At 62.3% G+C, this 57,400-nt stretch carries 48 protein-coding genes, 1 tRNA gene and 1 pseudogene (2 of these 50 cut by a window edge); 27 read left to right on the forward strand and 23 right to left on the reverse strand.

Going from position 1 to position 57,400, the window contains the following annotated elements; translation table 11 throughout:
• The 8 genes in view from JIN81_RS01605 to JIN81_RS01640 are tightly spaced (at most 31 nt apart) and all read right to left on the reverse strand, a layout consistent with a single transcriptional unit that may run on beyond the window.
• Positions 1-216, reverse strand: the start of a protein-coding gene (locus JIN81_RS01605) for a hypothetical protein (RefSeq protein ID WP_200275619.1). 3,492 nt of this gene lie to the left of the window's left edge; the window shows 216 of its 3,708 coding nt (coding positions 1-216); the start codon lies at positions 214-216; the stop codon falls past the left edge of the window.
• A 21-nt stretch (positions 217-237) separates the two neighbouring features.
• Positions 238-966: a hypothetical protein gene (locus JIN81_RS01610; protein ID WP_200275621.1), complete on the reverse strand. Its 729-nt coding sequence runs from the start codon at positions 964-966 to the stop codon at positions 238-240.
• A 4-nt stretch (positions 967-970) separates the two neighbouring features.
• Complete coding sequence (locus tag JIN81_RS01615) at positions 971-1,975, reverse strand: vWA domain-containing protein (RefSeq protein WP_200275622.1); 1,005 nt, start codon at positions 1,973-1,975, stop codon at positions 971-973.
• Positions 1,975-2,892 (reverse strand): vWA domain-containing protein, encoded by a 918-nt coding sequence (locus JIN81_RS01620; RefSeq protein WP_200275624.1) that lies wholly within the window; start codon positions 2,890-2,892, stop codon positions 1,975-1,977. Before JIN81_RS01620 ends, JIN81_RS01615 begins: the two co-directional genes overlap by 1 nt.
• Entirely contained in the window at positions 2,889-3,689 is an 801-nt protein-coding gene (locus JIN81_RS01625; RefSeq protein WP_200275626.1) for a hypothetical protein, read from the reverse strand. Before JIN81_RS01625 ends, JIN81_RS01620 begins: the two co-directional genes overlap by 4 nt.
• Positions 3,686-4,543 carry a DUF58 domain-containing protein gene (locus JIN81_RS01630; RefSeq protein WP_200275627.1) on the reverse strand — a complete coding sequence of 286 codons (858 nt, stop codon included), beginning with the start codon at positions 4,541-4,543 and terminating at the stop codon, positions 3,686-3,688. The genes JIN81_RS01625 and JIN81_RS01630 overlap by 4 nt, the downstream gene beginning before the upstream one ends.
• A gap of 8 nt (positions 4,544-4,551) precedes the next feature.
• Positions 4,552-5,523 (reverse strand): AAA family ATPase, encoded by a 972-nt coding sequence (locus tag JIN81_RS01635; protein WP_200275630.1) that lies wholly within the window; start codon positions 5,521-5,523, stop codon positions 4,552-4,554.
• Positions 5,524-5,554: 31 nt separating this feature from the next.
• Entirely contained in the window at positions 5,555-6,604 is a 1,050-nt protein-coding gene (locus JIN81_RS01640) for a TlpA disulfide reductase family protein (protein ID WP_234044373.1), read from the reverse strand.
• 225 nt (positions 6,605-6,829) lie between these two features.
• Here JIN81_RS01640 and JIN81_RS01645 point away from each other — a divergent pair, with 225 nt between their 5' ends.
• The 8 genes from JIN81_RS01645 to JIN81_RS01680 all read left to right on the forward strand — a co-directional run bounded on the left by JIN81_RS01645 (position 6,830) and on the right by JIN81_RS01680 (position 15,759).
• Positions 6,830-7,780 carry a trypsin-like serine protease gene (locus tag JIN81_RS01645; protein WP_200275635.1) on the forward strand — a complete coding sequence of 317 codons (951 nt, stop codon included), beginning with the start codon at positions 6,830-6,832 and terminating at the stop codon, positions 7,778-7,780.
• Positions 7,781-7,812: 32 nt separating this feature from the next.
• Positions 7,813-9,594 carry an ABC transporter ATP-binding protein gene (locus tag JIN81_RS01650; RefSeq protein ID WP_200275646.1) on the forward strand — a complete coding sequence of 594 codons (1,782 nt, stop codon included), beginning with the start codon at positions 7,813-7,815 and terminating at the stop codon, positions 9,592-9,594.
• A gap of 126 nt (positions 9,595-9,720) precedes the next feature.
• Positions 9,721-10,608 carry an ATP phosphoribosyltransferase gene (hisG, locus tag JIN81_RS01655; RefSeq protein WP_200275648.1) on the forward strand — a complete coding sequence of 296 codons (888 nt, stop codon included), beginning with the start codon at positions 9,721-9,723 and terminating at the stop codon, positions 10,606-10,608.
• 39 nt (positions 10,609-10,647) lie between these two features.
• Positions 10,648-10,752, forward strand: coding sequence for an AURKAIP1/COX24 domain-containing protein (locus JIN81_RS01660; RefSeq protein ID WP_200275650.1), 105 nt, complete (start codon positions 10,648-10,650; stop codon positions 10,750-10,752).
• A gap of 168 nt (positions 10,753-10,920) precedes the next feature.
• Positions 10,921-12,255 carry a tetratricopeptide repeat protein gene (locus JIN81_RS01665; RefSeq protein WP_200275652.1) on the forward strand — a complete coding sequence of 445 codons (1,335 nt, stop codon included), beginning with the start codon at positions 10,921-10,923 and terminating at the stop codon, positions 12,253-12,255.
• A 55-nt stretch (positions 12,256-12,310) separates the two neighbouring features.
• Positions 12,311-12,991, forward strand: coding sequence for a L,D-transpeptidase family protein (locus JIN81_RS01670; RefSeq protein ID WP_200275654.1), 681 nt, complete (start codon positions 12,311-12,313; stop codon positions 12,989-12,991).
• Between the two features lie 88 nt (positions 12,992-13,079).
• Positions 13,080-15,317, forward strand: coding sequence for a PAS domain-containing protein (locus JIN81_RS01675; RefSeq protein ID WP_200275656.1), 2,238 nt, complete (start codon positions 13,080-13,082; stop codon positions 15,315-15,317).
• 52 nt (positions 15,318-15,369) lie between these two features.
• Positions 15,370-15,759 carry a response regulator gene (locus tag JIN81_RS01680; protein ID WP_200275658.1) on the forward strand — a complete coding sequence of 130 codons (390 nt, stop codon included), beginning with the start codon at positions 15,370-15,372 and terminating at the stop codon, positions 15,757-15,759.
• 3 nt (positions 15,760-15,762) lie between these two features.
• On the opposite strand, the gene JIN81_RS01685 is transcribed toward JIN81_RS01680, so the two are convergent.
• Entirely contained in the window at positions 15,763-19,107 is a 3,345-nt protein-coding gene (locus JIN81_RS01685; protein WP_200275660.1) for a sulfatase, read from the reverse strand.
• Between the two features lie 165 nt (positions 19,108-19,272).
• On the opposite strand from JIN81_RS01685, the gene JIN81_RS01690 reads away from it, so the two are divergent.
• From JIN81_RS01690 to JIN81_RS01705, 4 genes are read left to right on the forward strand one after another with little or no spacing between them, the layout of a single operon-like run.
• Complete coding sequence (locus JIN81_RS01690) at positions 19,273-20,268, forward strand: sugar-binding protein (protein ID WP_200275662.1); 996 nt, start codon at positions 19,273-19,275, stop codon at positions 20,266-20,268.
• Entirely contained in the window at positions 20,265-21,758 is a 1,494-nt protein-coding gene (locus JIN81_RS01695) for a sugar ABC transporter ATP-binding protein (RefSeq protein WP_200275664.1), read from the forward strand. Before JIN81_RS01690 ends, JIN81_RS01695 begins: the two co-directional genes overlap by 4 nt.
• On the forward strand, positions 21,755-22,864 hold the full coding sequence (locus JIN81_RS01700; protein ID WP_200275666.1) for an ABC transporter permease: 1,110 nt from the start codon (positions 21,755-21,757) through the stop codon (positions 22,862-22,864). The genes JIN81_RS01695 and JIN81_RS01700 overlap by 4 nt, the downstream gene beginning before the upstream one ends.
• Positions 22,865-22,872: 8 nt before the next feature.
• A complete protein-coding gene (locus JIN81_RS01705; protein ID WP_200275668.1) occupies positions 22,873-23,244 on the forward strand; it encodes an RNA-binding S4 domain-containing protein in 372 nt (123 codons plus the stop codon).
• A gap of 26 nt (positions 23,245-23,270) precedes the next feature.
• Here JIN81_RS01705 and JIN81_RS01710 read toward each other — a convergent pair whose 3' ends face one another.
• The 5 genes from JIN81_RS01710 to JIN81_RS01730 form a co-directional block, all read right to left on the reverse strand.
• Positions 23,271-28,277, reverse strand: coding sequence for a beta strand repeat-containing protein (locus JIN81_RS01710; RefSeq protein WP_200275670.1), 5,007 nt, complete (start codon positions 28,275-28,277; stop codon positions 23,271-23,273).
• 131 nt (positions 28,278-28,408) lie between these two features.
• On the reverse strand, positions 28,409-29,347 hold the full coding sequence (locus JIN81_RS01715; RefSeq protein ID WP_200275672.1) for an AAA family ATPase: 939 nt from the start codon (positions 29,345-29,347) through the stop codon (positions 28,409-28,411).
• A 4-nt stretch (positions 29,348-29,351) separates the two neighbouring features.
• Positions 29,352-31,271 carry a hypothetical protein gene (locus tag JIN81_RS01720; RefSeq protein ID WP_200275674.1) on the reverse strand — a complete coding sequence of 640 codons (1,920 nt, stop codon included), beginning with the start codon at positions 31,269-31,271 and terminating at the stop codon, positions 29,352-29,354.
• Complete coding sequence (locus JIN81_RS01725) at positions 31,268-32,344, reverse strand: M42 family metallopeptidase (RefSeq protein WP_200275676.1); 1,077 nt, start codon at positions 32,342-32,344, stop codon at positions 31,268-31,270. Before JIN81_RS01725 ends, JIN81_RS01720 begins: the two co-directional genes overlap by 4 nt.
• Positions 32,345-32,375: 31 nt before the next feature.
• Positions 32,376-32,552 (reverse strand): hypothetical protein, encoded by a 177-nt coding sequence (locus JIN81_RS01730; RefSeq protein WP_200275679.1) that lies wholly within the window; start codon positions 32,550-32,552, stop codon positions 32,376-32,378.
• Between the two features lie 245 nt (positions 32,553-32,797).
• On the opposite strand from JIN81_RS01730, the gene JIN81_RS01735 reads away from it, so the two are divergent.
• The 7 genes and pseudogenes from JIN81_RS01735 to JIN81_RS01760 all read left to right on the forward strand — a co-directional run bounded on the left by JIN81_RS01735 (position 32,798) and on the right by JIN81_RS01760 (position 37,967).
• A complete protein-coding gene (locus JIN81_RS01735) occupies positions 32,798-33,865 on the forward strand; it encodes a CPBP family intramembrane glutamic endopeptidase (RefSeq protein ID WP_200275681.1) in 1,068 nt (355 codons plus the stop codon).
• A pseudogene (locus JIN81_RS19615) lies at positions 33,858-34,064 on the forward strand (double zinc ribbon domain-containing protein); the annotation flags it as partial. The gene JIN81_RS01735 and the pseudogene JIN81_RS19615, both read left to right, overlap by 8 nt.
• Positions 34,065-34,136: 72 nt before the next feature.
• Positions 34,137-34,595 (forward strand): ComF family protein, encoded by a 459-nt coding sequence (locus tag JIN81_RS01740; RefSeq protein WP_200275683.1) that lies wholly within the window; start codon positions 34,137-34,139, stop codon positions 34,593-34,595.
• A 50-nt stretch (positions 34,596-34,645) separates the two neighbouring features.
• A complete protein-coding gene (gene accD, locus JIN81_RS01745) occupies positions 34,646-35,473 on the forward strand; it encodes an acetyl-CoA carboxylase, carboxyltransferase subunit beta (RefSeq protein ID WP_200275685.1) in 828 nt (275 codons plus the stop codon).
• A 37-nt stretch (positions 35,474-35,510) separates the two neighbouring features.
• A complete protein-coding gene (locus tag JIN81_RS01750; RefSeq protein ID WP_200275687.1) occupies positions 35,511-36,722 on the forward strand; it encodes a bifunctional folylpolyglutamate synthase/dihydrofolate synthase in 1,212 nt (403 codons plus the stop codon).
• Positions 36,723-36,773: 51 nt separating this feature from the next.
• Positions 36,774-37,469 (forward strand): SDR family NAD(P)-dependent oxidoreductase, encoded by a 696-nt coding sequence (locus JIN81_RS01755; protein WP_234044374.1) that lies wholly within the window; start codon positions 36,774-36,776, stop codon positions 37,467-37,469.
• Positions 37,470-37,535: 66 nt separating this feature from the next.
• Positions 37,536-37,967 (forward strand): hypothetical protein, encoded by a 432-nt coding sequence (locus JIN81_RS01760; protein ID WP_200275688.1) that lies wholly within the window; start codon positions 37,536-37,538, stop codon positions 37,965-37,967.
• Here the strand turns inward: JIN81_RS01760 and JIN81_RS01765 are convergent.
• The 5 genes from JIN81_RS01765 to JIN81_RS01785 form a co-directional block, all read right to left on the reverse strand.
• A complete protein-coding gene (locus JIN81_RS01765) occupies positions 37,957-38,796 on the reverse strand; it encodes a Wzz/FepE/Etk N-terminal domain-containing protein (protein ID WP_200275691.1) in 840 nt (279 codons plus the stop codon). The two genes, JIN81_RS01760 and JIN81_RS01765, sit on opposite strands and share 11 nt — an antisense overlap.
• Positions 38,797-38,995: 199 nt before the next feature.
• Positions 38,996-40,504, reverse strand: a complete 1,509-nt coding sequence (gene proS, locus JIN81_RS01770) for a proline--tRNA ligase (protein ID WP_200275693.1) — start codon at positions 40,502-40,504, stop codon at positions 38,996-38,998.
• Positions 40,505-40,622: 118 nt separating this feature from the next.
• A complete protein-coding gene (locus JIN81_RS01775) occupies positions 40,623-42,827 on the reverse strand; it encodes a transglutaminase domain-containing protein (protein ID WP_200275695.1) in 2,205 nt (734 codons plus the stop codon).
• A 50-nt stretch (positions 42,828-42,877) separates the two neighbouring features.
• Positions 42,878-43,606 (reverse strand): M14 family metallopeptidase, encoded by a 729-nt coding sequence (locus JIN81_RS01780; RefSeq protein WP_200275697.1) that lies wholly within the window; start codon positions 43,604-43,606, stop codon positions 42,878-42,880.
• 22 nt (positions 43,607-43,628) lie between these two features.
• The gene (locus tag JIN81_RS01785) at positions 43,629-44,759 is read right to left on the reverse strand and encodes a citrate/2-methylcitrate synthase (protein ID WP_200275699.1); all 1,131 of its coding nucleotides are present in this window, start codon (positions 44,757-44,759) and stop codon (positions 43,629-43,631) included.
• A 127-nt stretch (positions 44,760-44,886) separates the two neighbouring features.
• Between JIN81_RS01785 and tsaB the strand changes: the two genes are divergently transcribed.
• Complete coding sequence (gene tsaB / locus JIN81_RS01790) at positions 44,887-45,543, forward strand: tRNA (adenosine(37)-N6)-threonylcarbamoyltransferase complex dimerization subunit type 1 TsaB (RefSeq protein WP_200275701.1); 657 nt, start codon at positions 44,887-44,889, stop codon at positions 45,541-45,543.
• A gap of 39 nt (positions 45,544-45,582) precedes the next feature.
• On the opposite strand, the gene JIN81_RS01795 is transcribed toward tsaB, so the two are convergent.
• Positions 45,583-47,643 carry a glycosyltransferase gene (locus JIN81_RS01795; RefSeq protein ID WP_200275703.1) on the reverse strand — a complete coding sequence of 687 codons (2,061 nt, stop codon included), beginning with the start codon at positions 47,641-47,643 and terminating at the stop codon, positions 45,583-45,585.
• Between the two features lie 170 nt (positions 47,644-47,813).
• Between JIN81_RS01795 and JIN81_RS01800 the strand changes: the two genes are divergently transcribed.
• Both JIN81_RS01800 and JIN81_RS01805 read left to right on the forward strand, forming a co-directional pair.
• On the forward strand, positions 47,814-48,791 hold the full coding sequence (locus JIN81_RS01800) for an MDR family NADPH-dependent oxidoreductase (protein ID WP_200275705.1): 978 nt from the start codon (positions 47,814-47,816) through the stop codon (positions 48,789-48,791).
• The gene (locus tag JIN81_RS01805) at positions 48,791-49,087 is read left to right on the forward strand and encodes a hypothetical protein (protein WP_200275707.1); all 297 of its coding nucleotides are present in this window, start codon (positions 48,791-48,793) and stop codon (positions 49,085-49,087) included. Before JIN81_RS01800 ends, JIN81_RS01805 begins: the two co-directional genes overlap by 1 nt.
• 344 nt (positions 49,088-49,431) lie before the next feature.
• Here JIN81_RS01805 and rpsA read toward each other — a convergent pair whose 3' ends face one another.
• The gene (gene rpsA, locus JIN81_RS01810) at positions 49,432-51,156 is read right to left on the reverse strand and encodes a 30S ribosomal protein S1 (protein ID WP_200275709.1); all 1,725 of its coding nucleotides are present in this window, start codon (positions 51,154-51,156) and stop codon (positions 49,432-49,434) included.
• A 365-nt stretch (positions 51,157-51,521) separates the two neighbouring features.
• On the opposite strand from rpsA, the gene JIN81_RS01815 reads away from it, so the two are divergent.
• The 4 genes from JIN81_RS01815 to purU all read left to right on the forward strand — a co-directional run bounded on the left by JIN81_RS01815 (position 51,522) and on the right by purU (position 55,347).
• Positions 51,522-51,956 carry a hypothetical protein gene (locus JIN81_RS01815; RefSeq protein WP_200275711.1) on the forward strand — a complete coding sequence of 145 codons (435 nt, stop codon included), beginning with the start codon at positions 51,522-51,524 and terminating at the stop codon, positions 51,954-51,956.
• A gap of 40 nt (positions 51,957-51,996) precedes the next feature.
• Positions 51,997-53,763, forward strand: a complete 1,767-nt coding sequence (locus tag JIN81_RS01820; protein WP_200275713.1) for a DUF389 domain-containing protein — start codon at positions 51,997-51,999, stop codon at positions 53,761-53,763.
• 123 nt (positions 53,764-53,886) lie between these two features.
• A complete protein-coding gene (locus JIN81_RS01825; protein WP_200275714.1) occupies positions 53,887-54,447 on the forward strand; it encodes a hypothetical protein in 561 nt (186 codons plus the stop codon).
• A gap of 39 nt (positions 54,448-54,486) precedes the next feature.
• Positions 54,487-55,347, forward strand: a complete 861-nt coding sequence (purU, locus tag JIN81_RS01830) for a formyltetrahydrofolate deformylase (RefSeq protein ID WP_200275716.1) — start codon at positions 54,487-54,489, stop codon at positions 55,345-55,347.
• Here the strand turns inward: purU and JIN81_RS01835 are convergent.
• A complete protein-coding gene (locus JIN81_RS01835) occupies positions 55,310-55,807 on the reverse strand; it encodes a GNAT family N-acetyltransferase (protein ID WP_200275718.1) in 498 nt (165 codons plus the stop codon). The genes purU and JIN81_RS01835 overlap by 38 nt on opposite strands.
• A 206-nt stretch (positions 55,808-56,013) precedes the next feature.
• Between JIN81_RS01835 and JIN81_RS01840 the strand changes: the two genes are divergently transcribed.
• Positions 56,014-56,105 (forward strand) — tRNA-Ser (locus JIN81_RS01840).
• 400 nt (positions 56,106-56,505) lie between these two features.
• Here JIN81_RS01840 and JIN81_RS01845 read toward each other — a convergent pair.
• Positions 56,506-57,400, reverse strand: partial view of an FAD-dependent oxidoreductase gene (locus JIN81_RS01845; protein ID WP_200275827.1) — the 3' portion only. 719 nt of this gene lie beyond the right edge of the window; the window shows 895 of its 1,614 coding nt (coding positions 720-1,614); its start codon lies beyond the right edge, outside the window — the gene reads right to left on this strand; the stop codon is at positions 56,506-56,508.

The following is a 57,400-nucleotide window of genomic DNA, read 5'->3' on the forward strand; positions in this document are numbered from 1 at the left end:
GAGTTCCTGCAGCTCTGCGGCGAGGTCCTTCTCCGGCTCCGCGGGTTCTGCTTCGGCGGCGTCGACGGCGGCATCCGGGAGCGGTGCCTCCAGGGTTTCCAGGAGCGGGTTACCGGTGGTCGGGTCAGGTACGGGAATGACCGTAGTTTGAGCGGTGACAGCGGTCCACAACCCCAGCATCAGCAGGATCGATCGGCTCGAAATGGTGGTTTTCATGGCAGTGATGGGTCGGGTGGGTCAGGAACCTGATCCGGGTTTGAAGCGATCGAGGCCGGCTCCGGACTTCGGAGGTCCGTCACCGGAGGGTCCGCGGCCGGGTTGCTTGCCCCGTTGTCCGCGGCGTTTGGCCATTTGCTCGCTGAGCCCTTGGTTGGCCATGCACTGGCCTTCCTTCGGCAGCGGTCGGGCCATCAACTCGGTCAGGCTGAGGCGCTGGAGTTGCACGGCGGACTCGAGATCCTTCTGGTGTCGCTCGGGGTCTCCCGAATCACTGAATTCCTCGGCGAGCATGCGGTAATTCTGTCGCGCGAGCTCGGCTTCCTCCATCCACAATTCCCGCTGGGCGCCTTCGAGGCGCATCACCCAGGCGGCATAGTAGTGGATGCGGCCAGACAGCTCGCGGGCTTCACCGCGGAAGGACTTGGGCATGGAGGAGAAGCCCGGGTCGTTGACCAGCGACTCGGAGAGGTCGATGGCCTCCACGGCTTCACCGGTCCGGAAGCGGGTGCGGATCTGGGCGAGGTCGAGGCGAAGCTTCAGGTCCGGCTCGGAGGTTGCGACCAGCTTGGCCGCGTCCCGGAATGACTTGTCGGCTGTCGCCCAGTCGCCCCGTTTTTCCGCCAGCTCGCCTTCGCGGACGAGCACGCGTGCCTGATCGACTTCCAGCCAATCCTGACCGTGGCTGAAATGCAGCACGACGACGGGCAGTGGCAGGAGCAGCCATAGTAGAGCGAGATAGCGTTTCATCGGATCATGGTGAGGTTTGAGGATTCAGGGAGGCAGGGCGATGGCGCCACGGGCTGCCGAAGGCATCGAGGAAAAGGGGGATCAAGACCAGCATACTGGTCGAGCCGGCGAGCAACAGCAAGGCGGCCATGCGGCGGTCGACGCGCCACTTCGAGCCGACGGAAGGTTCGGCGGTGAGTGACTCGAGTGCTTCGCGGGGAAGGGGGCGGAAGTTGCAGTCGTAGTAGCGGGCTCCGAGGCGGCGGGCCAACTGCCCGAGATTCGCGGTGTCCTGGCGCGATTGGTGGCCGTCGATGAAGGATCCGCGGGCCGGGTCGCCGACCCCGATGACCACCGCCTGTGCGACCGCGGGTGGCAGCGGTTGCAGGCCGGTCGGCGGCAAGCTGTCGCCATCGGATAGAATCAACAAGGTGGCCGACTTCCGGGGGAGGTCCTTGATCAGCTTGCCGGCCTCATTGACCGAGGCGAGGATGTCGGTCTTTCCCGGCTTGTAGGTGATGTGGAAGGGGGTGCCGGAGGCAAGGTGGAGGAGGAGTTCGCGATCGCGGCAGCGTTCGACGAGCATCCGGGCTTCGGTATAGAAGCCGAGGGCGGTCAGGCTGACGTGTTCATCGGGCAGCTGGTCGAGCACCGACTTGAGCACTTCGGCGGCCCGGGCGTTGCGGGTCATCTCGCCGGACTCGCCGGCATCCGTCAGCAGCATCGAGGGTGAGACATCGAGCATGACGACGAGGTGTCGCTCGACGTTGTTGCCCGTCTTGCTTTCGCGGGTTCGGTTGTCAAAGGAGACCAAAGTCACAAGCGACCACGCGGCGGTGGCGATGGCTGCGACCCGCAGCCATGGGATGGCGCGGGTCCACGCACGGGGCTGGGCATCCGGGCCGAAGGCAAGCGGAGCGATCCGCCGGATGCGCCGGGCGTGGAGCCATTCGCCCAGACCCGCGAGCAGCGCGGTCGCCAGAGCGGCGCCGAGTGCGATGGCGGGGAGGTTTTCAGCGTGCCACATCATTACCACGGGGTGTAGCGGAGTCCGAGAAGGGTGAGTGCATACAGCAGCAGGGCGGCGAGCCCGGCGATGGCGAAAGGTTCGTGGTAGTCGACCCAGTCGGCGGTCGATGGCTTGAAGCGGGCTTTCTGCATCCGGTCGATTTCGCGGAAGACCTCGTCGAGGGCTCCCGAGTCGCCGACGACGAACATCTTGCCTCCAGTCGCGGCGGAGACGGTTTCCAAGCCACCGGCGCCAGCACCATCTCCGATCAGGATTCCGAACACGCGGATCCCGTCGGCCGCCAGTTCTTCGGCGACGGCGCGATCGCCTCCATTGTTGAAGTCGGCGCTGGATCCGTCACTGATGAGAACGACGGCCCTGTCGCCCTCGGCGACCTGGAGCAGTTGTTCGCGGCACCCGCGCAGGGCATTGGCGATGAGGGTGCCGCCCATCCATCCGGGCATGTTCGAGGGGCGGACGTATTTCATCGCATTGGAAACCGCCGACAGCTCTCGGGTCGGGGGCACCCAGTGAAGGTATTCGGAGCCGAAGACGGTCAGGCCGAAGGCGTCCCCTTCGCGGAAGTCGCAGAACGCTTGCGCGGCGGCCACGGCGGCCTCGAACCGGGTGCCGTTCCCACCGAACGGGACGCTCATCGATCCCGAGACATCGATGCACAGGAGGATGTTGTTGAGCACCCGCTCATCGGTCGGCGGGGCGGGGCGTCGGGGGCCGGCGAGCATCAACACGGCCACCGCGAGCAGGACGGCGGGCAGGCTTCCGGCGAGGTGGATGAAGAACCGCAGCACCCGCCCTTCACGGAGTCCGCCATGGTCGAAAGGGAGGGCGACGGCATGACCGCGACGCACCCATTGCCAAAACCCCCAGATCAGGGGCAGGGCGAGCAGCCACAGGAATGCGGGATGGTGGAAGCTCACGGGATGGCCTCCTTTCCGCTCGTCCGATAGGGGGCCAGAAGGCTCTCGATCTCATCGTCTGATGCGCCGTCAGGGTGGTGGAGCCAGCGCTCGAGTGCCTGAATCAAGCCACCCGCTTCCGGGTGCTTGCGCAGTGCCGCCAACTCGCTTGCCATGCGCTGTTGGGGGAGCTTCAGGCGGTCGCGCCAGTAGGCGGTCAGCAGGCGTTCGAGTTCGGCTTGTCCGCGGCTGTTGAGTTCTCCTGCGGCGGCTTGTTCGACGTAGGGTCGCAGTTGCTCGGCGAGGTCGGGTTCGGCCGCTGCGGTCACTTCGTCTTCGACCGTTCGTTTGCGTCGGCCGAACCAGGCGAGTGCGATCCATCCGAGGATCCACACGATTCCCAAAGCAATCAGGAGAATCCGGTAGCCGCCGAACCAGGGGACCGTGGATGGCACGAATTCGGTGAGTGATCCATCGTGATCGTTCGGCAGGATGGTTCCCACGGTGAAGGTTCGTTCTCCCAGTTCGGTCGCGGGGCTGCCGTCAGGATGCATCAGGTAGTCGGCCAGCCGATACTCCCCGGGCTCGAAGCCAATGAAGTGGAACTGGTAGGAAAACCCGTCATCGACCGGCGAGACTTCGCCGAGTCGAACGATCAGGGGAGTGCGGTCGTCGAGGGGGCGGGGAATGTAGTCACCTCGCTCCAGAGTCACGCGGTTTCCCTCTTCGATGCCGAGGGCGTGCGAGTCCTCCGGCGGCTCGGTGGCCAGTGCCAGCGCTCCGTGCACGAGGACGATGATGGCGACCAAGGTTCTCATCCGCGTCTCGCCGATCCGGCACGGTTTTTCATGAAATGCCGGAGGCTCGAAACCACCGGCTGGTCGATCGGCAGATGCAGGTAGGAGATGCCGGCTTGAGCGAGTTGGTTGCCATCGCCGTTGCCCGGGAATTGCCGATGGCCGTGGGTGACGAAGGACTTGCCGGTCTCCGCCTCGACACCCCGGAAGAAACCGGCTTTCAGCGCGCCGCGCTCGGCGGGGTCCTCCAGGTGAAGGACCATGCAGTCGTGGTCCTGGGCCATGCGCTTGATCGCCGCCACACCATCGGGGTCGTGGAGGTCGCTGATGACGACGAACAGACAGCGCTGTTCGACGCGGGGAATCAGCTCGCGCACCTTCCTGCCGAGGCTGGTTCCACCTCCGGATGATCCTTTGCGAAGCTGGTGGAGCCACTGCATGATCGATCCCCGGGAAAGCGAGGGTGTGTGGTGGAGCCCGCAGTCTCCGACGCTCATGATGCCGACGGGGTTCATGTGCTCGACGGCGGCCAGAGCGAGGCCTCCTGCGATCCTAACTGCCCAGGCGTATTTGTTCGGCGAGCAGGTTCCCACCCGCATCGAGGCTGAGGTGTCGACCAACAGATAGACTGGCATCTGGCGTGGGGCTTCGTATTCCTTCACATGGAAACGCCCGGTGCGCCCGGTGACCCGCCAGTCGATGAATTTGACCGGGTCGCCATTCTGATAGAGGCGGGACTGCACATACTCGATGCCCGCGCCGAGAAAGGGTGAGCTTTCCTGACCGTAGGCGAGTGCGTCGGCCAAGCGGCGAACGACGATCTCGAATTGCCGCGCGTCGAGCGGGTCGTCAGCGAGTGGTGCGTCGTCCGGCATGACGTGGATCAGCCCAACTGGTGAAGGATCTCTTCGAGGACATCTTCCGGTTTCCGTCCTTCGGCCAGGGCTTCGTAGCTCAGCCGGATGCGGTGAAGGACGACATCCTCCGCGAGTTCGAAGAGGTCTTCCGGGGTGACGAAGTCACGCTCCATCACGAAGGCGCGTGCGCGTGCCGCCTGGACGATGGCGAGAGCCGCACGTGGCGAGCAGCCCAGCTCCATGGCGGGATGTTCGCGGGTCAGCCGGACGAGTTCCACGCAGTGCTTCATGAAGACGTCGCTCACATGCACCTTCTGGACGGTTTCCATCGCTGCGATGAGATCGGGGAGGCCGCAGACCGGTTCGTCGGAAATCATGTCGAAGGCCGTCTTGGGAACGGCGCCGCCGTCGACGTGTTTGAGGCCCATGCCGAGTTGGCGGCGGAGCACCGTTTCCTCCTGGTCGGGGGTCGGGTAGCCGATTCGGTGGCACAGCATGAAGCGGTCGAGTTGGGCTTCCGGCAGCTCGAAGGTGCCTGCCTGCTCGACCGGGTTCTGGGTGGCGATGACGAGGAACGGGGTGGGCAGGGGGTGGCTGGCGTTGCCGATGGTGACCTTCCGTTCCTGCATGGCCTCCAGCAGCGCGCTCTGGACCTTCGGCGCCGCCCGGTTGATTTCATCGGCCAGCAGCAGGTTGGTGAAGACGGGGCCCTTGTGGGTGCGGAATTCGCCGCTCGCCTGATCCAACAGCTCGGAGCCGAGGATGTCGGAAGGCAGCATGTCGATGGTGAACTGCACGCGGCCGAACTTCAGGGCCACCGCTTTGGCGACGGTGTTGACCATCAGTGTCTTGGCGGTGCCGGGGACGCCGAGGAGGAGCAGGTGACCTCCGGTCAGCAGGGCGATCATCATTCGTTCTACGACGACGTCTTGGCCGACGACGACCTCGCCGACGCGTTCGCGGACGGCGGTGACAAAATGGGGTTGAGTCGCGATCATGGAAGGGTGTGTGGGGAAAAGGAGTTGGAGATCAGGGAAGGCGGCCCTCTTGGTAGGCTTTGAGAGCGGCTTTCATGGCCGGGGTTTGGGATGGGGCGGCAGATTCCACCGCCTGAGTCTGCAAGCGCACCGCCTTGTCGGGTTCGTCTTTTCTGAATGCAACAAGTGCCAGCACTCCGAGGGCGTCGGCCTTGACCGGCGCGGCGGAGGATGAGAGGGGCTGGGCCAGCGCGGCGGCGGCGTCGAGCATGGCGGGCGTTGCAGCCGGTGCCTGAGCGAGTGAATTTGCCACCGCAATCACCACGGTCGGCTTCTCTTCGAAGTCCTCGGCGAGGATTCCCGCCAGGGCCACGGAGTCGTCGTACTGCTTCCGTGCGATCATGAGGTCGAGCTCCATGAGACCGCCGATGTGACGGAATCCATCGGGGAGTGCTTCGTGGAGCGCGGCGACGACCGGGGCGGCTTCCTCCGGTTTGCCCTCGGCGAGCAGGGCGGATGCCTTGGTGGCCAGCGCCTTGGCTTCATCGCTCAGTGTGGCGGGTGCCGCCTTGTCGGCGGTCTTTGGCTTGGTGCCGGGTTCGGCGAGGAGTTTCTTGAGGAATGATTTCTCGAGGCTCATCGGATGACCGATGTAGGCGAGTTTGCCCTGCTTGTTGACGACGAAGGCGCAGGGGATGCCGTTCTGGCCGGCGGCTTTCAGCCAAGTTTTGGCCATCGTGCCTGCGGCGTCATCGACGCCAACGCGATAGCTCATCTTCGATCCCATCTTGCGCACGAACTGATCCACTTTGGCGGCGTCCTCGCCGAGATTCTGCCCGACGACGACCAGCCCGTCCGAGGCGAACTCTCTGGACAGCGCGTCGATATGGGGAATGGCGGTGATGCACGGGCCGCACCAGGTCGCCCAGAACTCGACGATGTAGACCTTGTCGCCCTCGAGCTCCTTGACCGGCTCACCCTGCGCCCATTTGCCCGGGGCGATGCGCGGCGCCGGGTCGCCTACTTCGAGGGCTGCCGATGCGACCGATGGTGAGAAGGCCATGCAAATACTCACAGTTGCCAAGGAAAAGTAGCGGATCATGACGCCGCGCATGTGATCCGCAAAAACCGAGGGTTGAAAGCGCAAAATCCTCTTGGCTGAGCCGATGAGAACGCCGGGGTTTTCCGGGGAACCGCAGGGAGTGGCAGGGAGGGGTTGGTTGCCAGCATGTTAGGGCGTGGTTCCTTGATCACTCGATGCCCCACCGCCCGGTTCCGCTGACGCCCGGACTTGTGGGAAGATGGTTCGGTCGATAGGGTGTGGGGAATGAAGCTCATTCTTCCTGCCTTGATGCTGGCTGTAGCTCCTGTGGAGGCGGTGCTTTTTCATGCGACGGATGACATTACGCACAACCGGGAGGTGGCACCGGGCGGGAGTGTGGCCGGGTCGGGCTGGCAGTTTCAGGGAGAGTTCGGGAATTTCACCGGCACCATGATCGCGCCGCAGTTCTTCATCACGGCGAAGCATCTCGGGGTGCCGTCGTCGACATTCGTGTCGACGGGGTACTTCAACGGCGGTTCGGACGTGGTCTACACGGTCGACACGACGGCCAACGGTGGCACGGGATACTGGAACATCGGCAGTACTGACCTGAGGGTGTTCAAGATCAACGAGACCTTTTCTTCCTACGCACCGCTCTACACCGGCAGCGGGGAAGTGGGTGAGGAACTGGTCGTCATGGGGCGGGGGACGCAGCGGGGGACGGCCGTGACCGAGATGGAGATGAGCGGAGCGACGATCGGGTGGAAGTGGGGGACGAGTGATCATGCGACGCGCTGGGGCACCAATGAGGTCCATTCCACGGTTTCCGCGGGTGGGGCGAACTACCTCTATTCCACTTTCGATCTCGGAGTGGGTGGTGACGAGGCCCACCTTTCGACGGGGGATTCGGGCGGCGCGGTGTTCATTCAGGATGGCGGGGTTTGGAAGCTGGCGGGCATCAACTACGCGGTGGATGGCCTGTGGGACTACAACGATGTGGTCGATACGAACGAGTTCAACGCGGCGCTGTTCGACTCCCGGGGGCTCTACGTCGGCAGTGATGGGGACGGCTGGACCCTCGTCGAGGATGAGGGAGCACCGGAACCGAGCGGATTTTATGCAACGCGGATCAGCAGCTACCATGGCGACATCGCTGCGATCACCGGGGTGCCAGAGCCGGGGATTTTCGCCTGCCTTGTGGTCGGTCTGGGAGTGATCGGGCGTCGTCGGCGTTGACGGCGGCGGGGTGATGGGCTCCCATCGTCCCGATGCCGACACACGGGGAGACGAAGGAGGAAGGGAAGATGAAACCGGGCGCGGCTTTGGCGTGGCTCTGGACCTACTTGTCTCCGCACAAATCGATCTTCATTCCCTCGCTGTTGGCCCTGTTCATCACGGCCGGGTTGGCCTTGGTGTTTCCTTTCCTGCTGAAGGATCTGATCGGGGATCCGGCGGATGCGTGGAAGGAAGGGGTGAATGTGGAGCACGTGAAGGAGGGCCTGGACCGCAATCTGAAGTGGCTGGTGGGCGCGCTGTGCCTTCAGGCATTCATCGGTTTCTGGCGGGTGTTGGGATTCATGAAGTCCGGTGAGGGCGCCCTGAACGGGCTTCGTCGTGATCTCTTTTCGCATCTTCTGAAACTGCCGGTTTCCTTCTTCCAGGATCAGCGGGCAGGGGCCCTGAGTAGTCGGGTGGCGGCGGATCTGACCATCGTGCGCGAGACGCTCATGAGCACGGTTCCGCAAGCCGTGAGGCAGATCGTGATTCTGGTGGGTGGCTTGGCCGCGGTATTCTGGTTCTCGTGGAAGCTCGCCTGCGTGATGCTGGCCTGTGTGCCGGTGGTGGTGCTGGCCGTGGCGGTTTTCGGGCGCAAGGTGAGGAAGCATTCGCGGGCGGCGCAGGACGCGCTCGCGGAGTCGGGCACGGTCATCGAGGAATCGGTCCAGAGCATTCAGGATGTGAAGGCCTTCGGAAACGAGGGTTTCGAGGAGCGCCGGTATTCGGGAGCCTTGGACGAGTTCTTTGGTGTGACGATGCGTGGTGCCTTGGCTCGTGCAGCGTTCCTTTCGTTCATCATTCTGGTGATGTTCGGAACGATTGCCGGAGTGGCGTGGTGGGGGGCGCACTTGCTTGTCCGTGGCGATGTGACCAACGAGGAATTCGTCGGCTTCATCCTCTTCAGTATCTTTGTCGGTGCGTCCTTGGGGTCCTTTCCGGAGATCGTCTCGCAGTTCCAGGCGATGAGTGGGGCAACTGAACGCATCCGCGAAATTCTCGATCATGATATCGAGCAGGGTGGCACGCGCCGGGCCGAGCTTCACGGGGCGCTTGCTTTCGAGAATGTCGGGTTCGCCTACGCATCCCGTCCGGACCGCCTGGTGCTGGACGGAGCTTCCTTTGAGGTTGAGGCCGGACAGCGTGTTGCCTTGGTTGGGCCATCGGGTGCGGGCAAGTCCACGGCGATGTCCCTGATTCTTGGTTTTCACCGTCCGAACGAGGGGCGTGTGACCTTCGATGGGGTGGATGCCACGGAGTTCTCGCTCGGATCGCTGAGGGGAGAGATGGCGGTGGTTCCTCAGGAGGTCCTGCTTTTCGGAGGGAGCATCCGCGAGAATATCGAGTATGGGCGTCCGGGAGCGACCATGGAGGAGGTCGAGGCTGCGGCACGGGATGCCAATGCGCATGAGTTCATCAGCGCGCTGCCCGAGGGCTATGAGACGCTGGTCGGACCCCGTGGGGTGAAGATTTCCGGAGGGCAGCGCCAGCGGATTGCAATCGCCCGGGCCGTCCTTGCGGATCCGAAAATCCTGCTGCTGGATGAGGCGACGAGTGCGCTCGATGCCGAGAGTGAACGTCTGGTCAACGAAGCGCTGGAAACCCTGATGAAGGGGCGGACAAGTGTGGTCATCGCACACCGACTCTCGACGGTGCGCCATGCCGACCGGATCCTGGTCATCAACCACGGTAAGGTCGCGGAAAGCGGGACCCACGAGGAATTGATGGCACAAGCCGGGACCTATCGTTTCCTGGTGGAGACCCAGCTCAGCTGAGGTGATGTGGCCGAGTGGCTTCCGGGTGGGGGAGTCCCGGGAGTGCAGGCTGTGGATTTCCGCGATTTCGGGACAAAACTTCCCTTGCGCTCCCAAGGATCTGCGGCTATCTCCGCCGCCCGCGCGATGGCAGAGGAGCAATCCAAATCCCTGAAACTGGCAATCCCGAAAGGAAGCCTGGAGAAACCGACTCTCGATCTACTCGAGAAGGCCGGCTACAACATTTACGTTTCGTCGAGAGGGCTGCGTCCTTCATCGGATGATGCGGATCTCGATTTGTTCCTCATACGGGCCCAGGAGGTGGGTCGCTACATCGGCCAGGGTTTCCTCGATTGCGGGATCACCGGGCTGGACTGGGCCACCGAAGCGGGAACGGAGTTGGTCGACCTGGCTGAGCTGCCGTATTCGCGTGCGACGGTCCGCCCTACCAAGTGGGTGCTGGTCGTGCCGGAAGATTCACCGATCCAGAAGCCGGAAGACCTCGAAGGAAAGCGCATCGCCACGGAAGGCGTGGGCATCACCCAGCGCTATCTCGCCGAGAAGGGGATCAAGGCCGACGTCGAGTTCTCTTGGGGAGCAACCGAGGTGAAGGTGCCCGATCTTGTCGATGCCATCGTCGACGTGACCGAAACCGGATCGTCGATCAAGGCCAACAAGCTGCGCATCGTCGACACCCTGCTGACTTCATTCCCCCACTTCTACGCCAGCCCGGAAGCGGCGGCTGACAAGTGGAAGCGTGAGAAGATGGAGCGCATTTGCCTGATGCTGAAGGCGGCACTGGATGCCCGCGACAAGGTGGGCCTGAAGATGAACCTACCGGAAGGTCAGCTCAAGCAAGCGCTGGACAAGCTTCCCTCCCTCCGTCGCTCGACGGTCTCACCCTTGGCTGAAGACGGCTGGGTGGCGATCGAAGTGGTGATCGAAGAGAAGGTGGTCCGCCACATCATTCCGGCTCTGAAGGAGCTGGGTGCCGAGGGCATCATCGAGTATCCGCTCAACAAGCTCGTTTCCTGAATTTCCTAGCAACAACCGTAACCACAAACTGCAACGATCATGGGTTCGCTCAAAAAGCGCCGTAAGACGAAGATCAGCAAGCACAAGCGCCGTAAGCGCATGAAGCAGAACCGCCACAAGAAGCGGCTCCGCTACAAGTCCTGACGCTCCGGCGTTGAGACTCGCTTGTTGACTGAAATCAACGCAAATCACCATCGGGGATCCAGTTCGCTGGATCCCTCGTTTGGCGTACGGTCATCGGGCGGATTTTGGTGTGGGTGGATCGGGCGATTCGAATTGATGTGTCGGGCGGGGCGGTAATGATCGGGGCTGATGCGTGTCCTGTTGCCAATCATCCTCTCCCTGCCGCTTCAGGCCGACCCGAAGGCGGAGTTCGCCCGTGGGGTGCTGGAGGAAGCGAGGGGGGGGTCCGGAGCACCGTGGTTCGATCGGGCCTACGAAGAAGATCCGGAGGCGTGGCCTCTCGTGCGGCGCAGGGCGACCCGGCTCTTCGAGGAAGGAGACATTGCCGGAGCATCGACGCTCTATCGCGAGTATGCGTCGGGACACCCCGAGCGTCTGGAGGTCCAGGTGACTTATGCGGATTTCCTCCGCGAGAGCTCTCCTGGGGATGACTTCGCGGCCAAGCTTGCCGGTGAGGTGCTGGAGAATGCGCTGGAGCAGCATGGCGATTCATTGCCGGTCATCCGACGGCTTTTCCGCAGCTACGAGCAACGTGGCATGAGGGAGGATTCGCTGCGCTTGTTTGACAAGGTGGCAGCCGAGGAAGGTTCGAGTGCGGCCCTCGCCGCGGCGGAAATGGCGCGGACGCTTTTCCCTGGCGATGATCTGGAAGCGCGCGCCAAGATCGATGGGGTCTATCTGCAGGCGTTGGAGCGCTCGCCGGAGGATGCGGTGCTGGCGCGGGCGGCGAGTGAGCATTTCCGGCGCTCGGGACGTCTGGACGAGGCGGTCGAGGTCCTACGCAAGCATGCGGAGGCGGCGCCTGCCTCCCTCGATTTGCGGGTGCGTTTGGGAATTTTGTTGTTCGCGGCGAAGAAGGAGGAGGCGGGTGAGGCTTGTCTCAAGGAAGTGCTGGCGATCGACCCCCGGCAGGCCTTGGCCCATCAGACGCTCGCGAAATTCTATCGTCGTCAGGACGATCCGGAGCGGGCGCGTCCACATGCGGTCCAGGTGCTGAAGATCCGTGGCGGGGATGCCGATGAGTTCCTGGAACTGGCGGACGAGCTCATGGAGCTCGAGCGCCCGAGGGACGCGCGGCTTTTGCTGGAGAAGGGGCTGTTTGATCACCCCGAGGATCCCGACATGGCGGTCAAGCTGGCGATTGCGACCCAGGAGGACGAATCGACCCGGGACCAGGCGGCCTGGAGGTTCCGCGAGGCGGAATCCTTGTCGGGGGTGGACGGTCCGGCGACGGAACCGGGCTTCCAGTTGGCCTTTTCCGAGCATCTTCTCGAAACCGGCCAAACCGAGGCAGCGGAGACCCGGCTGAGGGCGGCGATCAAGGCGTATCCACCGGAAGCCAAGGGAGAAACCGCCGCCGCGCTGAGGCGATTGGCGGGGATCTGGCTGGAGGACGGACGCAATGAATCGGCGGCGAGGGCGCTTCTCAAGCGGGCGGAGGCCCTCGATCCGGAGGGGAAATAGTGGTCACGCCCGGGGATTGCACAATTCGGATTCGTCCGGTATAGACCCGCGCTTCATGTCCAAGACTCCCTCCAAATCTTTTGTTTACCGCCTGGTGGCTCCGGCCATGGCTCTGGGTGGGGCGCTGTTTCTCGCGAGCTGTGCTACCGACACCGGCTACACGCTGGGCCCGGACGGCAAGCCTTACGACAAGGACGGCAATGCGATCAATCCGTTCGAAGAAGGAACTTACGAGCACTTCAAGGCGGAGCCCGGATACCCCAAGACATCCAACGTGTGGAAGAACGATGAGGTGCTGGCCAGAACGAGCGCTGAGAATTCCAGCCTTGTCATCTCGATCCCGCTTCAGCGTGGCTTTCTCATGAATGGTGAGGAAGTGGCGATCGACTACCCGGTTTCGACCGGTCGCAAGTCGCACCCGACTCCCACGGGGGAATACAAGATTCTCGAGAAGGAAGCCGAGAAGCGCTCGAATGCCTATGGCAAGATCTACGATGCCGAAGGCAATGTGGTGAATTCCGATGCGGACTCCCGCAAGGATGAGATCCCGGAAGGTGGCAAGTTCGTCGGAGCATCGATGCCCTACTGGATGCGTCTGACGTGGGACGGTGTGGGTCACCACATCGGCCGGGTGCCGCGCTACCCGGCCTCTCACGCGTGCATCCGCGGTCCACGCTCGGTGATGCCCACGGTCTTCAAGAAGACCAAGTTGGGCACTCCGGTGGTGGTCGAGTAAGGCGGCTCCTGCGACGGGTTGCCTCCGCCCTGACTGCGGTTCTTCCTTGGAAGGCCGGTCGTTTCCGTGTTCTGATGTTTCAATCGGAATGGAGGAAAACGATGTCGGCGTTGGCAGAAGTCAACTCGTGGGGGTGGAACGGGCCCTTCGGGTCGCTCTGGCATTCTGTGGCATCCTCGCGGTCCTCTGGTTGGCCCTGGGGGAGTCGTCGGCTCCATCGCGTGCCGCGGCCGGTGCCGTTGGGGCACTGGCCATCACCAGTCTTGCCTGGCAGCAGCGACGTCGTGCGGGGGATGCCAGCCGGGAGGCTGAGATTCTCGCCCAGCAGCTGGTCGATGAGCGGCAAAAGATCGAGCACGATTTCGTCCGTCTGCGTGAGGAATACGAAATTCTGGAGCACTACTTTGAGACGGTGATGAACAACATCCCGGCCAACCTCTACTTCAAGGATGAGGATTCCCATTTTCTGAAGGTGAATCAAGGGATGGCGGAGTCGTTCGGATGTTCTCACCCAGCCGATATTCTGGGCAAGACGGACCATGATTTCTTCGGTCCCGAGCACGCGGATCAGGCATTGGCCGACGAGAGGCAGATCCTCGCCACGGGGAAGGGGATCGAGGACAAGGTGGAGTTCGAGAACTTCGCCGATGGCAAGGTGGGCTGGGTGCTGACGACCAAGCAACCTTTCCGCAATCGGGCGGGCGAGATCATCGGCACCTTCGGGATGTCGAGCAACGTCACCGAACTGATGGAGACCCGGAACACGCTCGAGAAGGAGCGCAACATGCTGCGTTCCCTGATCGACAGTTTCCCCGACAGGATCTTCGTGCGCGACCCGGGCCGTCATTATCTTGTCGTGAACAAGGCGATGGCCGAGTGGGTAGGGGCTTCTTCGCCCGAGGAGATGCTCGGGAAGCGCCCTGATGATTATTTCCCGGAGGCCCTGGTGAAGTCCGGGGCGCGCGAGGACCTGAACCTGCTTGCTACGGGAACCCCCGTAATCAACCGCGAGTGGAAGCTCCGCGGGCAAAAGGGCGAGCGGAGGATCGTGGTGACTACCAAGGTCCCGTGGGTTGATGCCGAAGGGCGGTATCTGGGGATCGTTGGGATGGACCGCGATGTGACCGAGGAGCGGCGTGCCAAGGCCCTGCTCGAGAAGACCGAACAGAACCTCCAGGAGTTGATGGATAACAGCCCGGCGGTCGTTTACATGAAGGATGTTTCGGGCCGCTACCTCATGGTCAACCGGGGCTATGAGGAGTTGTTCGGGCTCGACCGTGCGGACGTGCTGGGCCGCACCGATCATGACTTCATTGCCGACCCTGAAGCCGCGGACCGGTTCCGGGACAGTGATCTGAAGGTTCTCGAGAAGGGCAAGTCCATCCAGATGGACGAGCGCCTCTATGTCGACGGCGAGCCACGCTGGTATGTCTCGGTGAAATTCCCCTTGTTCGACGCGAGTGGCCGCGTCCACGCCACGGCGGGGATCTCCACCGACATCACCGACCGCAAGGAAGCGGAGCAAGCGATGGGCCAGCTCAACGAGGAGCTCGTGCTGGCGAATGACAATCTGACCCGCGCTCATGAGCAACTGATCCAGGCGGAGAAGATGGAGTCGATCGGCAGGCTGGCATCCGGCGTGGCGCACGAGGTGAAGAATCCGCTCGCGATGATTGGCATGGGGCTGGAGCTTCTTGCCCGCAGGATTCCGGAGGACGACGAAACGGGCCGCGAGACGCTGGAGCGGATGAAGCGAGGGATCGAACGGGCGAAGACGATCATCAAGGGGCTGGTCGATTTCTCGTCGGCACGGCAACTCGAGCGTCTGCCGGTCAACCCCAATCAGGTCATTCGCGATTCCCTGGCACTGGTCGACTATGAGCTCCGCAAGGGTGGGGTGAAAGTGATCGAGGACCTGGCCGATGAATTGCCGGAGATCAAGATGGACGCCACCAAGATCGAGCAGGTGCTGGTCAACCTGCTGATCAATGCCATGCATGCCATGGGTGCGGGCGAGATCGTGGTGAGATCGCGGCAGGGCCGGCTCGTGGGAAGCGGGCGCGATGAAGGGGCGAGGACGGCGGGCCATCTCCGTGAGGGGGATCCCGTGGTCTTCATCGAGGTTGAAGACTCGGGTCCCGGAATCGACCCCGAGAACCTGAGTAAACTCTACGATCCGTTTTTCACCACGAAGCCCACGGGGATGGGAACGGGGCTGGGTCTTTCGGTTTCCCGGAAGATCATCGAACTGCACCAAGGGACGCTGGATCTTGAGAACCGGGAAGAGGGAGGAGTCCGTGCGACCATCGTACTGAAGGTGACATGATCGGAACCGTCTTCGCTTGCTAGGGTTTGCCGAACCGCGTTAGAACTAGGTTATGAGATCCACTCGAATTCTGATCATTGATGATGAGCCTGACTTCACGGCCTTGCTGAAGGCCAATCTCGAGGAAGCAGGGGACTTTCTCGTTCGGCAGGTCAACGATTCCGAACTGGCGGTCAAGGCGGCTCATGAGTTTCGTCCGCACCTGTGCGTGATCGATGTGGTCATGCCGGGGATGGATGGCGGTGACATCGTCGCCAAGTTCCGCGAAGATCCGGATCTCAAGAAGGTGCCGGTGATGATGTTGACGGCCTTGGTCGAGGAGAATCCGGAGAGCACGGACGGGGAGACCCAGACCGGCGGGTTGCCCTTCGTGAGCAAGACCTCCGATTTTGAAACCATTCTGGCCTGCATCGAGAAACATCTCGAGGAGCACGACCGCTGAGATCTACTTCAGGGTCACCCGGAAGAACATCCGGTCGCTGCCTCCCAGCGCACTGACATCCAGACTGGTGGACGAGCCGGTGACGTCCGCCGGGTGGTCGTCCACGACCGTGGACCAACTGCCCGCGGCGAGGGTGGTGGATGACTCAATGTGGTAGAGCGCCCCGGGTTTCGATGGCCAGGTAATCATGAGGTTTCCATCGGCCCCGGATGGAGTCGCCTTGAAGAAGCTGGTTGGGTTCAGTGGGTCGGTCCCGGTTCGGAGTTCGTCGCCATCCAGGGTGCGGTCGCCGTCGCTATCGTCACGGTCGGGGTCGGTTTCACCCGTGTCGATCAGACCGTTTCGGTTCGGATCCTCATCATTGTCGGGAAGGCCGTCGAGATCGAGATCGACGCCGGGAAGAACGGGCATGTCATAGGGATCGTCTGTGCCGCCCGAACTGAAGGTCGGCCATTGGGCACCGGCGTCGTGCAAGGCGCGTGCCATCCTCCGGGCCATGCCCATGACCCGATCCGGTTCGGAGGCCGCGAGATCGGTCGCCTCCGAGATGTCGTTGGCGAGGTTGTAGAGTTCGTAGCTGTTCGAGGCGTAGTTGTAGATGAGCTTCCAGTCTCCCTCGCGGAGAATGGTGAAGTAGTCCGAGCGATGATCGTGGGGAAAGTGAATGAGGAGTTGCTGGGGACGGTGCTCACCGGGTTGACCACGGAGGTAGGGGGTGAGGTCGTGCCCATCGATGTCCTGCCCGTGTGAAATGCCGACCACTTCGGCCATCGTCGGGAACAGATCGAAGATGGCGACAATGTCGTCTTCACGGCTTGCCGCGGGAATCGGCAGGGCGGCTTGGAAGGGATTGCCCGGATCAGGAGTGGCCCAGGCGATGAGGAGCGGTTCGCGGATTCCTCCTTCGTATTTGGATCCCTTCTTGTGGCGGAGGGGGGCGTTCGAGTCGTTGACGTTGGCCGTCGGGGCGTCCCCTCCGTTGTCGGACGTGAAGATGATGAGGGTGTTCTTGGCCACCTCCGGGCTGAGGTTGGCCATCATGTCGGCGAGGGATTTGTCCATGCCCTCGATCATGGTGGCGTAATTCAGTTCCCCCCCGCTCAGGGTCGGGTAGTTCGCACTGAATCGGGTGTCCTCGGTGAAAGGTGAGTGAACCGCGTAGTGAGCCATGTAGGCAAAGAAGGGGGCGCCATCGTCGATGCTTTCGTTGATGGCCTCGTTGATCTCAAGGGTGAGTGCTTCGGTGAGGAAAGTCCCGGTATTGTGGTAATCCTCGAGTCCGGGGACGGGCCTTGAGCCTCCCTGACCGTAATCGCCAAGGTAGGATCCGGGATGGCCGATTTCAGAACCCGCGATGTTCACGTCGAAGCCGACATTCAACGGGTCCTTGGCGTAGTCGGTGGCCCCGAAGTGGGCCTTGCCTGCATGGATCGTCCGATACCCGGCCTGCTGCAGCAGGGATGGGAGGGTGGTGTGGGTGTCGGGCAGTCCGCTGCGGATCCAGTCGGTCGGCGAGCGGTGGCTGGGGGTGGAGTTCTGGGAGGTTTCGGTGCCGGCCGGATTCGTCCAGTTGGTCACGTGGTGCCGGGCGGAGTTGATGCCGGTGATCCAGCAGTTCCGCGACGGCGTGCACACCGGCATGGCGTAGGCATTGGTGAATTTCATCCCGCGGGCGGCGAGTGCCTCCATGCCGGGGGTGCGGTAGCGCTGGTTGAGCGGGGTGACGACGGCATTTCCACTGGAGTCATAGTAGAATGGCACGGAAGTGTCCTGCCACCCCATGTCGTCGACGAGGAAGAAGATGATGTTCGGGCGTTCGGGGCCAACCCCGACGCGGATGGTTCGGGAGGTGATTTCTTCTCCGAGGGTGGCGTGCAGGGTGAACTCGGTGGTCTCGTTCAGGGTGAGTTGGAGGCTGCCGATGCCGGCGCTGGTCAGGGCTGCCGCATCGATGTTCCCCGGATCAAGGGTCAGGGTGTCGAAGGCGGGGGCGTCCCACGAAAGGGTCACCGTGGAGCCGGGTGCGACATAGTGGTCGTCGGCGGAGAAGTCCGTGATGACCGGTGGGTTCGGCGGGTCCCCTGCGACGATGACCAGCCCGTTGATCGCGCTGCGCGTGTCGCCTGAACCGGGGTTGCCCGTCAGGGTGAACGACGTTCCGCTCAAGCCGCTGATGATGACGAAGTTTCCTTCTTCGACGAACGTTCCACTGAATACCGACGAGTCGAGAATGGTGGCGGTTTGCGCACCGGTCCCGTCGTCGATGGTGTAGTTCATGGTGCGACTGGACGAATTGGAATCGCCGTAGATGACCGCGTGATAGCCGCCGTTGGTGATGCTGGGTGGAAGGTTGCTGACGGTGAAGGCCTCGCTCTGCTTGAATCCATACCATCCCTCCATCATCACCCAATCCTTGTTGGCTCCTCCCCAGCCGTTGGAAGTGAACCCGCTGAAGCCGGAATTGACGGCCAGGGTCGCTCCGGACGCAGCACCCTTCGCCGTGGTCAAGGGGAGACCGGTGAAGTTCAGGCCGCTTCCTCCTCCATTGCTTACGTTGTTCCAGTGGCTGTTCGAGGTGTCGACAATCCCCCCCTGACTGAGCGGAGTGGCGCCATCGGCCATGGCGGTGGCGGTGGTCGTCCCATTGTGCATCGCCACCTGGATGCGGTCGCTGGCGGGGTGGTCGAGCGATACGATCTGGAGGCCGGTGATGCCACCGCGGCCACTGGAGGCATCCATTTCCAAGGTCAGGTCGCTCGCCGTGAGTCCCCGGAACACCATGAGATTGGAATCCGCAGGTTGAAGGGTGGCGTCATGGTAGAGGCCTGACCAGGTCGAGGCATCGGTGCCGGTCTGGGAAGTTCCATTGACGGTGATGGTGTGGCTGCGGTTGTTGTCGGAAGTCTCAAAGTAGACGTAGAGGTCGTAGCCGGGGGTGGTGAAGTCGGAGGACAGCGATTTGATCTCGAGGTCGCCGACATCGCCCGCGTCCGGATCCCATGAGATGTAGGACGCCATCATGTCGCGGTCGCCACTCTTCGGCGCGCCTCCATTGACGGCATTGGTGAAGTTCACGTAGGCCGAGGACAGGACGAAATCGAGCGTGGCGGCACTCGCGTTGCCGGCATCGTCTGTGAGCGGGTTGACAAGGTTGGCGGTGGTATCGAGGTGGCTGAAACCAAATTGGTTCCAGTGCGTCCCGTCCACCGGAATGACGCCAGCCGTCTCTCCGGGGTCGACCTGGTTGTTGTCGGCGGAACTCGCCGAGTTGTCCCAGAAGTTGATGCTGATGGTCCGGGCGCAAACCGACGTGATCAGGGCGAGGCCGAGGTAGGAAAAGAGTCGCATGGATTTCGGGGAATATGGCTGCGGGAGGATGCCTTGGCAAATCAGCATGTTGCGATGGGGTGAGAGCTCAGGGGGGAATGGGGGATCGGTCGAAATCCGAAAATCGTCAGGAGGACTTGAAATCCGCTCGACGGCCAAGGAGCGCTTCGTTTGGCTGTTCGGACCATGAGAAACACGCGATGGATGGGTTTGGCGGCGGTCGTTTGTGCTGCGGGGCTGGCAGGCTGTGGCAAGAAGGACGAGGGGCCATCCTATGCCTTCGTGACCAATGGTGTGGCCTCGTTCTGGGACATCGCGAAAAGCGGAGCCGAGGCCGCCGGGCAGGAGCTCGGGGTGGACGTGACCGTGCTGATGCCCAATGGGGTGGTCGAGCAGAAGCAGATGATCGAGGACCTCGTGATCCGCGGTGCGGATGGCATCGCGATCAGCCCGATCGACCCTGACAATCAAACGGAGGTGATCAATGAAGCGGCGGCAGCGACGAACCTGATCACGGCGGACTCCGATGCGCCGAAGTCGGACCGGATGTTCTACCTCGGAGTCGACAACTACGAGGCGGGTCGGATGTGCGGCCAGTTGGTCAAGGAGGCGCTGCCGGATGGGGGCAAGGTGATGATTTTCATCGGCAGGTTGGAGCAGGACAATGCGAAGCGCCGTCGCCAGGGGGTGATCGATGAATTGCTGGATCGGAGCATGGATCCGACGCGCTTCGACCCACCTGCGGAGGTGCTGAAGAACGACAAGTATGAGATTCTCGGAACGCTGACCGACCAGTTCGATCGGGTGCGTGGCAAGCAGAACATGGATGACACCCTGACTGCCCATCCTGATCTCGGATGTGCGGTGGGCCTGTTCGTGTTCAATCCACCGCTGATCCTCGAGTCACTGAAGAGTGCCGGGAAACTCGGTCAGGTGAAGGTGGTTGGTTTTGACGAGGCCGACGAGACGCTGCAGGGGATTCTCGACGGTCACGTTCACGGAACCGTGGTGCAGAATCCGTTCGAGTATGGGAAGCGTTCCATTGAGATCCTTCACGCTCTGAACCAGGGGGACACGTCGGTGGTGCCGGAGGATGGTTTCATCAATGTGCCGGCGCGTCAGATCCGGAAAGACACGGCGGAAGCCTTCTGGGCGGACCTGAAGTCCAAGTTGGGTGAGTGAGCGCGTTGCTGGAGCTTCGTGGGATTGAGAAGCGTTTCTCCGGGGTTCACGCCCTGAAGGCGGTGGACCTGCATGTCGACGAGGGTGAGGTGCTCGCCCTGCTCGGTGAGAATGGCGCGGGGAAGAGCACGCTGATGAAGATCCTCGCCGGCGTGCAGCGGGCTGACGGCGGGGAGATCCGCGTGGGTGGTGAGGTCCGGAGTTTCCGCTCGGTCGCGGAGGCTCTTGAAGCGGGCGTTGCCCTGATTCACCAGGAACTCAATCTGGCCGAGAACCTCGATGTGGCAGCCAACGTGTTCTTGGGACGGGAGCCATCGCGATGGGGGGTGATCGATGCGGCCCGCATGCATCGGGAGGCGGGGACTTGGCTGAAGAAGGCGGGGCTTGAGATCGACCCGTCGACCGCGGTGAGCGAGTTGTCCATCGGGCGCCGTCAGCAGGTGGAGATTGCCAAGGCGCTGGCGGTCAATGCACGCATCCTCATCATGGATGAACCGACCTCGTCGTTGTCGGAAACGGAGACGCGGAAGCTGTTCGATGTGATCCGTGATCTGAAGGCGAGCGGGGTGGCGATCATCTACATTTCCCATCGCCTCGGTGAGGTGCAGGAGGTCGCTGACCGGGTGACGGTGCTGCGCGACGGGGAGAAGGTGGGTGATCTCGACAAGGAAGGGATTTCCCATGAGTCGATGGTCAGGATGATGGTTGGTCGTGATCTCGATGCCTTTTTCCCGCGCCGTCAGGGCGAGGTGGGTGAGCCTGTGTTGGAAGTGGATGGGCTGAGGACCCTGGCCTTCCCGGCCGAGTCGATGGGGTTCTCGGTAAGGGCGGGTGAGATCGTCGGTATCGCCGGTCTGGTGGGTGCCGGGCGCTCGGAGATGTTGCAGGCCGTCTTCGGGGTGGATCGGAGACTCGCTGGAGAGGTCAGGGTGGGCGGTCGGCTGGTGCGGGGCGGGTCGCCTGCTGAAGCGATCGCTGCAGGCATGGCGCTGGTGCCGGAGGACCGCAAGCGTGATGGTCTGGTGCTGGAAATGGGCGTCGGCGAAAATCTGAGTCTGGTGACGCTCGCCCGGGATGCCTTTCCGGGTGGTTTCCGTCGCGGCTCGGCGGAGCGGCAGGTCGAGAAGGAGATGGGGGAAGCGATGCGGATCAAAACGGCCGGCGCGGGGCAAGCGGTGGGTCGCATGTCCGGGGGCAATCAGCAGAAGGTGGTGATCGGCAAGTGGTTGGCGATGGATCCAGAGGTGCTTCTTCTCGATGAGCCGACGCGCGGCGTGGATGTCGGCGCGAAGCATGAGATCTACGTGCTGATGGAGGCTCTGGCGGAGCGCGGCAAGGCGGTGGTCTTCGTTTCCAGCGACATGGTCGAGGTGCTTGCCATGTCCGACCGGATTCTGGTGATGCACGAAGGGCGCCTGGGTGGTGAACTCTCGCGGGAGCAAGCGAGCGAAGAGGCCGTGATGGCCTTGGCAACAGGAGGAAAGCTATGAAGAAGACTTTGGGAGTATTGATGGTGTTCGTGGCGGTCTGCCTGGCGGCGATCGGGCTGAGCGATGTGTTCTTGTCGGCGGGAAACATCGAGCGGTTGCTGCTGCGGATCGGCCTGTTCAGCATTCTGGCGATCGGGGTTTCCTTCGTGATCGTGACGGGAGGCATCGACCTCTCGATCGGTTCGGTGGTGTGCCTGGTGGGCTGTGGCTTGCCGTGGCTGTTGGTGGAGCAGGGGTGGTCGGTCGGCCTGACCCTGACGGTGCTCTTCCTGGTCGTCGGCTTGATTGGATGGGGGCACGGGATGTTGATCACCAAGCTGAAGCTGCAGCCCTTCGTCGTCACGCTCTGCGGGCTGCTGGTGTATCGCGGACTGGTGCGGGGGGTGACCGGTGACCGCTCGCTCGGCTTCGGCAGCGAGTATGAATCGCTTCGCCAGCTTGCCCAGGGTGAGCTGGCACCATCCCTTCTGTTGGGGGTGCTGGCGGTCGTGCTGGCGGGGGTGGCGGTGTATGGATGGATGAAAGAGCGCCGGTTCCGTGCGGGGGTGGTGGCTTCGTCGGTCGCTGCGGGTCTGGCCGTGCTCGGTGCGGTGCTACTACGTCAGTCGGAGTTCGGCGTGAAATTTCCCTTCGTCATCCTGATGGTCGTGGCGGGTCTGGCCGGAGTCTTTCTGAACCTCACCGTCTGGGGGCGGCACCTGCTCGCATTGGGTAACAGCGAGGAGGCGGCCCGGTTCAGCGGGATTGCGACCGATCGGCTGGTGATCGTGAGCTACATCCTCTGCGCCTTGCTTGCAGGCCTCGGCGGCTTGCTGATTGTGCTCGACGTGGGATCGGCCCAGCCCAGTGACTTCGGCAACTTCTACGAGTTGTATGCCATCGCAGCTGCGGTGATCGGTGGTTGCAGCCTGCGTGGCGGGCAGGGGGCGGTCATCGGCGTGGTGGTCGGCATGGCGCTGATCCAGGTGATCCGGAACCTGATTGTGCTGGTGATTCCGAAATATCAGAATCTGGAATTCGCGGTGATCGGAGTGGTCATTCTTCTCGGGGTGATCGGAGACGAGGTGTTCAAGCGCCTCGCGGAAAAGCGGAGGAGGCTGACGTGATGGAAAGCGTGCGATTGGACAAATGGATGTGGGCGGTGCGCCTGTTCAAGACCCGCGGTCTGGCCGCGCGGGCGTGCGAGAGTGGTCGGGTCAAGGAAGGAGGCCGGATTTTGAAGGCGTCCAGCACACTTCGTGGCGGGGAGTTGATCGAGTTGCCGTTCCAGGAGGGACCGGGCACGCGAGTCGTCCGGGTGACGGGGTTGATCGACCGCCGGGTGGGTGCTCCCCAGGCGCGGGAAGCCTGTGACGACATCACGCCGGAGGATGTAATCGAAGCCCGACGGCTGTGGAGTGCGAACCGCTCCCACCGCAAGGAGGGCGAGCAGGGCCGGCCGACGAAGAAGAAGCGCCGGGAGATCGACCGGGGGTTCTTTGAGTAGTCGCGCGATTTTTTTGCGTTGAGGTTTCAGGCACGGCGGCGGCGAGCCAGTGCGAGACCGCCGAGCAGCACGAGCAGGAGTGACCTGGGCTCGGGGATGATCGTCAAACTCACGACGCCGGGTGTGGCACTGCTCACGGACCACGAGTAGGTCGGGTCAAGGGTGGGCATGGCTCCTAGCTCCAGTCCATTGTCGACGAGAGATCCCGCGTAGGTGGCGAGAGTCCAGGTATCTCCGAGGTTTGCCGAGGTGAAGTCACCGGAACTGGCGGTGACTTGAAGGAGACCGTCGAGGGTGAAGTTGCCAGCGATGGTCATCAGATCATTGATGCCGCCGCCTGGAGTCAGGTCCATGGGGTTCAACTCATAATCGAGGATGCTACTGCTGTTCAGACCGAGGTCGCCCTCAAATCCCAAAGTGCCCGGTGAGTTTCCTGGTGCGATGGTGCCATCGACCAAGGCGTTTCCACCGATAGTGCCTGCTCCTGCTAGGGTCGCAGCAGCAGTCACATTGAGGGTGCCCGTGCCCGTGCCACTCCCTGATCCATTGTTCACGAGCAGGGTCCCGCCATTGATGGTCGTGGTCCCCGTGTAGGTATTGTTTCCAGTCACCTCGAGGGTGCCTGCTCCATTTTTCACCATCGCAGCGGAACCGATGATGGTGCCACTGATGAGGAGATCGGTAGCGCTGCTTCCGGTCGCGTCCTCGACGGTCCAGTTGGAGGTGAAGACATTGCTGACCACGGATGAAACCGTGGATGCGGCTGAGCCGGTGATGAGGAAGTTCGAGTTGTTCCCGGATCTTACGTCTCCCGGCCCGGTGACCGTCGCGCCACGCATCGTCAAAGAACCGAAGTAGTTCTCCCGGGTCATCAAGAGCGTGCCTCCGTTGAGAACGACGGCCTCGCTGTTGCCGGGGTAGCCTCCCAAACCGTGGGCTGTGGCAATCTCCAGCGTTGCCCCGGATTCTACCGTGACGACGCCATTGCCGGTCATGCGGTTTCCGGCAAAGGAGCTATTGTTGAGCCTGAGGGTGCCGCTGTTGACGTTGATGATGTTGGGCAGGGAAACGCCACCGGCGGTGGACGTGATGACCCCCGAACTGTTGATGTTGAGGACTCCATTGCCGGTGATCCCTCCACTCAGAGTCAATGAGCCGGAGCCCTCGATGTTCATGGTGCCGTTGTTGGCAACGAGGTTGGCGAAGTTCGAGCCATTCGCGAGGTCGAGTTCAAGGGTGCCGTCATTGGTGATGGCGCTAGCCCCACTGATGGAGCCAGTGGTCCCATCGCCAATATGCAGTGTTCCTCCTGAAATTGTGGTGGCACCGGTGAAGGTATTATCGTTCGTCAGTGTCAGTGTTCCGGTGCCGGATTTGGTGAGGGTGGAGGCCCCGCCAATCCCATCGCCTGTGAGGGAGTAGGAGGTGGTATTGTTGAACAGGACGGCTGCCGGGGTGATGGTGCCGTCCAGATTCACCGCATATTCGGTCGCGGTGTCATCAAACTCGACCACATCGTAGGTGTAGAAATTCGAGGTGGTTGAGTTGCTCTTCAGAGCGAAATTCGAGGTGGTTTCGACGTTCCAATCCGCCGAAGTGCTCCCTTTCCAGACGACGCTGTCGATGGAATCGATACGGAATTTCACTGCTGTGTTGGCGACATCATCGACCAGGGAGACACCGTAGTGGGGGTTCGGGAGGGCAGCTGCGGTGAGTCCACCGAAACCAGCACCCTGGATGGTTCCGTCGTAGTCGATCACCGTGAATTCGTCATTCACGAAGACTTGTCCGACTGGAGCAATGCCGAGGCTGTGACCTCCCACCGAGCCGGTGGTGAGTCCATTCGAGCCTGATACGATGACCTGATCCGCAGAAGCGCCCACGCGGAAGAGCGAGGAGGAGCCCGCTTGAAGTTCGAGGGTCTGGAAGGTCGCGGTTCCGGTCGTCAGGGGGGTGCCCGCCCGCAGTGTGCCACCATTGGCGACGATGACGCTGGAGACGCCGGTTGCCGAACCGTTCGAGTAGAGCGTTCCACCATTCACAACGGTGTCGCCCGTGTAGGTGGAATTGGTTCCATCAAGGACAAGCGTTCCGGAGTCAACCGAGAAGCCGCCGACCCCAGAGAAATCACCGCTCAGGGTGATGGTGTGGGCTCCTGCTTGGAAACTGGTATCTCCGTTCGTGCCGGTGAATTCGATGTTGCTGGATGAAGACCAACTGCTTGACCAGTCGTAGCCTGATACGGTTGACGACGAAGTGGTGCCGACGGTGCCGCCACCGAACTGGATCAGGTAGCTGCCGTTGTTCCGGATGCCCCATTGACCGATATTGAGTATGCCGCCAGTGAGGGTGAGGGTCTCGGTGCCGCCACTCGTGCTGCGGCCGTCGACGGTGAGCGATGTCGTGTTGACGGTGCCCCCGGAGATGTTGAGGTAGCCGGTTCCATCGATACCGAGCATCAGGTTGGCCTGCCCTTCATTGTTTGGATTCGTGACGGTATCGGGCTGGCTTAGGCTTCCGCCTGAAACGTTGATTGATGAATCGGAGTTACCCCAGTGACCGATCCGGACGTCGTTAGTCACGAGTACATCGCCAGCAATCAGATTGGAAACATGGGGCTGGTTGCCGTTGTTGCCGAGTTCCCAATCGTCGAGCTGCAAGGTGCCGCCAGCTCCGTTGCCGAGGTTGATGTTGGTTGTGCCTCGTCCCAGGTCGAAGCCGCCATCTGCGAAGGCCGAACTGGAGTTGATGTTCAGTGTGGCATTTCCCTGCACCCGGATCGTTCCACCGGTGAGGTTGAGATCGCCATTGATCGTCGTGGTTCCATTCGAGATAAAGAGACCGCCATTGAGGTTGGTGTCACCATTGATGACAAGGGTGCCGCCATCGCTGGTGGTCAGGCGTCCGTCACCAACGATGTCGGATTCGACGGTCGTGACGAAACCGGTCCATGTGTGGAAACCGCTGTCACCACTGGCAATGGTCACCCCACGATTGGCCGCGATATTGAGGTTTACACCTCCGCTGGAGGTTCCCCCTTGAATCCGTCCGCCCCCTTGCAGGATGATGGCATCTGCGGTTGCGGCGCCGGATACGGTACCGAGGGACGAGTCGTCCGCGATGCGCAGGATACCTTGCGAAACCGTCGTGGACCCCGAGAAACCTGTGTTCCCGGTTGAATTGATGACCAAGTTGCCAGAGCCGGTTTTTTCCAGATTGTGGGTCCCGATGATGGCTCCGTTGACTACGCCGGTGGCATTGGTCCACGTGGTAAGGCGGCTATCACTTTCGAGTGTGATGTCTCCGTTGAGGCTGGTGTTTGTATTGAAGCGGATTGCCCCTAGGTTGCCTGCACCCTCCGAGGTCCCTATTCCGTTGATGGAAACGTTGTTCGTCAGGGTACCACCGGAGATCCAGAGTTGCCCCCCGGATTCGACGGTGACGTTGCCGGTGCCGAGGCGGTTGCCTCCGGAGCTGTCGACCGATACTCGAGCCCCCCCAATCGAAACATCCCCGCTGAAACCGGAAAGATCCCCGCCAGCGGTGAGGGATGGGTCGGAGCTTCCACTGCCTTCGAAGCGCAGCTCGCCGTTTCCAACGATCGAGTGTTCCAAAGCATAGCCTCCATTGGCATTGGAGAAGGTCAGCGTGCCGTCATTGATACTGATGCCTCCCATGAGCCCAGAGTGGTTCTTGAGAAGGGTGAGCTCTCCGCTGCCGCTCTTGGTGATGCTGCCATCTCCTGAAAAAGTCCCCTCAAACGTATTGTTGGAGCCGTCAGATCCGATGGTGAGGTCGACCCCACTGTTGATGCTTGCGGTGCCAAGTCCACTGATCTGGTTGAAAGACTGATTGGCTGCGAGGGTGATGGTGTCGTTGAGTGTGACGAGACCACTGATGTTGTTTGCCGCGCTGCCGAGGGTGATGTTGCCTCGAGTCGTTAGGTTGGTGGCAGAAATGGCTGAGTTGATCACCAAGGCGTCGTCCGCACGCAGAAGCCCCAGCCCTCCGGAAAGATTGAGCGTTCCACCGGACAGTGTGATTTGACCGTTTTTGACCCAGACGGCGTCCGCAGCCTGCGAACCGCTCAAGGTGATGGTGTGGCTATTGATCCCATCAGTCCCAGCTGAGAAGACGGCTGCATGACCCGAGGTCCAGCCCCCGGTGGAACTCTCGCCGGTCGGATCGCTGCTCCAATAGCTGTCGGAGCCCCATGTGCCATTCAAGGTTCCAGCGCCGGTGTCGCCCGCGCCTGTGGCCGCACCATTGACGTCCCAGTGGCTGAGCGTGCCCGAGTAGGTGTTCTCGATCTGAAATCCAGCAATGGCGGCCCGGCCTGGGCTGCTCTGAAGAGCGCTGATGGAGAGGGTTCCGTCGGGACTCGCCGCATCCTCGATCCGCAGGTAGTTGTCGCTCTCGGTCAGGGTGTCGGCCCCCGACCAGTTGCTGGCGGTCCATGAGTTGTTGCTGTCTGCAACCGAGATCGTGCCGCCCGCGCCGTCGCCGATGTAGAAGTTCCCACCGACGGAGACCGCTGACATGTTGGCGGGACTTCCCTGATCGGTTGCATGGATGATGTAAAGATCCTGGGTGAGGAATGGGGAGATGATATCCACGGACCAGCCGCCACCATCATCGAGGTAGCCCCTGGTCAGAGCTCCATTTTCGGAGGTGGCAGTCGCTCCTCCCGAGGCTGAGCGCCAGGTGTTGTTGGAGGTCCAGGATGATGAAAAGCCGCTAACAACAGATCCGCTATCATCCACGACGGTTCCTGCCGCCAGCGAGCCGTTGGCCCCAGTGCCATTGTTCCAGAATTCTCCAGAGATAGGAATCGCTCCCGCGCTGGCGGAGCCCGCGCTAGTGTCAATCGATCCGTTGCTCTCGTTTGCTGCGAGATTGACGCTGATGGTTTGGGCTGGGGCGATGCTCCAGTGGGCGGCCAGCAAGGCCCCCGGGACGTAGACGGTGCATGTCCTCAGCGCAGCGCGAAGGAGCCTTCCTCGGTGGGAAGTGGGGTCAGAGGGGGAGTTCATGGTTCTGAGTGGCAGGAGAGCCGCATAAATCGAGCCAAAAGTGCAATAAAGTTCTTCATTGGGGTGCGAGATCGCGCCCAAGTCTTCGTTTCTGAGGCTCCCCGAAATTGTTGGGAGCTGGTGAGATCGGGTTACGGGGAAGGAACCTGCTCGACGATTTCCTCGACGACACCGCGTGCTTCGACGCCGGAGAGGCGGGCTTCGGGTTCGACGACGAGGCGGTGGGCGATGACGTCGGGAGCGAGATCCTGGATGGTTTCGGGGACCACGAAGTCGCGGGCTTCGAGAATCGACAAGGCCTGTGCCATGCGCATGAGGGCGAGGGAGGCACGCGGGCTGGCCGCGAGTTGCAGGTCTTCGCGACGCCGGGTGGCGGAAACGATTTCGACGATGTAGCTGCGGATCTCGTCGGTGATTCTGACCTGCCGCACGGCGGTGAGGAGGTCGATGATCTGGTCTCGCTCGACGGCTGGCTCGATGCTGTCGACGGGGTGCTTTTCGATCTGGTCGTTGAGGATGGCGCATTCGTCTTCGACGCTGACGTAGCCGAGTCGGGAGCGGATCATGAAGCGGTCCATCTGGGCTTCGGGAAGTGGATAGGTGCCGCGGAATTCGACCGGGTTCTGAGTGGCGATGACGAAGAACAGGCCATCGAGATCGTGGCGTGTGCCATCGATGGTGGCCTGGCGCTCGGCCATGGCTTCGAGCAGGGCGGACTGGGTGCGCGGGGAGGCGCGGTTGATTTCATCCGCGAGTAGGATGTCGGTGAAGATCGGTCCGGGACGAAAGCGGAATTGCTGGTTGGTCGGGTCGAGCACGGAGACGCCGAGAATGTCGGTGGGCAGCAGGTCGGGGGTGAACTGGACGCGTTTGAAGGTGGTGCCGGAAATGGAGCGCGCGATGGCTTTGGCGAGGGTGGTCTTGCCGGTGCCTGGGACATCCTCGACCAAGGCGTGGCCGCCGGCGGCGAAGCAGGCGAGGATACGGCGGACGGGGTCATCCTGGCCGACGACGACTTGTCGTACGGATTGTTCGAGTTGGTGGGCGGTCTCTTGAGGGGCGGCGGCCATGGGGTTATTGGGTGACGGTGAGGGATTCGCAGAGCTTGTTGTGCTTCTGATAGAGGGTGTCCAGTTCTTCGACGGCGGGTTCGGGAAGTCGGGCACGCAGGCGTTTCCACACGGAGTCGTTGATGAACCGTTGGGCCCGTGAGGTGGCGTGATAGAGGATGGCTTCGGGGAGGATGCGGGGGCCATTCGAGGTGACGACGATGGGGTGGAGCAGGCGGTGTTCCACCGGTTCATCCCCGTCTTCGTCGGTCCGGTGGACGATGGTGGCTCCCGCCCAGCGGCCGTGACGGTGGATGCCCAGGACTTCGTAGTGGGTGGGGGTGGGGAGTTCCTGACCGAGGAAGGCAAACACCCGGCGGATCGCGGTGTCATCGTCGAAGCCGGTGATGGTGGGGAAGATTTTCCGCAGGTCGGTGTCATCGAGTGCCTCCGTCCATGTTTTCGTGATGGCGCGGGCTTCGTCTTCACTGGGTGCGGGAGCATCGGCGAGCCCGCCGAGTCGGGGGCCGAAGTCCATGCCGGCCAGCCAGGCATCGGTGTCGCGGGCCTGCGCTTCATGACCCCAGTCGAGCAGGGCGGCGGGGAGGTCGGGGTCGTCTTCGGGGGCAATGGTCGAGACGATGGCCCAGCCCGTCTCGTCCTTCTTGAGGATGAGGTGGTGGAGGGTGGCTCCGGGAATCTCGGGTCGCTTCGGATCGAATCCGCAGTAGATCACCCATGCCTGGTCTCCGACCATGTGGGTGTCGAGGCGGACGGGCCGTTGGGTGCCGGGACGGAAGCTGCGCCAGAGTCGGGATGTCTCGCTCAGAAGCTGGGTGCTTTCCTCGACGTCGACGGCGCGGCTGAGGCAGGGGAATACGGCGGCGTAGTCGTCACCCGTTAGTGAGGTAAGGAACTCGTCGGCGAGTGCGATCGGCGTGTCGAAGGCCTTCCGCTCGTGGCTATCGATGAGTCGTCCGGGGAAGTTTTCGTAGTCGGTGGGAACGAAGTGGGTATTGGCGTCTTCGCTCTCTTCTTCCAGCAACCAGAGGGGAAGGCGGATGCGCCAGAGGCCGGCATCGGATTTCTCCAGGCTGAAATGGCGGATGGCCCAGTCTGCCGGGCCCGGTCGGGAGCGCGCGGCATTGAACATCCCGATGGTGACGGTGGCGTTGGTCGCATCGGCATCGGTGTGGAGCTCGACATGCAGCAGTGAGGGGTCGGTGAGTTCCTGCCACTGCCCATCCGCCTTCCATGGGGCGTGGAGGGCGCGGGAGGTGATGCTGACGATGTCGCGCCAATCCTCGGGAAGCTTGGGTTCCAGGCCGCCGAGGTGGGCGAGGGCGAGGGGGGTGTCGAGTTCCCGGCATGCGGCCATGAAATCTGCGACGATCTCCGAGGGTGAGTCTTCCATCAGTTCGTCCTTCGTCTTGCTGGCTTGGATATCGGTCAGCAGGTCGGACAGGATGTCTTCCCTCAAGCGTGTGAGGTGGTGGTTGCGACGGGTGAGCATCCACTTTTCGAGACGTGCGGCGGCGGCTCCCATACCGGGTTGGTAGCGGAGGCCGGTGTTCTCGAAGGAGGCGAGGACGGGGGCGGGTTGCCAGTCGTCGTCGCGGCGGATCAGTCCGATGGCGTGGATGGTGATCTGGCTCGGGTCGAAGTCGACGATCTGGGAGATGATGACGGCGGCCAGATCACCGTCGGTGGTTTCTTCGACGGCACGCAGGTCCCCTTGCTCCAGTCTCTTGCTCAGGCGGTTGAGGCGCTCGGCGATGACGAGCTTCTTTTCCTGAGTGGTGCCGGGAAACACGGCGGTGAACTCCTCCCACTTTCCGGGGGTGTCCTTGGTCGCCTTGAGGAAACCCATCGCCGCCTCTCCAAGCGCTCCGGCATGGGCCGCTGCGCTGGTGAGGATCAAGAGGCAGGCGAGGAGGCGTTTCACAGTTTCTGGTGAAAGGTGTCCTTCGCACTGAGGGACTGAATGAATCCGGTGAGGAGTTGGATGGTGTGCTCGATGTCGTCGAGATGGGCCGTTTCCACCACCGAGTGCATGCAGCGGAGAGGGAGGGAGACCAAGGCGCTCGGAACGCCTCCCCGCTGGGTGAAGATCTTGTCGGTGTCGGTGCCGGTGAAGCGGCTGCTTGCTTCATGTTGAAGCGGGATCTTGCCATCCTTGGCGACCTTGACGAGTTGATCGACGATCATCGGGTGGTTGGCCGTGCCGTGGGTCAGGGTCGGGCCGCCGCCGAGTTTCACGTCGCCGTGTTTCTTGGCGTCGAGACCGGGGGTGTCGGTGGCGTGGGTCACATCGAGGCACACGCAGGCATCCGGCAGCAGCCGGTAGGTGGCCATCATGGCTCCATGGCCTCCGATCTCTTCCTGAATGGCGTTGAGACAAACGAGTGAGACGGGTGGCTTGGTCTTGGCCTTGGCGAGGCGGCAGAGGACCTGGGCGATGATGAAGGAGCCGATCCGGTTATCGAGTGCCCGCGAGACGATGCGCTTGTGAGCGAGCTCCGTCGGTTCGTCCGCATACACGGCGAAGTGGCCGACACGCAGTCCGAGCTCGGCCACTTCCTCGGCGGACGATGCTCCGACGTCGACCCACAGTTCGTGAACCTGGGGTGCCTTTTCGTTGCTCAGCGAATCGCGACGGAGATGGACGGCTGTGTTGCCGATGATGCCGGTGACTTCACCCTTGTCGCCGAGCAGGCGGAGGCGACGCCCACGGGCGGTGGCATGGTCGGACCCGCCGACGCGATCGATCCGGAGGAATCCGTCCTTCTGGATGTGTTTGATCATCCAGCCGATCTCATCGGCGTGGGCGGCGAGCATCACGGAACGCTTGGAGCGCCCGGGGAGGGTGGCCCATGTGGAGCCATAGGCATCGCACTCGACGGTGTGGGCGGATGGTTTGAGGTAGTTGGCCCAGACGCGCTGTCCGGGCATTTCGCTTCCGGTCGGGCTGGGGGCTTCGAGAAGTTTGTAGAGGAAGGTGCGCTCGTTCTTGGTCATCGGAAAAAAGGGGTGCGTGGGCTTTCGGGGCTCAGCGGTCGGGAACTTCCGGGAAATCCGCCGGATCTTCGAGGATCTTGTCGATGCGTTCGATGTGTTCCCACGGGCAGCGTTTGCGTTGGTACTTCCTCCAGAGGATGTCGCGCAGGGCTTCCCACATCTCGCGTGGAACCGGGTCGATGGACTCCCAATCGGGGTCGTGCTTCAAGGTGGTCTGGAAGGACCATCGTCCTGCGTGACGATTTGCCCGCCAAAAGCGCAGGCCATCTTCTGTTCGTTCCCGCCATTCGTGCGATTCCATCCGCGCCAGTGTCGGCCCGGACCTTCGATCTTCCAAGCGTGGAATCGTGTTCGATGAAATCCGGGTGGTGGTCAAAATATGCGTATTCCGGGTGCGAACTGGCACGAAACTTCAAACTTGGCAGGTTCGGTTCGATATCTAGCTTTCGGGGCGTGTTGCGCACCCTCCAAAGCGACGTTTTCAAGATCCTCGTCTATGTGGCGGCCTCGCTGGTGCTGGCAGCGGCGATGGCGCCGTGGATCTACAATCTGGGGATGGGTGTGGCTGAGATTACCGAAGGGAAGGACACGAACGGCTTTCTTTCGTGGATCGGCGATGCGGCGCGGCGTTCGGAAACGAATTTTCCGCGCTTCTTTGACCGCTCACTGCTGCTTTCGGCGCTGCTGCTTCTCGGACCGGTGGTGGCGTGGCTGCGTGTCGGGCGCGATGGTCGGCGGTTCCGCGACACGCCATGGTCCTTGAGGCTTCCTGAGACGGTGGTGAGTGATGCGGGTCAGCCGCTGCGTTCGAATCCGAATGGGTGGCCGCAGTGGATCGTGGGGTTTCTGCTGGCGGGTGGACTGCTGCTGGTCTCCGGCTGGGTGATGGTGAAGGCCGGTTTTTTCATGTGGCGGGATGCCGCCGAGTCCGTGCACGGGGTGCCGAATCCGTGGTTGGAGGACATCCGTTGGGGTTCCGCCGTCCGCAAGGCCCTGCCCTCGGCACTGATTGTTTCGCTGATCGAGGAAGTGCTGTTCCGCGGGATTCTTCTCGGGATTTTCCTGCGTGCGATGAAGCCGGTCGCGGCGATTGTTTCCCTTTCGTTCCTGTTTGCCTTTGTGCATTTCCTGGAGCCTCCGATGGGGGCGAAGGTGCCTGACCCAGAAGCCCTCGACGCCGGGTTCGTGTTTCTCGGGCAGATTCTGGCCCGCTTCGCGGAGCCTTTTTCGATGATCGGCCGGTTTGCGATGCTGGTGACCCTCAGCGTGGTGCTTTCGGTGGCCCGCTGGCGGACGGCCTCCCTGTGGCTGCCGATCGGGCTGCATGCGGGCTGGGTGTTCTGCTATCAGGTTTTCAAATCCGCCACTTGGCCGGTTTCGGGGCTTCCCAAGCTTGCCGAATGGTTGGTCGGTGGTTCCCTGATGGAAGGACTGCTCCCGCTGGCCGTGGTGGTGATGACAGGGGTGTTGGTGGCCATGATGACGCGGGCCCGGACCGATGACCCTTTGGAGAATGCCTGACTGGGCGAATGCTCTGCGGCGGTTGGGGCGGGGCGTGCTGGATCTCGTCTATCCGGCATCTTGCCATGCATGCGGGCGAACGGTGGACGGGGGAGAGGCGCTCTGCAGTGCTTGTCGTGTGGGGATTCCTGATTTGAAGGATCCGTTTTGTGACACCTGCGGCGAGATGTTTGATGGTGCCATCGAGTCGTCCTTTTCCTGCTCGAACTGTCGGGGTCAGACCTTCCACTTTGAGTTTGCTCGGCCTGGAGTACCTCGTTCCGCGGAAGCGATGGAATTGATCCGCGACTTGAAATACAGTCGCCAACTCCATGTGGCTGGAGAAGTGGCCCGTTTGGTGGAGCGGGCGTTCTCGGATGGCAGGCTGGGTGAAGCGATTGCGGGGCGCTGGCCGTTGATTCCGGTTCCGCTCCATCGTCGGCGATTGCACTGGAGGCAGTTCAACCAGGCGCGGGAAATTGCCCTGCCGCTGGGGAAATTCGTCGGTCTGCCCGTGGTGGACGGGTTGAAGCGCATTCGCCCGACGGTGACCCAGACGCGCCTGAGCCGTCGCCAGCGGCAGCAGAACCTGAAAGGGGCATTCGAGGCGCAAAAGGAACTCGGCGGGGCGCCCGGAGTGGTTCTGGTCGACGATGTCTTCACGACGGGGTCGACGGTCAACGAGTGCTCCCGGGTCCTGCGCAAGGCGGGTGTCCAAAAGGTGGTTGTCGTCACGGCGATGCGTGGCTAGCCTCGGGCTCACTCCGAGCCGCGGGGTGTGCCAAATTTCATCACCGAATCATGGGGATTTTCGACAAGCCAAAGCTCCGCAGGAACCGCAGCAAGGACGTCATGCCTGAAGGCCTCTGGACCAAATGTCCGGAGTGCAATGCCATGCTCCACCAACTGGAACTGCGCCAGCATGTCCAGACCTGCCACCACTGCGGGAACCACTTCCTCATGGATTCCCATGATCGCATCGCCCTGGTGGCGGATCCGGGCACCTTCGAGGAAACCGAAAAAGGTCTCATTTCGGCGAACCCCCTCGGGTTTGCCAACTACCCTGAGAAGACCGCGATGCTGCGTGAAAAGACCGGGTTGGACGATGCCGTGGTGACGGGACGTCTCACCATCGGCGGGAAGCCTGCCATGATTGCCGTGATGGACTTCAAGTTCTTCGCCGGTTCGATGGGCTCGGTGGTCGGGGAAAAAATCACGCGTGCGGTGGAAACCGCGATTCAGGAGAAGCGTGGGATGATCATTGTTTCTGCTTCGTCGGGAGCACGCATGCAGGAGGGGATGCTTTCCCTGATGCAGATGGCGAAGACCTGTGGTGCCCTGGCCCGTCTATCGGAAGCCAAGCTTCCCTACATTTCAGTGCTGACCCACCCGACGACCGGGGGTGTCACGGCCTCTTTCGCCACCATCGGCGACATCAACATCGCCGAGCCGAAGTGCATGATTGGTTTTGCCGGACCCCGTGTGGTCAAGGAGACGACCCACCAGAACCTTCCTCCCGGATTCCAGACGGCTGAGTTCATGCTCGAGCACGGCCTGATCGATGCCATCGTTCCAAGAACGAAGATGCGCGAGAAGCTCGGTGCGCTGCTCGGCTACATGATGCCCTGACGGGTGATCATCCTTCCTGCGACCTGTCGTCCGAGCGATGAACTACCGCGAGTCCATCGACTGGTTGTTCTCCACCCAGTTGTTCGGCATCAAGCTCGGGCTGGACGGTCCGAAGCGTCTGCTCCGGCAGGCTCTCGCCTATCCATCCCACGGGGTGAAGGTGGTGCATGTCGCGGGGACCAACGGGAAAGGTAGTACTTGCGCGATGGTCGACTCGGTGGCGAGGGCGGTCGGCATGCGCACCGGCTTGTTCACCTCACCCCATCTGGTGGACTTCCGTGAGCGCATCCGGGTGTCGGGCGAGGAGATCCCGGAAGAGGCCTGCGCCGAGATGCTCACCGCGCTCCGGAGCTTGTGTGAATCGCTCGATGCGCATCCGACCTTCTTCGAGATCACGCTGGTACTGGCGATGCAGTGGTTCCGGGAGAGGGAGTGTGAATTGATCGTGCTCGAAACCGGGATGGGCGGGCGGCTGGATGCCACCACCGCGGTGCCTGCCGACGTGTGTGGCATCACCCCGATCGGTCTCGATCACACGCAGTGGCTGGGTGAGACCCTTGAAGAAATCGCGGTCGAGAAGGCGGGAATCATGGTCGAGGGCAAGCCGGTGATTTCTTCACCGCAGGAACCTTCGGTCGAGCGTGTCCTCCGCATGGAGGCCAACGAGCGCCGTAGTCCGATCCATGTCGTTTCAGAACCCTTGCTCGGGTATTCCCTGGGGATGCCGGGTGAGCATCAGGCGTGGAATGCCGCGCTGGCCCTCGAGTGTCTGCACGCGTTGGGGATTCCGATGAATTTCGAATCGGTCCAGCACGGGCTGTCGTCGGTGCAATGGCCGGGTCGCTTCGAGGTGATCGAACTGGATGGGCGTATTGTCGTGTTCGATGGGGCACACAACCCCGCCGCGGCTGAGGTGCTGGCTAAAACGTGGAAGGCCCGTTTCGGGGAACGGCGGGCCAGCCTGGTCTTCAGCGCTGTGGCAACGAAAGACTTGGCGGGGCTTGGATCCCGGCTGGAACCGCTGGCTCAGGAGATCCACCTGTGCCCGGTCAGTACAGAGCGGGCGGTGATGCCGACGGAGTTGTCTGAAGGATTCGCGGGCGATGCCAAGCTCCACGCTTCCGCGCCTGAGGCGTTCTGTGCGGCGATGCAGGGTGACGGCCCGGTGCTTGTCGCGGGTTCGCTTTTCCTGATCGGTGAGATCAAGGCGATGCTCAGGGGTGACGACTGGCGCAGCACGGAGCAGTAGGACTCGAGATTCTGCCCCTTGACGATCACGGAAGGGGACAGACGGTGGGTCATGAGCGATCCAATACTCGTTGTGGGGGGCAATTCGGGCATGGGCCTGGAAACGGTCCGACGCCTGAAGGCTGCCGAGGTCCCGATGATGGCAGCTGCCAGAACCCCGGGACCCTTGGAGGAGTTGGGAATACCGACCCAGGCTTTTGATGCCGGGCAAGGCGTCAATCTTGACCTTCCCGAGCGGCTTTCGGGCTGTGTGTATTTCCCGGGGAGCATCAACCTAAAGCCATTCCATCGTTTCGAACCGGCTGACTTCCTGAGTGAGATCCAGACGAATTTGATCGGCGCGGTATCAGTGCTTCAGGCGGCAATGCCCTCGCTGAAGGCATCCGAGTCTGCATCCGTCGTGCTGTTTTCGACGGTGGCGGTGGCGCAGGGAATGCCGTTCCACACCTCCGTGGCGGCAGCGAAGGGGGCCGTGGAGGGTTTCGCGCGGGCACTGGCCGCCGAGTGGGCGCCTAAGGTCCGAGTGAATGTCATTGCTCCTTCCCTGACGGATACCCCGTTGGCGGGTTCGCTGTTGAGTTCCGATGCCAAGCGGGAGGCATCGGCCAAAAGACACCCGTCCCAGTCGATCGGAAGCCCGACGGATGTGGCCGCACTGGTGGAGTTCCTGCTTTCCGATGCCTCGAAGTTCATCACGGGTCAGGTGATTCGTCCGGACGGTGGGCTTTCTTCCCTGCGCACGTTCTAACGGGTTCACCACCGTGCGGCGTTTTCCTGCTTGGGACCTCTCGAGGTTTCATGCATCCTGCCGCGAATGTCGGACAGCCGAGATCCGAAGCCGGTTCCGCTCAAGTTGGTGTCGATGCCGACCCAACTCGGGGATCTATCGGCCATGTCGGCGGCTGAGCGCGCCGAGCTTGTCGAGCAGGATGCGAAGCGGCGGATCCTCGAGGAGATGATCACCGCCGAGTCGGATGCTCTGCGCAGCTTCTTCTGGGCGGGCGGTTTCTGGTGCGGCGGGATCTGCGCATCGGTCGGCTCAGCCTTCCTGTTGGACGGCCCCCTGAGTCCAAGGTATGCGAACCCATGGTTCCTGGTCGTGACCTTGGAGATCCTCGCCGTGGTCGGGGTGATTGCAGCAGCGATTGCGATCTACCCGGCAATCTGGTTCGGCATCAAGTGGCTCAAGGCCATGCGTCGGCGTCGAGGCTATTTGAATCGGGGAACGCTGTTCGTCAGGAAGTGAGCGCAGCGCGTCGGGATGCGCGGCGGTTCAGCAGGGCCATCAGGGGAAGCGCGAGGATGAGGCCGGCCAGAAGTCCGCATACGGCACCGAGGGCGAGGTTAAGGGGGACCTGCGGAGAGACGGGGATGTGCGGGATGATCGGGCTGCTGTGAACGATGACCGGCTTCTCGGCGAGACGCTGTTCCATCTGCTGTCCGATTTCCCGGACCTTGAGTTGTTCGAGCAGTCGTTGGGAGGTCTCGAAGTCCGCCCGTGCGTCTGCGAATCCAAGGGGTTCAGGGGCTCCAACTGAATCTCCGGTCGATTGGAGACGGGTGAGGACTTTGCGCTTTTCCTCGACCGAATCCTCTTGTCGGTGGATCGCGTCCCGGAGTTCGGCGCGACTGGCTTCGTGTCTCTCGGAGAGCGCCTGCTTCCGCATGTCCGAGTAAGCTTCCACCGTGGTCTCCGTGAGCTTCTTGCAGAGTTCCGGGTCGGGGAGCCTCGAGCTGACTTGGAGAAGGTCGGTGCCGGTGATGGATTTCACCGAAATGGAGCGTCGGAGTTTGGCGTTCAGCTCGTGTTGAGGGAGCGCCCAGATTTGGGCGAGGTCGAGCTTCTCGCTGACTCCCCTGAGGACGGTGTCCGAGGTGAGCAGTTCGATCTGTGTGGCGATTCCCCGCTCAGCGGATTGGTGGGAAGCTGCGGGCACGTATGACTGGATCTGAATGGTGGCGGAGGATTCGTAGAGCTTCGGCTGAATGTAGCTCACCACCCCTCCACAGAAGAGGCCCACGAATGGTCCGATCACGACCATGATGAGGAAGATCCACCAATAGCGTTTGAACATGGAGTGATCGTGGCATTCTGAGCGACCTGCTGGCCACTACAACCTGCGTGCTGAATCCCAGAAGGGAGGGAGAGCGAGCTGGTATGCAGGCTGGGGGCAGGGCAGGTGGCTCTATGGGTGGGCGCGGGATGATGCGGCACGGAGCGGGACGCTCCGGCGACGGACTTGGAGCAGGATGCTCCAGCCACGGTGATTTGAGTCAGTAGCTGCGGCCCCAGAGGGCGCGGGCCTTGGTTGGCTCGCCGGTGACGAGGCAGGGCGCTTCAGCTTCGTCCTGCTTGTCGAGAGGGAGGCAGCGCACGGTGATCTTGTGTTCTTTGGACAAGACGTCCTCCTGGTCGGAAGACCCTGCCCAAGGGGTCAGGAGCCAGCCGGGGTTGTCCTGCTCCCAGTGCTTGTGGAAGGCCTCGAGGTCAGCACATTCGGCGATGTTCTCATCGCGGAAGGAGGTGGCGGCGGAGAGAAGGTTGTCGTGGATGTCCTGGAGGATGTCGGTGACGTTCTGAATGAACTCCTCCTTGTCCACGAAGGCCTTTTCGTTCGATGCCTGATCGCGGCGTTGGAGGCAGACCTTGCGGCTTTCCAGATCGCGGGGACCGATCTCGATCCGGATCGGAGCACCCTTCTTGACCCACTCCCACTTCTTGCCGGGGATGTCGCGCGAATCGACGTGCACGCGCAGCGGTTCGTTGTGGAAACGGTGACCGCGGAGGGTTTCCGCGAGCGCCTCACAGGCATCCAGTACGGCATCCCTCGTATCCGCCTTCGGGGTGACGGGAATGATGACGATCTGCTGGGTCGCGACGCGTGGTGGACAGACCAGTCCATCGTCGTCGGAGTGAGCCATGATGAGTGTGCCGATCAGGCGTGTGGAGACGCCCCACGATGTGGTGTGGGCGTGCTCGATCTTGCCCTCACGACCGGTGAAGGAAATGTCCTGGGCCTTGGAGAAATTCTGCGCGAGGTAGTGGGAGGTGCCGGCCTGGATGGCCTTCTTGTCCTGGACCATGGCCTCGACGGTCAGTGTCATGTCGGCGCCGGGGAAGCGCTCGTTCTCGGTCTTCTCGCCGGGGATCACGGGGATGGCGAGGTTGTCGCGAAGGAACTCCTCGTAGAGACGGTGGATCATGCGGGTCTCCTCGACTGCTTCCTCCTTCGTCTCGTGGGCGGTGTGGCCTTCCTGCCAGAGGAATTCGGCGGTGCGAAGGAAGAGACGCGGGCGCATCTCCCAGCGCATGACGTTGGCCCACTGGTTGATCAGAAGGGGCAGGTCGCGGTAGGACTGGACCCAGCGGGAGAAGGCGGCACCGATAATGGTTTCGGAAGTTGGCCGGATGACGTAGGGCTCGGCGAGTTCGCCGGTCGGGATCATCTTGGTCTTGCCGGTTTCCTCGTCCTTGTGTGCTTCAAGCCGGTGGTGCGTGACGACCGCGCATTCGGTGGCGAATCCTTCCGCGTGCTCCGCTTCCTTTTCCAGGTAGGACAGGGGAATGAGGAGCGGGAAATAGGCGTTCTGCACGCCGGTGCGTTTGAAGCGCTGGTCGAGTTGCTGCTGGATCTGTTCCCAGATGCCGTAGCCCCATGGCTTGATGACCATGCAGCCGCGTGTCTCCGAGTTCTCGGCGAGGTCGGCGGCCTTGATGACCTGTTGATACCATTCGGGAAAATCCTCGGAACGGGTCGGCTGGATGGCGGTCTTGGGTGGCATGGGAATGAGTGAAAATGAGGCGGTTTCTCTGCGCGTCACGCGGATGCGCGGCGCGCGGAGAAGAGACCAGAATCCAGCGCCCTGAGACCAGAGAAAAGAATGACAGGCTGGGTCGACCTCAATCGAGGGTCACGACGCCGGTGGGCGCGCCATGGGGGTCGAGCCGACGCGTGAGGGCGTGGCGGATGGTGTCGGCGGTCCGCTCCACTTGGAAGCTTCGGGGTTCGCGGTCGTTGACGGTGACCTCGATTTCTTTGTCCAGATCGAGCAAGGAGTCGTGGAGCAGCAAACGGGTGCCGGCGGGCACGTCGCCCTTGAGGGAGATTTTCTGCCCATCCATGGTCGCGACCATTCGCTGACCCTTGCTGGCGGTGCCGTCGGGAAGCTCGATCCAGTAGAAGCGGTCGTGGGTGACGTCATCCTGCAGCCATACGATCTTCTTCGGCCAGGTCCGGCGGGTGAACTTTGCCATCCATGGAACGGACTCGGCGTCCTTGAGTCCCATCCAGTGGGGCATGCCCTTGTAGATCCGGGACATGTGGATGTAGCCATCCTTGTCGGCGGCGTGCAGCTTCTCGATCTCCGCGGTTTTCGTTGCGGCGAGCTCGTTGCGCTTGTAGGCGCTGTCGGCACCTCCCATGAAGATGCCGAAGGGAAGGTTGCGCAGGCCATCCAACTTCGACTCGTTCGGGTGTCCAGCCATCATCGAGGCGGCGGCGAAGCGATCGGCCATTCGGGGAGCGAGCTGCCACACGCCGTCGCCACCGGCGCTGTAGCCCATGAGGTAGACCTTGTCCGGATTCACTCCACGGAGTGCCACCATGTTTTCGATGAGTCGGGAGAAGAGGGGGTCGATGTGATCCCGGTGCCAGAGGTTCCAGGTGTCGGTGGGGGCACGGGGGGCGACGTAGATCCCCTCCTTCGGTTGATAGAGGCGGATCTGATTCTTCCACTGCTGGTCGTTGACCCGCGCGGGTGCGCCGCCGCCGCCATGCATCGAGATCCACAGGCTGCGTCCATCCGAGGGAGCATCACCGAAGGTCTTCTCGAGCCAGCGCAAGCTGTGGTCGTCGAGGGTGATGGTTTTGGCATCGAGCTCCTTGCGGCGTTCCGGCATTTGCTTGGCGACCAGCTCCTGATAGATGGAACGGGTGGCGGCTGCGGCCTGCTCTGAGCTTAGAGGTCCGCTGGGGATGGCTTCGATTTCGGGTTCGGCGGGTTTGAGGTCCTTGACCTGGAAGTCCATGGTGGTCTCGCCGGCTGGAACATCGAAGAGCTGGGATTGAAGCAGGCTGCCATCAATTTCGAAACGGAGCCGATAGGATTGGCTGGTCTTGACGGGCAATCTCGGCATGTCGTTGAGGTCCGTGGTCCCGGCCTTGGTCGTGAATTCCTTAAGGATGCTGCCGTCCTGAAGGGTAAGCCATCCTTTGGCCGCAATCCGGGATTGGCGGCTCTCATTGGCGAAGAGGCGGACGCCGATCTGATCACCGCCGGTGGGGTTCTGCGCGTATCGCTCGGTGACATTGACGCCTCCGACGCTCTGCGACCTGGGTGCCCAGACCATGGGGAAATGGGTCCCACGGTGTTCCCAGGAAGTGGCGTAGATGGCGTGGAGCGGCTTGTCAGCATCGGCCTTGGCGGCATCGCCGGTGAACCAGCCGCGGTTGAGTCCCTTGGCATCGTATTCGTCGGCTCCGGTGAAGTGCCATTCGCCCTTGTCGTAGATCTCGACCCAGGTGTGGTTGCCGCGGCCATTGGTCCACAGCGGAGTGCCTACAGCACGTGCGGGGATGCCCACGGCGCGGCACGCATCAACCAGAATGATGGAAAGCCCCGTGCAGGTTGCTTTTCCCTGCTCGATGGATTCCTTGGGGCTCTGGTTCGTGCGTTTGCGCCCGGTGTGGTAGTGGGTCTTGATGAGCTTGAAGAACTCCTTGTTGAGACGCTGGGCCGCTTCGCTGGCGCTGGTGGCTCCTTGGACAATGGGCGTGGCCTTTTCCAGGAAATCCGCCCGCCACGGGTCACGAGGTTCATCGAAAACGGCGTAGGGTAGGACGTCGTTCAAAAACACGGCCTCGGGTAGTTCCTTGGCCCACGGGAAACTCGCTTTGGCTTCGAATGCGAGGTCGAGATTCTCGTTGAGAAAGTCGGCGGTGAGATTTTTCCGATCCTCCTCCTGCATGTGGGCGATGAGGAATTTTGCCGCTCTGGCACCTGAATCACCGTGCTTGGCTTCAGAGTGCTCAATGAACTCCAGCAGGGGGGCTGGAAGGGCCTTGGCCAAACCCAAACAGAGGAGAATGAAAGCGAAGAATTTCATATTGATGGGGCAAGCGACGCAGGCTCCTGAATCGATCTAATCGAAGTTGATCAGGTGCGGGTTGCAGCGCGCACAGCAGCGCAGTGGGCCGCGATCCGGTCTTCGAGCTTCGCGCTGCTGGGAGTTTCGAAGGTGAAGGAGAGCGGGCAATCGCGCTTGGCGATGTAGATGGCCTCGGGCCAGTGCTCGGGGAAGTCGGCTTCCGCCTCGTGGTAGATCCAGCCCGGCGAGCGGACCGGGTGGTCATCGATGTCGCAAGCCGGCTCTGGCGGGAACCACGGGCCGACGGCATCAAGGATGGAGGAGGCTCGGTCGGGGTCGTCCGCGCCCAGATTGATCTCGTAGAAGTAGAAGCCGGTGCTTTCCCAATCCTCGTGGAGGGAGAGGAACATCCGCGGGACGGGGCGCTGATCGAGCCAGCCGGCGTGGGCCTGGACCTCGGCGGTGATGCGGGACAGGTAGTCGCGATTCAGGTCGTGACCTTCGCCATTTTCCCGGGTGCCGGCGGCAAGCCCGACTGGATTGACCGCAGGGCAGAGGGTCCACGACGGGCCTGTGTCGAAAAAGCCATCCTTCAGCAATGCCAAGGCGGCGAGGGGGCCGGCGGGTTCGTCGCCGTGGATTCCCGAGGACAGGTAGAGTGGGTCGCCGTCGCCGGGCGAGCTGAATCCAAGAATCGGGGCGGCGGAGGTTTCCGCGAGGCTGGTACAAGAAAAACCCCGCTGCTCTGCCTCATCGCGGAATTCGCGGAGAAAGAGGGCGGGGTCGAAGGGGTTCACAAGCGGAAGGATCCGCCGCGGATCAGCGGCTTTCGATCGGAGGAACCGGCATCAGTTCAGCGGGACCGGTGTAAAGGGTCAGCGGGCGATAGAGGCGGTTGTTCCGGAGTTGCTCGAGCACTTGGGCGGTCCAGCCGGAGGTGCGGGCGATGGCGAAGATCGCAGTGAAGAGATCGGTCGGAATGCCAAGCGAGTAGTAAACCGTGGCCGAGTAGAAATCGACGTTGGCGTTCAGGCCCTTGCGTTCGCGCATGATTTCGGCGATCCGCTCGGACATCTGGATCCACTTCGGTTCGCCAAGCTCATCGGTGAGTTCGATCGCCAACTTGCGGAGGTGGGGCGCACGAGGGTCGAGCACCTTGTAGACGCGGTGACCGATGCCCATGATCTTCTCCTTGCGGGAAAGCTTGCCTTCCACGTAATCGTCCACCTTGTCGAGCTCTCCGATCTCCTCGAGCATGTGGATCACGCCTTCGTTGGCACCACCATGAAGAGGGCCCTTGAGGGTGCCGATCGCCGCAGTGACCGCGGAGTACATGTCCGACAGGGTCGCGATCGTGACGCGGGCGGAGAAGGTCGAGGCATTCATGCCATGATCGGCGTGAAGGGTGAGCGCGACGTCGAGGATCTTGGTGGCTTGTTCCGAGGGCTCTTCCCCGTTGATCAGGTAGAGGAAGTGGGCGGCTTCGCCGAGGTCTTCGCGGATCGGTGGGAGCTCGAGACCGTTTCGGAAACGCTGGAAGGCGGCGACGATGACGGGGATCTTCGCCACGATGGAGACCGCGATGGCGGCGTCTTTCTGGAGGTCCGGGTCGCCGATGGCGACGCGTTCGTCGTAGAGACCGAGCATCGAAACCGCGGTGCGGACGACGTCCATCGGGTTGGCGCCCTTGGGTGCGGTCTTGAGGAAATTGATCACGCCTTCAGGGAGATTCCGCTGTGAGCGAAGGCGCTTCTTTCCGGCGGTGAGCTCGGTCTGGTTCGGCAGGTGACCGGTGTGGAGCAGGAAAATGATTTCCTCATACGAGCAGTTCTCAACGAGGTCGTCGATGTGGTAGCCCAAATAGCTCAGGCGGCCCTCCTTGCCTTCGACGTTGGAAAGAGCGGATTCGTTGGCGATGACACCTTCAAGGCCTTTTGCGTATGCGGTCATGACTGAGATTGAGAAGTCTGCCAATTGTCCACGGCAGACGGTGGGAAGAAAGCGAGTCGGCGTAGTCGGTGCAAGGGAGAATCTGGAAACCTTGCCGGGTGGGCCCCGGCGGGATACAGCTCGCGGCGTGCCGACCCTGTTATCCATTGAATCTAGCACGTCGCATGCCTCCATCGCCCTGATGACGGAGGATGGGGTGATTTATGAAGGCGGATGCGTGAGCGATCGGCATCACAATGCGCTGATTTTCGCTCCTTTGGAGGAAGCCATCGAGGCGCTGGGTGACCGCAGGATCGACGAGGTGGTCATTGGCACCGGCCCGGGAAGCTACAGCGGGACGCGCGTCGGTATCGCGACGGGACAAGGGGTGGCGCTGGTGCATGAATGCCCGGCAATCGGGGTTTCGTCGCTGCTTGCGGCGGGACTGGAGCGGGGAGTTGCCATCGGCGACGCCCGGCGGGGGAGTGGGTGGACGGCGGTTCTGGCGAGTGGGCAGCTGCCTGACCCTCAAATACTTCCGATTTCCGAGCTGGAATCGGCACTGGAGGACAAGGCGCCTGTTTTCACCTTCGAGGACCCGGAACGCTTTGTCTTTTCCAAGGAAGTGGCTGTCGACAAGCTCGTGCCCACCGCAAAGCGGCTGGCTCAGGCCTGGCGGTCGCTTTCCGAGGCCCAGCGCGAAGCGCTTCGAGCGGTCCCTCCGCAGCCGGCCTACCTGAAGCCTCCGCATATCACCGAGGCGAAAAAGGGGCATCCTCTGCTGCGGGGGCGGAGCAAGGGATAGCGGCAATGCCGGCCGATCTTGTCGGTGCTCAGGCAGCGGTCAGTCGATGATTTCCGCCTCCTGAAGGAGCGGAAGCCGACGGGCATCTCCCCAGACCCGGAAAAGGAGTCGTGCCTGGCCGAGGTCGTGGCGTTCGCAGGCCACGAGGACCCGGGTACCGTCGCGTTCGAGGTCCCACGGGTCGGTCGAGCCACCCGGCAGCCATCCGGCTTCCAGAAGGTCCTGAAGGGCTTTTTCGCGTCCGGTGGATGACCACATGGCCCACTCCGAGTCGGGCGGAGCAGGCGGGGTAGGGTGGGTATTGACGGGGCCGGAGAATCGTCCGATGCGGGCCCGCGAGCGGAGGCGGGGAGCCATCCAGGTGATCAGTCTGAGCAGTGCGCGATTCCACGGCTGGGCGTGGGCCGAGGCGAGGTCGCGCAGCGGTTGCATGTGCACATTCATCTCCTGATACCCGGCCAGGCCCATCGGGCCGTGGTAGATGGTGGCCGCCCCGGCGATGCGGACCGGGGCGCCGGTGTAGATCATGCCGTGCCAGCGGGCGTCGCCGGAGGGGGAGAAGCGCGACGGGTGCTTGCGCATCAGCATGGCCTCGGCGAGACCGTAGCCGACCTGCTGCTTCAGGTAGGCTCGAAGCGACGGCCGACGGTGGTGCCAGACGAAGGCGGTGGGGGCGAAGCCGATGCGCTTGCCGGCATCCCGAAGCCGCCAGCAGAAGTCGACGTCGTCCCCTGCGGTGCGGAAATCGGGATCGAAGCCGCCAATTTCGAAGAATGCCGTGCGGGTGACGGCGAGATTGCAGCCAGGCACGTGCTCGGCTTCCTCATCATCCAGCATCACGTGGCTCGCCGCACCCGGGGCTGCGGCGACGATGGCCTCCGTGGAGGTCGTGGGCGGAGGAGGCAGATTCGGGCCTCCGGCAGCATCCCATCCGTGGGAAAAGCAAATGCCCAGATCGTGCAGCCAGTCGGGGTCGACTTCGCAGTCGTCGTCAGTGAAGACGAGGATCTCGCCCGTGGCAGCTTCGGCTCCGGCATTGCGGGCGGCGCTGAGTCCGCTTGGAGGGAGTTGAATGAGCTTGGCCTCGGGGAAATTTTTTCGGACTCCGTCCGCGGTGCCGTCCGTGGAACCGTCGTCGACCACGATCACCTCTGCCTTGACGTTGCGCAGTTGAGCGATGGAGGCCAGGCAGTGGCTGATCCGGGGCCAGCCGTTGCGGGTGCAGACGATGACCGAGAAGCGGGGTGTGGAAACTTCCGGGCGGGGATTCCCGAAAGCGGATGCCACCGCTGCCAAGGCTGGCTTGGGCTGTCCTTGGCGATCGATCAGCCCGAAGTCCCAGTCGAGGACTTCGGCGCCATTATTCCACCAGCGGTCGCTCCAGGCATAGACGGTGAGCCCGGCTGCTCCGAGTTCGCGGCAGGCCGCCACGGCCCACGTCAGGGCGGCGGCTTGTTGCTCGGGGCCACGGCGGCGCGAATCGAGCCCGAATTCCGACACCAGCACCGGTCGATCCCCGGCGATGTGGTGGAGTCGCTTCAGGTAGGACCGGAAGGCCGGTTCATCCTCGAGGTAGACATTCATCGCGGTCAGGTCCGCGTTGCCGGGTTCGAGGTATTCGGTGGAGGGATAGTTCGCGTAGGCCCAGATGAGCTCAGGACGGCGGCCGCGGCCGAGATCGATCAGTTCCTCGAGTGCGGCGAGCACCCGGGTCGGGCCCATCCAGCGAACGAGGTCGGTGGGCACCTCATTGGCGACGAATACTCCCGCGAGCGCCGGGTGGTCTCCCGTGGTGCGCAGCCCGGCATCGAGCGCTTCCCTCGCCTCATCCAGACCGTCCGCGCGCAGAAAGTCGGTGGACTGATGCCACACCAAGCCCGCGAACACCCACAGTCCCGCTTCAGCGGCGGCGTCGAGGAGCTCACGAGGGGGCCACCCGTAGAGTCGCAGGGCGTGGAACCCTGCGTCCCGGATGCGGCGGAAGTCCTCCGAGAAGTCCCCGGGCCATCCGCCGGGGAACGGGCCGTAGGTGACCATCCTCAGGAACACGCGCTGGTTGCCCGCGCGGAGGAATTTGCCATCGACACTCAGCCGCTCCATCGGCGGGAGGCTATCGACCGAGTGATGGGTCGGCCAGTCCTTTGAGAGGCAGTCATTTCACACGCCGGTGATTGGAATCGGGAGGCGATTCTGTTGGGATGGGTCATGCAAACGACGAAAGCGGAAAGCAACAGGTCGGCCGGGTCGACTCAGGAGAAGGAGGCATCCCGATGAAAGCACTCGTATTTGATGCCTTCGGTGACCCGAAGACGGTCATTGCCTGCAAGGAACAGCCGAGCCCGCCGCTGGATGCGGATCAGGTGCGGCTCAAGGTGCTGGCATCGCCAGTCAACCCTGCGGATTTGAATCTCGTCGAGGGAACGTACGGCGTGAAGCCCCCGCTGCCAGCGGTTCCGGGCATCGAAGGATGCGGCGAGGTGATCGAGAGCCGGAGTCCGGCCTTTGAAACCGGCGACCGCGTCATGCTTCTCCATCGCTCCGGCATGTGGGCCGAGGAGGTGGTCGTGTCGGCTTCATCCTTGTTCAAGCTGCCGCCTCAGATCGATCCGCTGCAAGCGGCCATGCTCAAGGTGAACCCGGCCACGGCCCTGCGGATGCTCACGGGCTTCCGCACGCTGCCGAAAGGTTCGTGGGTCGTGCAGAACGCCTCGAATTCGGGAGTCGGCCGCTCGGTGATCCAGGTGGCCAAGGCGCTGGGCCTTCGTACGATCAACCTAGTACGTCGGGAATCGCTCTTCGAGGAACTCAAGCAGATCGGGGCGGATCATGTGTTGCTGGACGACGCCTCCGCGGTCGATCTCGCCCGCGAGATCGGGGGCGATTCCGCACCCGCGCTCGCCCTGAATGCCGTGGGGGGAGACAGCGCCCTTCGCTTGATGAACATTCTCGGTTCGGGGGGCGTCCACGTGACCTACGGGGCGATGGGGCGTCGACCCCTCAAAGTCCCCAATGGGCTCCTCATTTTCAAGGACCTGGAGATCCGGGGATTCTGGCTGACGCGCTGGATCGACAAGGCACCGAGGGAGGAGCTGGACAACGCCTACGCCTTCCTCGCGCAGGAAGTTGCAGCAGGCAGGTTGGAAGTCCCGGTGGACTCGACCCACGAACTGGGTGATTTCCTCGCGGCCTTCGATCGTCTCGGCAGCGCCGACCGGAAGGGAAAGGTGTTGTTTGCTCCCGGCATTTGATGGAGCTGAAGTTCACACCGGTCCGAGTCGGCCTGCTGGTCCTGCTCGTGGTCGCCTACGCGATCCATGGCGGTTTTGCGGTGCCCCCGGAAGCACCCCGCCACCTCATGAGGACATGGGTGAGCACCCTGGTTCTCTTCCTGGCCAGTGCCGTCTCCGCGACGGTGGTGGATCACTGGATCGGCCTGATCGATCGATCCAATCTGCGCTGGTTCTACGTGGTCGTGGGGGTGTGTGGAATGGTGGGAGCCCTGATCATGCTTCACGTCTTCCGAGAGCGTGTGGCAATGCTGTAGGGAGCGCGGGCAATCCTGCCCGCGGAGCCGCCTGAGGAGGAGGTGAGGGCTGCTCGGGTGGTTTTTGGGTTTTGCGTTGGCTGTCGGTGCTTCTGCGGGCGGGATCGCCCGCACTCCTTACGCTGTAGGGAGCGCGGGCAATCTTGCCCGCGGAGTTGTGTGTGGCGGGGGTGTGGGCTGCTCGGGTGGTGTTTGGGTTTTGCGTTGGCTGCCGAGGCTTCTGCGGGCGGGATCGCCCGCACTCCTTACGCTGTGGAGAGCGCCCGCGCTCCTTACGGACACGAAAAAGCCGGGAGGGGTGGACCCTCCCGGCTTTGTGAATCGTGGCGCTTGCGCGCGGGCCCTTAGCCTTGCTCGTCCTCGTCTTCGGAGGATGGGCTCCACTCTTCGGCAGCAGCTGTCGCGAGATTGAAGGCCTGTTCGAGTCCCACCATCTCGGAGGATGGGCGGAGGCTTTCGAACGAAGCGCTTTCCTTCTTGAGCTCCTCTTCCGAGTAGCTGACGGCCTTGATCGAAAGACCGATGCGGCGCTCGACCTTGTCGACCTTGATCACGCGGGCTTCGATCTCGTCGCCCACCTTGATGACGTCCTTGACCTTCTCCACGTGGTCTTCGCTGAGTTGCGAGATGTGGATGAGGCCGTCGATGTCGCCGTCGAGGCTGACGAATGCGCCGAAGGACGCGATCTTGGCAACGGTGCCCTTGACCAGGTCGCCGACCTTGAAGCGGTCGTCGATGAGGCTCCATGGGTCGTCTTCAAGCTGCTTGACGCCCAGCGACACGCGCTGGTTGGCCTTGTCGATGGAAAGCACGATCGCTTCCACTTCGTCGTTCTTCTTGAGAACCTCGGAAGGGTGGTTGATCTTGCGGGTCCAGGACATGTCCGAGACGTGGACCATGCCGTCGATGCCTTCCTCGAGTTCGACGAATGCGCCGTAAGCGGTGAGGTTGCGGACAGGGCCCTTGATGGTGGCTCCGATGGGGTAGCGAAGTTCGATTTCGTCCCATGGGTTCGGCTCGAGCTGGCGGACACCGAGGGAGATCTTCTGCTCCTCGATGCTGATGCCCAGCACGACCGCTTCGATTTCCTGGTCGATTTCCAGCACGTCGCTCGGGCGAGTGATGCGCTTGACCCAGGAGAGTTCGGATACGTGGACGAGACCTTCGACACCGCGCTCCAGTTCGACGAATGCGCCGTAGGGAAGAAGCTTGGTGATCTTGCCTTTGACGTTGGTGCCGATCTGATACTTGCGCTCGATGTCCTCCCAAGGGTTGTCGGTCATCTGCTTCAGGCCGAGGGAGACACGCTCCTTCTCGCGATCCACGTCGAGGATCATGACTTCGACCGGCTGGCCGATCATGAGCATCTCGGATGGGTGGTTGATGCGGCCCCACGACATGTCGGTGACGTGAAGAAGGCCGTCCATGCCCTGCAGGTCGACGAACGCACCGAAGTCGGTGATGTTCTTGACGGCGCCGGTGACCTTGTCGCCGATCTTGACGGTCTGGAGGAAACGCTGGCGGAGTTCGGCGCGCTCGGCCTCGATGACCTCGCGGCGGGAGAGTACGATGTTCTTCCGGTCGTCGTTGACCTTGACGATCTTGAACTCGTAGATGTTGCCGACGTATTCGGTGAGATCTTTCGGTGGAATGATGTCCACTTGGGAACCGGGAAGGAATGCTTCGACACCGACGTTGACGGTGAGTCCGCCTTTGACGACTGCCTTGACCTTGCCGCGGACGAGACCTCCGTCTTCGTAAACGCGGACGATCTTTTCCCAGTTCTGTTTGTGGGCGGCCTTCTCCTTGGAGAGGACGACCATGCCTTCGTCGTTCTCGAGCTTCTCGAGGAGGACTTCGACTTCGTCTCCGACTTCGATGTCTTCGTCTTCAAACTCGCTGGCCATGATCGTGCCTTCGGACTTGTAGCCGATGTCCACGAGGACGACCTGCGGGCGGATCTCGATGATCGTGCCCTTGACGATGGAATTTTCACTGAATTCGCGGAACTTCGAATCGATGAGTTCGCTCAGTTCAGTGTTGGTGTTTTCAAGCACTGCGGTGCTCATAATGGTTGAGGTTAGGTTGGTTTGGTTAATCGCTTGTCCTTCCGAGTTGCCCCGATTTTTCGACTGACACGCTACGGGGCTCCGACACGCGCATCAGCTTTAGGAAAGAGAAACGGGCGGCGAAACTAGGGTCTGGGAAGCCCTTGGCAAGGCCAAAAGCCTTTGTTTTCAGGGCGTTCTGCGGGTGAAATGGACACTGGTTTTCGAAAGGATGGGAGTTTTTACGTGGATTTCTTGCTCGGAGGGGGCGAGTGCGACGATCGTTTCGAGGGTGGGATTGGGCACCGCGCGGTCAAATTTCTGGGAATGGAAGCTGATTGCTCTTGAGAGAGGCAGGGGAAACACGGTGGCTTAGGCAACTGATCATGAGGCCATTGGAGATTTTGTGTGGAGGTCTGGTGACCGTTTTTCTGCTCTGGGCCTGGGTGGATTCGAGGCTCCACTCGTCGAGTGTGAGTTGGTGGGCTGGAGTGACCCGCACGAGCGTCTGGGTGAGCGCCTCAAAAGTGGAGATTGAAGCCCTCGAGTATTCGATCGCTCCGTTTCCTCGACCAAGTGGCTTGGAGTGGACCCGCGCGCCCGGAACCCGCTTCCGCGGTGGGGTGACATCATGGCTGCCTGCTCTGGGGCGGGATGAGATCGCCGTGCATGTTTCTACCTCGGTCTCTCCGGTCGCGCAGGGTTTCGTCTACGTGGTGCCGTTCTGGTTGGTCGTGTTGGTTTGGGGACATCTATGGCTGGTGATTTCCTTGATCTGGAGGTGGTGGCAGCGAAGGCGGATGGAAGAGGTAGCCTCATAGGTAGGCTTGGCAGGGCAGCGGGGTCGTGCATGCTGGGACCATGCCGCTCTTGTTAGTGATCCGATATCCCGAGGAAGGAGAAGGGCTCATGGCGTGGGGGCGCCGGGCGGCGGAGGCGCTGGATGTGCCGATGGAGGTGCTCTGCTGCCGGGACAAGGAGGGAGGATTGGTGTGGCCGGAATCGGACGAGTTGAAGCCTGACTACATCGGGGAGTTGGGGGAAGGTGAACGGTGGGGCTGGGTGAACATGGATGGCGCGTTGGAGTCGCTGTGCGAGTATGTTTCACCGGGGAAGGTGAGCTTTCTCCTGATCGGGAAGCACAACTCGGGACGCGGGGCGAACGACTCCCCGGAGCGCCGGCTTTCCCGAGCGGTGTTTGATCGGGTGTCATGTGCGGTCGGGGTATTGAGGTTGCCGGAAGAGGAGCGGAAGTGGGCGGGAAGAGTCTTGGTGCCCTGTGCGGGCGGGCGGAACTCGCGGGTGGCCCTTCGTCTTGCGGAGAAGCTCGGAGGAACGGGCGCGACGGCCTTCCTGGTCGAGCCGGATACGGACGAGGTGTCTCAGGAGGTGGGTGCGCGGTTGCTGGAGCGCGCCGTGCTCCGAGCAGGAGTCGATCCGGTGGCAGTGACGCGAAAGGTCGCGCTGGGGACCCAGATCTCGGATGAAATTCGCAAGGAGGCGGAAGGCGGGAACTATGAGCTCCTGCTGATCGGGGCAAGCGGGACGGGCTCGCTGCGTTCGAAGCTGTTCGGCACGGTGCCGGAACGACTTCTGAAAGGGCCCGGTGGTCTGGCCATCGGAGTGGTCCGCGCGGCCTTGCCGAAGGGTCAGCAGGTCCGTGAAGCAGTGGGGCGGGTCCTCAGACTTTCCGTGCCGCAGCTGGAGCGGGAGGAGCGCATCGTCTTGGTCGACGAGGTGGAAGGGAAGGCGAGATGGACCTTCGACTTCGCGGCACTCATGATCCTCGCCACTACGATCGCGGCCTTCGGCCTGCTGGCCGACTCGGGCGCGGTAGTGATCGGAGCGATGCTGGTGGCCCCCTTGATGACGCCGCTGATCGGCGGGGGGCTCGCGGTGGTGCAGGGGAACTGGCCTCTGTGGCGGCGCAGCCAGAAAGCGGTGCTGCTGGGGTTCTTTTCGGCGCTGGTGATCGGATTGCTGATCGGTTGGGGTGCCCGCGGGCTGGGATTCGGGCTGACCGGTGAATTGGCGGCGCGGGGGGAGCCGACGCTTCTCGATCTGGGCATCGCGTTCGTTTCCGGCATCGCGGCGTCGTACTGCCTGGCTCGTCCCAAGCTCAGCGGAGCGCTCGCCGGCGTAGCCATCGCGGCGGCCTTGGTGCCTCCGATCGCCACCGTTGGGATCTGCCTTTCGCTGGGCGAAACGGATACCTCCCGCGGGGCCGGCCTGCTGTTTGGGACCAACGTGGTCGCGATCGTCCTTGGGTCAGCGGTGAATTTCTATCTGGCGGGCATCCGCGGCAAAGCGGCCAGCGGTGTGTGGGCCCGGCGCTTGGTGATCATTCTTGCGCTGGTCTGCGCCGGGATCTCGGTTCCGCTGACGTCGGTGCTGGTGGGGAAGGTCACCGCGCCACGTTTGCTGGAACGCAGCTTTGGAGAAGTCGCCCGGGATGGTGGATACCGACTGCTGAAACTGAGACGCTCGCATTCCAAAGGTGAGCTGCTGATCGAACTGGATCTCGCCGGTCCCGCTCCACCGGATCAGAGCATGCTGCAGGAGCTTCGCAAGACGGCGGGGCAGGGGGTTCGACTCAGGGTCAGAACACTGCTTGAGACAGAGCTCTGAATCCCGGATTCAGCGGAGTACGATCCCCGCTACCACGGGTGTTCCACGCCAAGTAGTTTAGGAAAATTGATCATTGACGATTCTGTAAATCTAAGGGTATTTGTTCCTCAAAGAATACTCCCCATGATCATTCCTTCCAGTTTGCAACCCTTGCCGACGGTTCCTGTTTCCGATGATGAGGCCGCGGCGAAGGCCATGGAGTCGGAAGCATTTGTCAGCGACCGGTCCGTCCGCCAGCTTTTGGTCGGTCCTCTTTCGCTGGAGCACGAGCCCACCGTCATCCGGTCGAATCCGGATGATTTCGTCGGGCGCGTGGAGTCCCCCTTCATTTCACTGGCGGGACGCGAAGAATGCGCGGATGCCCCTGCCAAAGCGTTCGCGCCGAGTGGGCCCCATCCCGCCTTGGCAGCGCCGCGTCGCGCCGCGCCGCCGGTGCCCCGTAGCATGGTGGAGAATGGATTTGGCCGGCATGGCCGCAGCGAGCGTCGGCTCGTGATCGGCATGGGAGTGGCCGCCGTGACCTTGGTTGTGGCCGCCGTATTCTCCGGATTCGTGCCGATCGAGGTGAAGGCCAAGCAGCCGGTCCCTGCCGTGGAGGTGACTCCGAGCGAGGTGACTCCGGTGGTGGCACCTACTTACCAGGACGCCTTGGCGTTTTCGGTCGAGGAAGTTGCCATGCCCTGAGCTTGCCCGGGCCGTGTCGCCGTGGTCTAACCAGTCCGCATGACTCGTCCAGGCCTCATTCTCAAGCTTAGTTGTCCGGACCAACCCGGGATTGTTGCCAAGGTTTCCGGCTATGTGGCTGGCTACGCGGCGAACTTGATCGAGTTCGCCCAGTTCACCGACAAGCAGAACGGTCGTTTTTTCGCGCGTCTCGAGATCGAGACCGGCGGATTGCAGGTGGACGTGGATGATTTCATCGAAGGCTTCGGGACCCTGGGCCGAGCTCTCCGAGCGGATTGGCATTTCCGGCGGCTTCCCTACAAGATGCGCACGGCGGTGCTGGTCACCAAGACCGACCACTGTCTGAACGAGGTACTCTGGCGGACCCAACTGGGTGAGCTGCCGATTGAGATCACCTCTGTGATCGGCAACCGTGAGGATTGTCGAACGATTGCAGAGAATGCCGGACTGCCGTTCCATTTCATCGAGATGGACGGCGATCAGAAGGCGGCGGGTTTCGACCGCATCCGGAGTATCCTGCGTGAGGAAGAGGTCGAGCTGACGGTGCTTGCGCGTTTCATGCAGATCCTGCCCGATGATTTCTGTGCCGAGTTCGGCGGTCGGATCATCAACATCCACCACAGCTTTCTACCCGCCTTCATCGGTGCCAACCCATACCGCCAGGCGTATGAGCGGGGGGTGAAGTTGATCGGGGCGACCTGTCACTACGTCACCGCCGATCTCGACGCGGGACCGATCATCGAGCAGGAGGTCGAGCGGGTTCAGCATTTCCACACGCCGCAGGATCTCGTCCGACTGGGGCGCGACTGCGAGCGTAGTGCCTTGGCGCGAGGGATCCGCTACCACGTCCACGACCGGACGATCATCGATGATCACCGGGCGATCGTGTTTCCGGACTGATCGATCGGATCATCATGCGATGGGGGATGCCGACTTCCTCGAAAGGTTCGCCGACGGGGTGGAACCCGCACTTTTCGTAGAAGCCGAGCACCGGAGCCCGGGCGTGGAGGGTCACCTCGTGAATGTGGTCTTGGCGAAGAATCTGCAGCACCCGGCTGAGGAGTAGGCGGCCGAGACCACGGTTTTCCACGTCGGGCTCGATCCACATTTGCCTCAGGCGGGATCGTGCTGCCGTCTCCGGCCTGGCGATCACCCCGCCACAGATGCTGCCATTGCTTGAGATGACGAAATGGCGGTCCGAGTTCTCGCTCGCGGTGTCTTCCTCAGTCAGTCTCAGGCCCAGTGGTTGCCGGAGAATGCGGTCGCGGAAGCCCATGACCACGCGGTAGCAGGGGCTGTCGTAGTCGATCTCCCTGACTTCGATGGTGGAAGGGGGCGGGTCCTGACGGGTGGAGCTCAAGATTCATCGAACTTGTCCGAAATCGAGGGCTTTACAAGGGGCGGAATGCTGGTAAGAACTGCGCCCCGCTTCGGCGGGAACGGAGAGATGGCTGAATACGCAAGTCGCATTCGGCGGCTCTCCACAAAGTCGCAAAGCGCTGTTTGGTATGGTCTGACGAAAGGAAGACAATCCGGGAACCGGACGAAAACATCGCGGAGTGCAACGGAGAGATGGCTGAGTCCGGTCGAAGGCACTCGACTCGAAATCGAGCGTAGGTTTGCGCCTACCGTGGGTTCGAATCCCACTCTCTCCGCCAGCGCCCCTGCCCAGCTTGTCTGGGCAGGGGCGCTGACGTTTTGGAGTGGGTGGAGAACGCTGCAGAGCGAAAGCGAATCGGTTTTGAGGGCAGCAGCGGTCATTGACTGCGATTCACCGTAGCGAGCGGGGCGAGCATCATTGGATTGGGTGGAGCGGAGTGCAGGCAATCCCACTCTCTCCTCCAGCACCCCGATGCAGTGTGATTGGAGGCAGCGACGATGGCATCTTTGCCCCCCGCCTGCCGGGAGCGTGCTGAGCGCAGCGATGCAGGGGTCCGGATCGTCCGGATCGGATTCCGCGTGATCCGCGTGTCCCGTTGATGCTGCGATCCGCCTCGCTAGCTGCCGTGTCGGACGATCGAATCAATGGGGTGACAGGGGGCTGACAGGCGCGGAGTTTCAGCGCCTGAATTCCAGCACCTGTCGGTCGGCGAGGAGGCGGGTACGGAGCTTGTCGTAGTCGACGTTCTGGACCTTGACCTTGTCCTCGATGGCGATGCTTGCCGCGGTGCCGGCACTCTGGCCGAGGATCATGAAGACAGGTTCCATGCGGACGGATCCGTAGGCAACGTGGGAACAGGACGCGGCGACGGGGACGAGCAGGTTGGTGCACTCGTTTTCCTTGGGGACGATCGCATCATAGGTAATCTGGTAGGGAGGCACCTTGACGCCGACATCACCCTCGTTGTGCACGTGGCCTTCGGGCGAGATGTAGCGCTGCACGTTGTGGGAGTCGATGCCGTAGGAACCCATGCCGATGGACTTCGGGTTCTGCGGGTTGCCGATCAGGTCGTGCTCGGTGATCACGTGCTTGCCGACCATGCGCCGTGCCTCCCGGATGTAGAGTTGGTGAGACCAGTTGCCGTTGTCGGTGAATTCGTCCTTCGGCAGTCCCCATTCCCTCATGGCTTGTTGGAGTTCCTTGGGAACCCGCGGGTCGTTGCAGATGAAGTAGAGCATACCGAGTTGGTAGGTCTTGTGCTCCTGGATGATCTCCTTGCGCCGTTCGTAGCTGGCTTCGGGGTAGTCCCAGTTCATGCCGATGTTGTCGAAGCTGAACGGGCCGTGGTTGTTGGTGTCGGTCTTGTTGTTGGGAACCGGGTCGAACTTGTGAAAGACATGCATGGGATCCATCTTTTCAAAGATCCGCAGGAGCAGTTCATACTGGGTCGGATCGTAGCCATCCGGCTTGGGGAAGGGGATGCGGTTGGAGGGTTCATTGGTCAGGCACATGCGGAAGCAGTAGGCCTGCACCCGCTTGTCACCGGAGCCGTATTCGCCGGGAGGATCGGTT

This window comes from Haloferula rosea (assembly GCF_016595525.1).
GTDB lineage: Bacteria > Verrucomicrobiota > Verrucomicrobiia > Verrucomicrobiales > Akkermansiaceae > Haloferula > Haloferula rosea.

Bases quoted from the DNA above. Each gene is read 5' to 3' on its own strand.
- JIN81_RS01610 (WP_200275621.1), bottom strand. From the start codon at position 966: ATGAAACGCTATCTCGCTCTACTATGGCTGCTCCTGCCACTGCCCGTC.
- JIN81_RS01615 (WP_200275622.1), bottom strand. From the start codon at position 1,975: ATGATGTGGCACGCTGAAAACCTCCCCGCCATCGCACTCGGCGCCGCT.
- JIN81_RS01625 (WP_200275626.1), bottom strand. From the start codon at position 3,689: ATGAGAACCTTGGTCGCCATCATCGTCCTCGTGCACGGAGCGCTGGCA.
- JIN81_RS01630 (WP_200275627.1), bottom strand. From the start codon at position 4,543: ATGCCGGACGACGCACCACTCGCTGACGACCCGCTCGACGCGCGGCAA.
- JIN81_RS01635 (WP_200275630.1), bottom strand. From the start codon at position 5,523: ATGATCGCGACTCAACCCCATTTTGTCACCGCCGTCCGCGAACGCGTC.
- JIN81_RS01640 (WP_234044373.1), bottom strand. From the start codon at position 6,604: ATGATCCGCTACTTTTCCTTGGCAACTGTGAGTATTTGCATGGCCTTC.
- JIN81_RS01645 (WP_200275635.1), top strand. From the start codon at position 6,830: ATGAAGCTCATTCTTCCTGCCTTGATGCTGGCTGTAGCTCCTGTGGAG.
- JIN81_RS01650 (WP_200275646.1), top strand. From the start codon at position 7,813: ATGCCGACACACGGGGAGACGAAGGAGGAAGGGAAGATGAAACCGGGC.
- hisG (WP_200275648.1), top strand. From the start codon at position 9,721: ATGGCAGAGGAGCAATCCAAATCCCTGAAACTGGCAATCCCGAAAGGA.
- JIN81_RS01660 (WP_200275650.1), top strand. From the start codon at position 10,648: ATGGGTTCGCTCAAAAAGCGCCGTAAGACGAAGATCAGCAAGCACAAG.
- JIN81_RS01665 (WP_200275652.1), top strand. From the start codon at position 10,921: ATGCGTGTCCTGTTGCCAATCATCCTCTCCCTGCCGCTTCAGGCCGAC.
- JIN81_RS01670 (WP_200275654.1), top strand. From the start codon at position 12,311: ATGTCCAAGACTCCCTCCAAATCTTTTGTTTACCGCCTGGTGGCTCCG.
- JIN81_RS01675 (WP_200275656.1), top strand. From the start codon at position 13,080: ATGGAGGAAAACGATGTCGGCGTTGGCAGAAGTCAACTCGTGGGGGTG.
- JIN81_RS01680 (WP_200275658.1), top strand. From the start codon at position 15,370: ATGAGATCCACTCGAATTCTGATCATTGATGATGAGCCTGACTTCACG.
- JIN81_RS01685 (WP_200275660.1), bottom strand. From the start codon at position 19,107: ATGCGACTCTTTTCCTACCTCGGCCTCGCCCTGATCACGTCGGTTTGC.
- JIN81_RS01690 (WP_200275662.1), top strand. From the start codon at position 19,273: ATGAGAAACACGCGATGGATGGGTTTGGCGGCGGTCGTTTGTGCTGCG.
- JIN81_RS01700 (WP_200275666.1), top strand. From the start codon at position 21,755: ATGAAGAAGACTTTGGGAGTATTGATGGTGTTCGTGGCGGTCTGCCTG.
- JIN81_RS01710 (WP_200275670.1), bottom strand. From the start codon at position 28,277: ATGAACTCCCCCTCTGACCCCACTTCCCACCGAGGAAGGCTCCTTCGC.
- JIN81_RS01715 (WP_200275672.1), bottom strand. From the start codon at position 29,347: ATGGCCGCCGCCCCTCAAGAGACCGCCCACCAACTCGAACAATCCGTA.
- JIN81_RS01725 (WP_200275676.1), bottom strand. From the start codon at position 32,344: ATGACCAAGAACGAGCGCACCTTCCTCTACAAACTTCTCGAAGCCCCC.
- JIN81_RS01740 (WP_200275683.1), top strand. From the start codon at position 34,137: ATGGAATTGATCCGCGACTTGAAATACAGTCGCCAACTCCATGTGGCT.
- accD (WP_200275685.1), top strand. From the start codon at position 34,646: ATGGGGATTTTCGACAAGCCAAAGCTCCGCAGGAACCGCAGCAAGGAC.
- JIN81_RS01750 (WP_200275687.1), top strand. From the start codon at position 35,511: ATGAACTACCGCGAGTCCATCGACTGGTTGTTCTCCACCCAGTTGTTC.
- JIN81_RS01755 (WP_234044374.1), top strand. From the start codon at position 36,774: ATGAGCGATCCAATACTCGTTGTGGGGGGCAATTCGGGCATGGGCCTG.
- JIN81_RS01760 (WP_200275688.1), top strand. From the start codon at position 37,536: ATGTCGGACAGCCGAGATCCGAAGCCGGTTCCGCTCAAGTTGGTGTCG.
- JIN81_RS01765 (WP_200275691.1), bottom strand. From the start codon at position 38,796: ATGTTCAAACGCTATTGGTGGATCTTCCTCATCATGGTCGTGATCGGA.
- proS (WP_200275693.1), bottom strand. From the start codon at position 40,504: ATGCCACCCAAGACCGCCATCCAGCCGACCCGTTCCGAGGATTTTCCC.
- JIN81_RS01775 (WP_200275695.1), bottom strand. From the start codon at position 42,827: ATGAAATTCTTCGCTTTCATTCTCCTCTGTTTGGGTTTGGCCAAGGCC.
- JIN81_RS01785 (WP_200275699.1), bottom strand. From the start codon at position 44,759: ATGACCGCATACGCAAAAGGCCTTGAAGGTGTCATCGCCAACGAATCC.
- JIN81_RS01795 (WP_200275703.1), bottom strand. From the start codon at position 47,643: ATGGAGCGGCTGAGTGTCGATGGCAAATTCCTCCGCGCGGGCAACCAG.
- JIN81_RS01800 (WP_200275705.1), top strand. From the start codon at position 47,814: ATGAAAGCACTCGTATTTGATGCCTTCGGTGACCCGAAGACGGTCATT.
- JIN81_RS01805 (WP_200275707.1), top strand. From the start codon at position 48,791: ATGGAGCTGAAGTTCACACCGGTCCGAGTCGGCCTGCTGGTCCTGCTC.
- rpsA (WP_200275709.1), bottom strand. From the start codon at position 51,156: ATGAGCACCGCAGTGCTTGAAAACACCAACACTGAACTGAGCGAACTC.
- JIN81_RS01815 (WP_200275711.1), top strand. From the start codon at position 51,522: ATGAGGCCATTGGAGATTTTGTGTGGAGGTCTGGTGACCGTTTTTCTG.
- JIN81_RS01820 (WP_200275713.1), top strand. From the start codon at position 51,997: ATGCCGCTCTTGTTAGTGATCCGATATCCCGAGGAAGGAGAAGGGCTC.
- JIN81_RS01825 (WP_200275714.1), top strand. From the start codon at position 53,887: ATGATCATTCCTTCCAGTTTGCAACCCTTGCCGACGGTTCCTGTTTCC.
- purU (WP_200275716.1), top strand. From the start codon at position 54,487: ATGACTCGTCCAGGCCTCATTCTCAAGCTTAGTTGTCCGGACCAACCC.